Annotated in this window: 47 protein-coding genes and 1 tRNA gene (1 of these 48 running past the window's edge); 27 read left to right on the forward strand and 21 right to left on the reverse strand. The window is 68.7% G+C overall.

The genetic code is table 11. The annotated features are described in order from the left end of the window. Positions 1 to 209: 209 nt before the first annotated feature. The 11 genes from H0B54_RS18020 to H0B54_RS18070 all read right to left on the reverse strand — a co-directional run bounded on the left by H0B54_RS18020 (position 210) and on the right by H0B54_RS18070 (position 14,483). On the reverse strand, positions 210 to 1,274 hold the full coding sequence (locus H0B54_RS18020) for a GNAT family N-acetyltransferase (RefSeq protein ID WP_246472599.1): 1,065 nt from the start codon (positions 1,272 to 1,274) through the stop codon (positions 210 to 212). A 38-nt stretch (positions 1,275 to 1,312) separates the two neighbouring features. Beyond that, positions 1,313 to 2,320 carry an NAD(+) synthase gene (gene nadE / locus H0B54_RS18025; RefSeq protein WP_137104705.1) on the reverse strand — a complete coding sequence of 336 codons (1,008 nt, stop codon included), beginning with the start codon at positions 2,318 to 2,320 and terminating at the stop codon, positions 1,313 to 1,315. Between the two features lie 91 nt (positions 2,321 to 2,411). Next, positions 2,412 to 4,427, reverse strand: a complete 2,016-nt coding sequence (gene asnB / locus H0B54_RS18030; protein WP_188261479.1) for an asparagine synthase (glutamine-hydrolyzing) — start codon at positions 4,425 to 4,427, stop codon at positions 2,412 to 2,414. A gap of 56 nt (positions 4,428 to 4,483) precedes the next feature. Further along, a complete protein-coding gene (locus H0B54_RS18035) occupies positions 4,484 to 6,043 on the reverse strand; it encodes a class I adenylate-forming enzyme family protein (RefSeq protein WP_188261480.1) in 1,560 nt (519 codons plus the stop codon). Between the two features lie 64 nt (positions 6,044 to 6,107). Next, entirely contained in the window at positions 6,108 to 6,404 is a 297-nt protein-coding gene (locus tag H0B54_RS18040; RefSeq protein WP_014198153.1) for an acyl carrier protein, read from the reverse strand. A 532-nt stretch (positions 6,405 to 6,936) separates the two neighbouring features. Beyond that, positions 6,937 to 7,848 (reverse strand): polysaccharide deacetylase family protein, encoded by a 912-nt coding sequence (locus tag H0B54_RS18045; protein WP_188261481.1) that lies wholly within the window; start codon positions 7,846 to 7,848, stop codon positions 6,937 to 6,939. 117 nt (positions 7,849 to 7,965) lie between these two features. Next, positions 7,966 to 9,093: a glycosyltransferase family 4 protein gene (locus H0B54_RS18050; protein ID WP_094306877.1), complete on the reverse strand. Its 1,128-nt coding sequence runs from the start codon at positions 9,091 to 9,093 to the stop codon at positions 7,966 to 7,968. 77 nt (positions 9,094 to 9,170) lie between these two features. Beyond that, positions 9,171 to 10,379 (reverse strand): glycosyltransferase family 4 protein, encoded by a 1,209-nt coding sequence (locus H0B54_RS18055; RefSeq protein WP_188261482.1) that lies wholly within the window; start codon positions 10,377 to 10,379, stop codon positions 9,171 to 9,173. Positions 10,380 to 10,386: 7 nt separating this feature from the next. Continuing rightward, positions 10,387 to 11,349 carry a glycosyltransferase family 2 protein gene (locus tag H0B54_RS18060; RefSeq protein ID WP_246472600.1) on the reverse strand — a complete coding sequence of 321 codons (963 nt, stop codon included), beginning with the start codon at positions 11,347 to 11,349 and terminating at the stop codon, positions 10,387 to 10,389. 58 nt (positions 11,350 to 11,407) lie between these two features. Next, positions 11,408 to 12,745 carry an O-antigen ligase family protein gene (locus H0B54_RS18065; RefSeq protein WP_188261483.1) on the reverse strand — a complete coding sequence of 446 codons (1,338 nt, stop codon included), beginning with the start codon at positions 12,743 to 12,745 and terminating at the stop codon, positions 11,408 to 11,410. Between the two features lie 292 nt (positions 12,746 to 13,037). Further along, complete coding sequence (locus tag H0B54_RS18070; RefSeq protein WP_094306881.1) at positions 13,038 to 14,483, reverse strand: exopolysaccharide biosynthesis polyprenyl glycosylphosphotransferase; 1,446 nt, start codon at positions 14,481 to 14,483, stop codon at positions 13,038 to 13,040. 786 nt (positions 14,484 to 15,269) lie between these two features. Between H0B54_RS18070 and H0B54_RS18075 the strand changes: the two genes are divergently transcribed. Further along, positions 15,270 to 16,751: a lipopolysaccharide biosynthesis protein gene (locus H0B54_RS18075; protein WP_188261484.1), complete on the forward strand. Its 1,482-nt coding sequence runs from the start codon at positions 15,270 to 15,272 to the stop codon at positions 16,749 to 16,751. A 75-nt stretch (positions 16,752 to 16,826) separates the two neighbouring features. Here H0B54_RS18075 and H0B54_RS18080 read toward each other — a convergent pair whose 3' ends face one another. From H0B54_RS18080 to H0B54_RS18100, 5 genes are all read right to left on the reverse strand, one after another. After that, positions 16,827 to 19,313, reverse strand: a complete 2,487-nt coding sequence (locus H0B54_RS18080) for a cellulase family glycosylhydrolase (protein ID WP_188261485.1) — start codon at positions 19,311 to 19,313, stop codon at positions 16,827 to 16,829. 229 nt (positions 19,314 to 19,542) lie between these two features. Continuing rightward, a complete protein-coding gene (locus H0B54_RS18085; protein ID WP_188261486.1) occupies positions 19,543 to 20,469 on the reverse strand; it encodes a methyltransferase domain-containing protein in 927 nt (308 codons plus the stop codon). A gap of 146 nt (positions 20,470 to 20,615) precedes the next feature. Then, complete coding sequence (locus H0B54_RS18090) at positions 20,616 to 21,872, reverse strand: endo-1,4-beta-xylanase (protein ID WP_188261487.1); 1,257 nt, start codon at positions 21,870 to 21,872, stop codon at positions 20,616 to 20,618. Positions 21,873 to 22,059: 187 nt separating this feature from the next. Next, entirely contained in the window at positions 22,060 to 24,426 is a 2,367-nt protein-coding gene (locus tag H0B54_RS18095) for a GumC family protein (RefSeq protein WP_343068968.1), read from the reverse strand. 3 nt (positions 24,427 to 24,429) lie between these two features. Beyond that, on the reverse strand, positions 24,430 to 25,122 hold the full coding sequence (locus H0B54_RS18100) for a WecB/TagA/CpsF family glycosyltransferase (RefSeq protein ID WP_188261488.1): 693 nt from the start codon (positions 25,120 to 25,122) through the stop codon (positions 24,430 to 24,432). A gap of 548 nt (positions 25,123 to 25,670) precedes the next feature. Between H0B54_RS18100 and H0B54_RS18105 the strand changes: the two genes are divergently transcribed. After that, positions 25,671 to 27,947, forward strand: a complete 2,277-nt coding sequence (locus tag H0B54_RS18105; protein WP_188261489.1) for a helicase-related protein — start codon at positions 25,671 to 25,673, stop codon at positions 27,945 to 27,947. A gap of 39 nt (positions 27,948 to 27,986) precedes the next feature. Here the strand turns inward: H0B54_RS18105 and gpmA are convergent, their stop codons facing one another. Continuing rightward, entirely contained in the window at positions 27,987 to 28,748 is a 762-nt protein-coding gene (gpmA, locus tag H0B54_RS18110; RefSeq protein WP_188261490.1) for a 2,3-diphosphoglycerate-dependent phosphoglycerate mutase, read from the reverse strand. 207 nt (positions 28,749 to 28,955) lie between these two features. On the opposite strand from gpmA, the gene H0B54_RS18115 reads away from it, so the two are divergent. Beyond that, positions 28,956 to 29,252, forward strand: coding sequence for a MarR family transcriptional regulator (locus H0B54_RS18115; protein ID WP_014198175.1), 297 nt, complete (start codon positions 28,956 to 28,958; stop codon positions 29,250 to 29,252). A 12-nt stretch (positions 29,253 to 29,264) separates the two neighbouring features. Then, positions 29,265 to 29,606: a hypothetical protein gene (locus tag H0B54_RS18120; protein ID WP_188261491.1), complete on the forward strand. Its 342-nt coding sequence runs from the start codon at positions 29,265 to 29,267 to the stop codon at positions 29,604 to 29,606. 15 nt (positions 29,607 to 29,621) lie between these two features. Here the strand turns inward: H0B54_RS18120 and H0B54_RS18125 are convergent, their stop codons facing one another. Together H0B54_RS18125 and glgX are read right to left on the reverse strand one after the other, a co-directional pair. After that, on the reverse strand, positions 29,622 to 29,819 hold the full coding sequence (locus H0B54_RS18125; protein ID WP_188261492.1) for a Nif11-like leader peptide family natural product precursor: 198 nt from the start codon (positions 29,817 to 29,819) through the stop codon (positions 29,622 to 29,624). A 211-nt stretch (positions 29,820 to 30,030) separates the two neighbouring features. Beyond that, positions 30,031 to 32,316: a glycogen debranching protein GlgX gene (gene glgX, locus H0B54_RS18130; protein WP_188261493.1), complete on the reverse strand. Its 2,286-nt coding sequence runs from the start codon at positions 32,314 to 32,316 to the stop codon at positions 30,031 to 30,033. A 569-nt stretch (positions 32,317 to 32,885) separates the two neighbouring features. Between glgX and H0B54_RS18135 the strand changes: the two genes are divergently transcribed. The 3 genes from H0B54_RS18135 (at position 32,886) to H0B54_RS18145 (ending at position 36,940) form a co-directional block, all read left to right on the forward strand. Continuing rightward, complete coding sequence (locus tag H0B54_RS18135; protein WP_188261494.1) at positions 32,886 to 35,030, forward strand: hybrid sensor histidine kinase/response regulator; 2,145 nt, start codon at positions 32,886 to 32,888, stop codon at positions 35,028 to 35,030. Between the two features lie 112 nt (positions 35,031 to 35,142). Then, a complete protein-coding gene (locus H0B54_RS18140; RefSeq protein WP_188261495.1) occupies positions 35,143 to 36,435 on the forward strand; it encodes a pentapeptide repeat-containing protein in 1,293 nt (430 codons plus the stop codon). 40 nt (positions 36,436 to 36,475) lie between these two features. Beyond that, the gene (locus H0B54_RS18145; RefSeq protein WP_188261496.1) at positions 36,476 to 36,940 is read left to right on the forward strand and encodes a hypothetical protein; all 465 of its coding nucleotides are present in this window, start codon (positions 36,476 to 36,478) and stop codon (positions 36,938 to 36,940) included. A gap of 28 nt (positions 36,941 to 36,968) precedes the next feature. On the opposite strand, the gene H0B54_RS18150 is transcribed toward H0B54_RS18145, so the two are convergent. Further along, a complete protein-coding gene (locus H0B54_RS18150) occupies positions 36,969 to 37,238 on the reverse strand; it encodes a hypothetical protein (protein ID WP_188261497.1) in 270 nt (89 codons plus the stop codon). A 167-nt stretch (positions 37,239 to 37,405) separates the two neighbouring features. On the opposite strand from H0B54_RS18150, the gene hisG reads away from it, so the two are divergent. The 16 genes from hisG (at position 37,406) to H0B54_RS18230 (ending at position 53,120) form a co-directional block, all read left to right on the forward strand. Then, positions 37,406 to 38,155: an ATP phosphoribosyltransferase gene (hisG, locus tag H0B54_RS18155; protein WP_425490049.1), complete on the forward strand. Its 750-nt coding sequence runs from the start codon at positions 37,406 to 37,408 to the stop codon at positions 38,153 to 38,155. After that, complete coding sequence (gene hisD, locus H0B54_RS18160) at positions 38,139 to 39,446, forward strand: histidinol dehydrogenase (RefSeq protein ID WP_188261498.1); 1,308 nt, start codon at positions 38,139 to 38,141, stop codon at positions 39,444 to 39,446. The genes hisG and hisD overlap by 17 nt, the downstream gene beginning before the upstream one ends. Continuing rightward, positions 39,443 to 39,925, forward strand: a complete 483-nt coding sequence (locus tag H0B54_RS18165) for a UPF0262 family protein (RefSeq protein ID WP_094306898.1) — start codon at positions 39,443 to 39,445, stop codon at positions 39,923 to 39,925. The genes hisD and H0B54_RS18165 overlap by 4 nt, the downstream gene beginning before the upstream one ends. A gap of 16 nt (positions 39,926 to 39,941) precedes the next feature. Continuing rightward, entirely contained in the window at positions 39,942 to 40,403 is a 462-nt protein-coding gene (locus H0B54_RS18170; protein WP_094306899.1) for an arsenate-mycothiol transferase ArsC, read from the forward strand. Positions 40,404 to 40,538: 135 nt separating this feature from the next. Next, positions 40,539 to 42,845: a hybrid sensor histidine kinase/response regulator gene (locus H0B54_RS18175; protein ID WP_188261499.1), complete on the forward strand. Its 2,307-nt coding sequence runs from the start codon at positions 40,539 to 40,541 to the stop codon at positions 42,843 to 42,845. A gap of 110 nt (positions 42,846 to 42,955) precedes the next feature. After that, positions 42,956 to 44,047 carry a lysozyme family protein gene (locus tag H0B54_RS18180; protein ID WP_188261500.1) on the forward strand — a complete coding sequence of 364 codons (1,092 nt, stop codon included), beginning with the start codon at positions 42,956 to 42,958 and terminating at the stop codon, positions 44,045 to 44,047. A 142-nt stretch (positions 44,048 to 44,189) separates the two neighbouring features. Continuing rightward, positions 44,190 to 44,408: a translation initiation factor IF-1 gene (gene infA / locus H0B54_RS18185; RefSeq protein WP_014198195.1), complete on the forward strand. Its 219-nt coding sequence runs from the start codon at positions 44,190 to 44,192 to the stop codon at positions 44,406 to 44,408. Positions 44,409 to 44,464: 56 nt separating this feature from the next. Next, entirely contained in the window at positions 44,465 to 45,085 is a 621-nt protein-coding gene (locus H0B54_RS18190) for a Maf family protein (protein WP_188261501.1), read from the forward strand. Next, entirely contained in the window at positions 45,082 to 46,338 is a 1,257-nt protein-coding gene (locus tag H0B54_RS18195) for a ribonuclease E/G (RefSeq protein ID WP_188261502.1), read from the forward strand. The genes H0B54_RS18190 and H0B54_RS18195 overlap by 4 nt, the downstream gene beginning before the upstream one ends. 3 nt (positions 46,339 to 46,341) lie before the next feature. Further along, a complete protein-coding gene (locus H0B54_RS18200; RefSeq protein WP_188261503.1) occupies positions 46,342 to 46,557 on the forward strand; it encodes a DNA gyrase inhibitor YacG in 216 nt (71 codons plus the stop codon). A 98-nt stretch (positions 46,558 to 46,655) separates the two neighbouring features. Next, positions 46,656 to 46,731, forward strand: a tRNA-Phe gene (locus H0B54_RS18205). 167 nt (positions 46,732 to 46,898) lie between these two features. After that, a complete protein-coding gene (locus tag H0B54_RS18210; protein WP_188261504.1) occupies positions 46,899 to 47,876 on the forward strand; it encodes a glycosyltransferase family 10 domain-containing protein in 978 nt (325 codons plus the stop codon). Positions 47,877 to 47,895: 19 nt separating this feature from the next. Continuing rightward, complete coding sequence (locus H0B54_RS18215) at positions 47,896 to 48,618, forward strand: hypothetical protein (RefSeq protein WP_188261505.1); 723 nt, start codon at positions 47,896 to 47,898, stop codon at positions 48,616 to 48,618. An 8-nt stretch (positions 48,619 to 48,626) separates the two neighbouring features. Further along, positions 48,627 to 51,113 (forward strand): tetratricopeptide repeat protein, encoded by a 2,487-nt coding sequence (locus H0B54_RS18220; RefSeq protein WP_188261506.1) that lies wholly within the window; start codon positions 48,627 to 48,629, stop codon positions 51,111 to 51,113. Further along, positions 51,110 to 51,895 carry a galactosyltransferase-related protein gene (locus H0B54_RS18225; RefSeq protein ID WP_188261507.1) on the forward strand — a complete coding sequence of 262 codons (786 nt, stop codon included), beginning with the start codon at positions 51,110 to 51,112 and terminating at the stop codon, positions 51,893 to 51,895. Before H0B54_RS18220 ends, H0B54_RS18225 begins: the two co-directional genes overlap by 4 nt. A 148-nt stretch (positions 51,896 to 52,043) precedes the next feature. Then, on the forward strand, positions 52,044 to 53,120 hold the full coding sequence (locus tag H0B54_RS18230) for a ParA family protein (RefSeq protein ID WP_246472601.1): 1,077 nt from the start codon (positions 52,044 to 52,046) through the stop codon (positions 53,118 to 53,120). 1 nt (position 53,121) lies between these two features. Here the strand turns inward: H0B54_RS18230 and H0B54_RS18235 are convergent, their stop codons facing one another. After that, entirely contained in the window at positions 53,122 to 53,550 is a 429-nt protein-coding gene (locus H0B54_RS18235) for an Lrp/AsnC family transcriptional regulator (protein WP_014198205.1), read from the reverse strand. 128 nt (positions 53,551 to 53,678) lie between these two features. Between H0B54_RS18235 and rocF the strand changes: the two genes are divergently transcribed. The 4 genes from rocF to H0B54_RS18255 all read left to right on the forward strand — a co-directional run. Further along, positions 53,679 to 54,653: an arginase gene (rocF, locus tag H0B54_RS18240; RefSeq protein WP_188261509.1), complete on the forward strand. Its 975-nt coding sequence runs from the start codon at positions 53,679 to 53,681 to the stop codon at positions 54,651 to 54,653. Positions 54,654 to 54,688: 35 nt separating this feature from the next. Continuing rightward, a complete protein-coding gene (gene rocD, locus H0B54_RS18245; protein WP_188261510.1) occupies positions 54,689 to 55,906 on the forward strand; it encodes an ornithine--oxo-acid transaminase in 1,218 nt (405 codons plus the stop codon). A gap of 38 nt (positions 55,907 to 55,944) precedes the next feature. After that, positions 55,945 to 57,126, forward strand: coding sequence for a M14 family metallopeptidase (locus tag H0B54_RS18250; RefSeq protein ID WP_246472602.1), 1,182 nt, complete (start codon positions 55,945 to 55,947; stop codon positions 57,124 to 57,126). A gap of 244 nt (positions 57,127 to 57,370) precedes the next feature. Next, positions 57,371 to 57,671: the 5' portion of a ParA family protein gene (locus tag H0B54_RS18255; protein ID WP_188261511.1), read on the forward strand. It continues 764 nt past the right edge of the window; the window shows 301 of its 1,065 coding nt (coding positions 1-301); the start codon lies at positions 57,371 to 57,373; the stop codon falls past the right edge of the window.

Consider the following 57,671-nt stretch of genomic DNA (forward strand, 5'->3'; position numbering starts at 1 on the left):
GATAGGAGGCATGTGGACGGGCGGCAACGCCTGAAGCTGAGCCTTACTAATCGCTCGATCGGCTTGATCCTTCATGAACGTCGCGTGCAGCGGCAAACCGCTCATGCGCCATGACAGTGCATCCTCACATTCTCGACTTTGTGCACGACCCAAAACGACAAGGGCGCCCGCAGTGATGCGGGTGCCCTTGTCGTTTTGGGCAAAACCGCTTATTCGCCGAGATCCTTGAAACCCATGTCGCTGTCGGCGGCGGTGACGAACCAGTTCTTCGGGTCGCCGATCAGCGGGGTCAGTTCCGGACGGTCGACCGCGGGACGGGCCATCATCCGGGTCGGCTGGCGCAGACCGTTCTTCAGGCAGAGAAAACCCAACATCGACAAAGGCCGGGCCGCCTGGGCGTTCAGCGTGCGGCAGACCAGGGCAGCCATTCGCTCCCGCCGGGCGCGCTCAACCAGCAGGGCGAAGGCGGGCATCAGCCAGCCCGGACGGGCCAGGTAATCGCACACCACCCCGACGCTCTCGCCGCGCCAGCGGTCCACGCGCAGAACCACATAGGCCACCACCGTGTCGCGGCGCATGACAAGGAAGCGACGGTGCCGCGCCGCGTTCGGGATCTTGTCGAAGCGCCACTGGAGATAGGCGTGGTCGCGCCGGGCCGCGCAGAGATGCTGCGGAGCCGCGGCCTCCCACAGGCCGTCCATCCGCTCGTCGAAGCGGTCGACCTCGACCAGCCGGGCGCCGAAGGTCCGGGCGGCCGCGTGGCCCACCAGCGAGGCGGCGCTCATCGCCGGCTTGCCCAGCCGCGCCACCAGGCGGGCCAGTCCGCCGCCGTAAGGGCTGACGCGCAGGCAGCGCGGCGGGTCGATCACGCGCAGGTAGGTCGGGATGTTCCCCAAATCCAGCCAGCCCGCCCGCTTGTAGGATTTGTAGGCGGCGTCGGTCATCGACAGGGAGACGCTCACCTCGCTGGCGGCGGCGTGGGTCTCCGACAGGCCCGGCCCGACGCCGCGCAGCCGCCATTCCGGGGCGACCATCAGGTCGATCGCCCAGGAGGCGCGGCGCACCCGCTGCCCCACCTTCAGTGCGAAGGGAATGCCCGCCTGCTGGCCGACGATCCCCCCGTTCCGCTTGCAGACCCAGAGCTGCATCCCCTCCGGATCGGGGGTCGGCGGCTCCTCGAACAGCCAATTGAAGTGGGTGTCGTCCAGCAGCGGGGAGTCCGCGCCGAAGTGGTCGCGCTGGAAGGACTCCAGCGCGACGCGATCCTCGGACATGAACCGTTCCACACCCCGCTGAAGCCAGGGCATTGCGGTCATGCGTCGCTCCCATCCACCTCGACCGGCTGCACCAGCGCGGCGTTGCGCAGGATGCGGCCCGACGTGCGGCGCTTCAGGACGATGTCCTTGTAGACGCGGCGGACCTGATCGACCGACAGGTTGAGGGCGCGGGCCGCCTCGTCCTCCGGCACGCCGCGACCGTAGGCGCAGAGCGCCAGGTCCAGCTTGTCGTAGGGGATGGCGTAGTAGAACTCCTCCTGCGACTGCGGCAGGGTGTAGGTGTCGGTGCTCGGCGACTGGCTCTGGATGTCGTCGGGCAGGCCGAGATAGGCGGCCATCTGGTAGACCTGGGTCTTGAACAGGTGGGCGATCGGCTTCAGGTCGGCCAGACCGTCGCCGCCGCGCACGAAGAAGCCCAGCTCATATTCCAGCCGGTTCGGGGTGCCGAGGACCGCGTAGTTCAGCCGGTCGGCGTGGGTGTATTCCATGGTCTTGCGGACGCGCTGCTTCAGGTTGGTGGCGGCGACCACCGACAGATAGACGTCCACCGGCATGCGGCTGGTCTGGCGGTCACCCTCCGGCGACTCCACCGTCATGGTGAAGTAGTTGACGCGGTCGGCGTCGAGCAGGCCGGCGGCCAGACCGATCTTCTGCTTCCAGCCCGGCCCGTATTCCGGGAAGAGGCGGCGGATGGCGCTGTCGCGGCGGTCGTAGCAGCCGAGCGCGGTTAGCGGAGCGGTAAGGTTCTCCATGATCGGCTCGATGCCCAGGCTCTCGCAGAGCAACCGGCCGCGGCGGGTGCTGTCCGGCGAGGATTCCTTCTCCGGCATCAGGATGGCTAGGACGCGCTCCGGCCCGAGCGCGCGCACGGCCAGCGCCGCGCAGACCGAGCTGTCGATGCCGCCGGACACGCCGAGCACGATGCCCTGGCGCTTCAGGTCATGGGCGACGGTGCGCTGGATGAACTGTTCGATCTCCCGGGCAGCCGCCGCGCAGTCGAGCGAGAGGGCGTTGGCGTCGAAGGGATGCAGGGCGTTCAGCATGGTGTCGGTTTTCCCGGTTGGCGTTGTTGCATCAACTGTGGATGGGACTGTCGAAAGGACTGTGCCTTAGGGACCTCGCCGATCCGCCGGATCAGGCGGCGGCGCTGTCCAAATGCTCTTCGAGAATGTGGATGGGCGCGGCGTCCAAGCGGGCGCGGAGCGACGAGGCCCGGCCCGGCAGCTCGTCCAGCACGTTGCGGGCGAGCATCTGGAGGGTGAGAACGCCGACCAGGGCCATTTCCTCGCGCTCGCCGGCCATGCGGCCGTCCGTGCGGTGGGCCTTGGCGGCGAGAGCGGCGACGCCGGCGGCGTCCACCAGCCCGTAGCGGTTCAGCGACTCCTCGGACAGCAGGTCCTGGACATAGGCCGGGGCCTGGGCGCCGAAGAGGGCGGTGGTCATCGGGGCGCGGTAGGGGCGCTTCGGGCGGTGAAAGATTTCCGCCGGCAGCAGGCGCGAGGCGACGCGGCGCAGCGCCAGCTTGTCGCGCAGCCCCAGCATCTTGACCCGGTCGGGCAGGGCGGCGCAGAGGTCGTCCACCTCCGGATCGAGGAAGGGATAGCGGACCTCGATGCTGTTGGCCATCGCCACCCGATCGCCTTGGCTGGTCAGCAGGTAGGGCGACATGAAGGCGGCGATCTCCGTCCATTGGGTGCGGGCAAGCGGGCTCCAGCGCGACCAGCCGGCGGGCAGATGGGCGGACACGACGTTGTCGAAGGCCTGCGCGTTGGCGGCGGAGCGCACGTCCGGGGCCAGCAGGCGCTGGGTCCAGGCGGTGTTCTGCCAGCGGATGCGATGGGCGTAGAAGGGATCGTCAGTCTCCGTCATGCCGCGCTTCCAGAAGGCCTGCCAGAGCGGGCTGTCCTTCTGGCCGCTGGTGGCGGCGTAGGGATGGATGCGGCTGAGCAGCTTCGGGCGTGCCGTCGATTGCGGCTGCCGCGCCCAGAAGCGGCGGACCTTGTCCTCCTTGAAGATGTCGTAGCCGGCCAGCCACTCGTCGGCGCCCTCGCCGGACAGCACGACGCGGATGCCGCTGTCGCGGACGAGGCGGGAGAGCAGGAAGAGCGGCGCCGGGGCGGTGCGGACCAGCGGCGATTCGCCGTGCCAGATCACGTCGGGCAGAGCGGCCTGGATGTCCTCCGCCGTGCAGAGGATGTCGTGATGCTCCGTCCCGACATGGCCGGCGACCAGCCGCTGCTGCGGCGTCTCGTCGAAGGCGTTGTCGGCGAAGCGCACGCCGAAGCTGTGCATCTGCGTGGTGTCGAGCTTGCGGGCCAGCGCCGCGATCACCGAGCTGTCCAGCCCGCCGCTGATGTAGACGCCCACCGGCACGTCGGCGCGCAGCCGCAGGCGGATGGCGTCGAGCAGCTTCTCCTCCAGCCGGTCCGCTGCCTCGTCCAGCGTGATGCGGGACAGGGCGGGGTCGCCGGCCATGTCCGGCTCCCAATAGCGGGCCTCGTGCAGGCGCAGGTCGGCGTCGATGCGGATGGCGGTGGCCGGCGGCACGCTCTGAACCCCGGCGAAGACGCTGCCCTGGGGGGCGACGCTCCAGTGGGTGAAGACCTGGGCGAGGCGGGCGGCGTCGAAGCGCGGTTCGATGCGGCCGCCGCCGAACAGGGCCTTGGCCTCCGACGCGAAGGCGAGATGGTCGCCGCTGCGGGCGTAGAACAGCGGCAGGATGCCCAGCCGGTCGCGGACCAGCCACAGCTCGCGCTTCACCGCGTCCCACAGGCCGATGGCGAACTGGCCGTTCAGCTTGGCCCAGGCGGCGGGGCCGTACTCCTCGAAGGCGTGGACGATCACCTCGGTGTCGGTGCGGGTGTAGAAACGATGCCCGCGCGCCTCCAGGTCACGCCGCAGCTCGACGTGGTTGAAGATCTCGCCGTTGAAGGTGATCCACAGAGTCCGCTCCTCGTTGTGGATCGGCTGGAAGCCGCCGGCCAGACCGACGATGCTGAGGCGCGCGTGGGCGAGCCCGATCCGCCCGTCGCGGTAGAAGCCGTAGCCGTCCGGGCCGCGGTGCCCGATCATGGCGATCATGCGCTTCAGTTCGTCGAGTCCGGCGGGCTCGGCACGCGGCCCGGCGAGAACTCCGGCGACACCACACATCGCACGCTCTCCTGTGTGTTGAAGGCCAGCGGAAAAGGATCAGGCGGAAAAGATGGTCAGGCGGTTTCGGCGAGCATCGCGCGCTTGATCTTGCCGGACTCGGTCTTCGGCAATTCGTCACGGATCTCGATGAATTTGGGCACCAGATGGCTTTCCAGACGGCCCCGGCAGTGCTGGCGGATTGCCATCTCGGTCAGGGTGGCGCCGGGGCGGACGACCAGATAGGCCTTCACCGCCATGCCGTCGGCGGTGTCCGGCACGCCGAGGACGGCGGCCTCGACCACGGCTTCCAGCTCGTAGAGGGCGTTCTCGACCTCCTTGGGGCTGACCTTCTCGCCACGGCACTTGAACACGTCGTCCTTGCGGCTGACGAAGTAGAGGCAGCCGTCGGCGTCCATGGTGAAAAGGTCGCCGGTGTAGAGCAGAGTCTCGCCCTGCGGCCCGCTGCGCAGGCGCTTGGCGGTTTCCTCCGGGCGATTCCAGTAGCCGCGCATCAGGTTGGCGCCGCGGACCACCAGTTCGCCGACCTCGCCGGGGGCGGCGCGGTTGCCCAACTCGTCCACCACATAGGCTTCGCAGTTGGGGATGGCCCGGCCCACCGAGGCGGTCTTGGTGCCGAGATCGCGCGGGTCGAGGTAGCAGATGCGGGTGCAGCATTCCGTCATGCCGTACATCGAGTAGAAGGCGGCATCCGGGAAGCGCTCGCGCAGGCGGTCGATGTGGGCGGTCGGCAGGGGGGCCGCCGCGTTGGTCAGATAGCGCAGGGAGGACAGGTCGGCGGTCTTCAGCGCCTCCATCCCCAAGAGGGTGGAGAAGAAGGTCGGTACGCCGGGCAGGCCGGTGATGCGGTGCTTCACCATGCGCGCCAGCGTCTCCGCCGGGAAGGCGAAGGAGCGTTCCAGCACCACCGTGAAGCCGACGCGCGCCCCGGTCAGGATCTGCGACAGGCCGTACCCGAAGGTCAGCGGCAGGACGCACATCACGACGTCGTCGGGCGTGTTCTCCAGATAGGTGGAGATCGACCAGGTGGTGTTCACCAGCGCGGCGTGGCTGAGCATCACGCCCTTGGGCCGCCCGGTGGTTCCCGAGGTGTAGAGGATGGCGGCCAGATCCTGATCGATCAGGCCCCGGCTTTGCGGCTTGGTGCCTCCGGACTGGGGGTCCGGGTGGGCGGCCACGATATCTGTGAAGGAGAGCCCGCCGGCCCCGGCCGGCACGGCGGGCCCGACCCACAGCGTGGTGGCGAGGTGGGGCGCCTCGCCAGCCGCCGGCACAACCTGCCGGGCGAGCGCGGAGGGCGCGATGAGCGCCCGCACGCCGGCGTCGGTCAGGATGTAGGCCAGCTTGTCCGCCTTGGTGGACGGGTTGACGGGGACATAGACGGCCCCGGCCTTCAGCGCGCCGAACAGGCCCGCGACGTACTCGATCGAGTTCTCCAGCATGACCGCCACACGGTCGCCGCGCACCACCCCGGCGGACTGGAGCGCGCAGGCGACGGCGTCGCTCTGGCGGTCCAGGTCGGCGAAGGTGACGGCGTTCTCACCCGCGACCAGCGCGGTGTGGTGAGGCCGCCTTGCGGCGGTTTCGCTGAGGAACTGATGAAGCAGGTGCGCCATGACGCTGTTCCCTTGCCTGGCTTCGGTGTCTGTCCCGATGGTCCGTTCCGTCCTGGCGGATGGATCAGGCCGCGTCCTTCAGGGTCCGCTTGCGCTCGACATAGGCGGCGATGCGGCTGACCGACTCGAGGTTGTCGGCCACCATGTCCTCGTCCTCGACGATGATGCCGAAGTGTTCCTCGAGGAAGGCCACGACATGCATGATGCCGGTGGAGTCGATGATGCCGGTCTCCAGCAGGGATTCGGCGTTGTCGAAGCCGGAGTCGCTGCCGAGCAGGAAGTTCTCCACGATGAAGGCGCGGATCTCCTGGGTGGCGGGGGCGCTCAGGGTCGTCGTCTCGGTGGTGATGGCGGTCCGCATGTCGCTGGCAACTCCTGTGGGTTTGATCGTCGATCCTTGGCCGGCAGTTCGGGACGGTGGTCGACCTCGTTGGGAGTTACTCCAAAGGGGGCCGTTCCGTTCCTTTCGGTGTTACCGCCTCGTTGCGTGGGATCGGGAAAGGGATTTCCCGTTCTTTGCAGAGAGGCTTCGGCAACGCCGCCGAGTACGTCATTCTTTATTGCATTCAAATGCGGTGTTTTCGAGAGTGCAAAGGACGATCGGACGGTGAAGACAGTGGCTAACCACTCAGGGTCATTGCAATTGAGCAGGGAATACCTTCTCGTACTCTTGGAGAGCCCTCTCTGACTTGCGGCGTAGGCGGGCCTACCGCTCTCGTCATGGTTGCCGAGGGGGCGTGCCTTCCCTCGCCCCTCCGGGGAGAGGGTGGCCCGAAGGGCCGGGTGAGGGGGTTGCGCGTGGCGGTACGTCCGGCACAAGCGCACCCCCCTCACTCTGACCCTCTCCCCAGAGGGTAGAGGGGACATCGGAGGCGATTGTCATAAGGCCGGGATCAGGCCGCCGGCAGCGGATCGCCGTGCGTCGGGGCGGGGGCCGGCGCGACGCCGCCGTTCTTGCGCTTGCGCAGCCAGGCCGGAATGCCGGTCACCTGCACCGACAGCCAGTCCACCGAGGCGTCGTCGGAAATGGGGACGGCGCGCAGCCGCAACGGGTCCGCCTTCGGGCCGTTCCAGCCGGGATCGATGGTGCGCGCGGTGCGGTAGCCGGCCTGCCGGATGATCGTCACCTCGCGGTCGCTGAAATCGCCGTTGGGGAAGGCGAAGTGGCGGCAGGGCTGGCCGGTGGCCTCCTCCAGCTCGGTTTTGCACAACGCGATCTCCTCGGCGCAGCGCTGGTCGTCGCATTGCAGGAGGATCGGATGGGTGCGGGTGTGGGCGCCGTAGTCGGTGACGGAGGCCAGATGCCGGACCTCGTCCCAGGTCAGCGACTGGCGGTCGGGGCCGTCCAGATCGGGGTCGTCGCCGGCTTCGGCCAGCCGGCGGCGGCGTTCGGGATCGGAGAGGCGCTTCAGCGTCTCGACCCCGATTCGCCCGGCGGCCCCGGTCTTCCACCAATAGGGGCGAGCGGTGCCGACCACGCGGCTGCACAGGTAGATGGTCGGGCGCACCCCGAATTCCTTGAACAGGGATTCCAGGCGGGCGTTGTTGCGGTGGCCGTCGTCGAAGGTGACGACAAGAGGATAGGGCGGCAGGTCGCCCCACCGCCCGCTCTCCAGCGCGTCGGCCACCGCGTCCAGCGTGGTGAAGCTGTAGCGTTCGGCGTACCAGGCGAGGTGCGCGCGCATCACCTCCGGGTCCGGGTCGTGATACACGACGATGGTCACGTTCCGGCGCGCGAACAGGTTTCGGAACAGGGCACCGACTCCCGTCCAGCGCACGATTCCGGCCGCGATGGCTTGCTTCATGGGGATTGGACCTCTGCTGTGTGTCCGGTCCTTTGTTCACGGCTGGCAAGGCGGTTGCGGACCGGTTGAAAGGCAGGACGGGCCCGGTTCGGAACCGGACCCGGATCGGCGAGGATGTCAGCCGGAGCGCGCCCGGCGCGGCCCGATGGACGCCGTGGGCGCCGGCTCGGACATCCAGCCGCGGGCGTTGCGTCGGTAGATCTCGACGATGCGCTCCCGGTAGACGGCGATGTCGAACTGGCGTTCGAAGCGGCGGCGGGCGCCCTGGCCCAGCCGGCGGCGCAGTTCCGCGTCGTCGATCACGCGGGCCAGCGCCTCGGCCAGGGCCGTCCGGTCGCCCGGCGGCACCAGCAGGCCGGTCTCCTCGTCGGCGATGGCGTCGCCCACGCTGCCGACCGGGGTGGCGACGATGGTCAGGCCGTTGGCCATGGCCTCCAGCACCGACATCGGCAGCCCCTCGAACATGGAGGGCTGGACCAGCACATGGGCCTGCACCAGCTCCTTGCGGCAGCCGGTCTGGTCGAGCCAGCCGGTGAAGCGCACGCGCCCCTCAAGCCCCAGCGCCTTGGCCTGCGCGCGGTAGGTCTCCAGGTCGCCGTCGCCGGCGATGGTCAACTGCCAGGAGCGGCTGCGGCAGGCCTCCGACGCCAGGGCGTCCAGCAGGACGTCGATGCCCTTCAGCTTGATCAGGCGGCCGAGGAACAGCAGGCGCACCGGCCCGTCCTCCGCACGCTCCGGGATCGTCTCCGGCCCCGGCACGGCGTTGTGCAGCAGGGTCACGCGGCGCACGGCCGGGAAGGTGGTGACCACCCAGTTGCGCCAGTACTCGCCGAGCACCACCACCTCGCTGGTCATCTCCATCATGTGGCGGATGGCCCAGCGGGACAGCGGCTTCGCGTCCTCGTAATGCTTCGGAAAGCGGCCCCCGTGCAGATGCAGGACGACCGGCACGCGGAACAGCGAGGCCATGGCGACGATCAGCCCCTTGCGCAGCACGCTGCCGTATTCGGCCATGTGGATGTGCACGAGCTGGGCCTTGCCGGTCACGAAGCAGCCGAACAGGCGCAGCATCGCGGCGGCGAAGTAGAAGGGCATCAGATGGAATTTCGCGTCCGGCCCGTAGCTGTCGATCACCTCGAACTTCACGTCGGGCCGGTGTTCCTTCAGGTCCGCCGTGAAATTGTCGACGATTCGCCCCATGCCGCCCTTTTCGAGCGTGCCGCCGGGTGAAACGATGTAAATCATATCCGCTCCTGACTGTCGCGCTCCCCTCGCGAAGCTTCAGGGAGGAAGGAATGGGGACCCCGCGGAAAAATGGGTTTCTATTGACGGCCCGCGCGGGTCAGCGATGGCTTTGCCGCCGCGGCGTCGGGCAGCGCCCCCAGAGAGGGGCGCCGAACGGCGTCGGGACGGTTCAGCTCCGCATAGATGTCCTGAAGGCTGCGGCCATAGGACTCGATCACGAATTTCTCCAGGAACAGTCGCCGCCCCTCCGCCGACAGGCGCGCGTAGAGCGCCGGCCGGGTGGCCAGGTCGCGGACCGCCTGGGCCAGCGCCTCCGGGTCGTTGACCGGGACGATGCGCGCGGTCTCCCCGTCGGTCAGAACCTCCGGGATCGAGCCGACCGGGGTGGTGACGACCGGCATGCCGGTGGACAGCGCCTCCAGGATCACCATGGGCAACCCCTCGTGGGTCGAGGGCAGAAGCAGCATGTCGTGATCGCGCAGGTGGGCGTGCGCCTGCTCGCGGGAGATCCAGCCCTCGAACCGGCATTCGCCGTCCACGCCCAACTCCGCCGCCATGCGGCGGTAGCCCTCGACGTCACCGCCGCCGCCGATGGTCACGCGGAAGCGGAAACCCTGGTCCTTCATCAGCCGGCAGGAGCGCAGCAGCGTGCCGATGCCCTTGCGCTCCGACAGGTTGGCGAGCACGAGGAGCGACACGATCGCCCCCGGCGGCGGGGCCGCGCGGACGGGCAGGTGGGCGCCGATGTCCGGCACGGCGTTGTAGAGCACGCGGACCTTGTGCGGGTCCGTCCCGACCGACTGCACCAGGAAGTTCCGCCAGCTCTCGCCCAGCACCAGCGCGATGCCGCAGCGATCGAACAGCCAGCGGCTGATCGCGCGGGACACCGGCCCCTTGTCGAAATACTCCATGAAGGACGCGCCGTGCAGATGCACCACCGTGGGACAGGAGAACAGCCCGGCGAAGAGCTGGACCACCGCCTTGCGCCAGACACTGGCGTTCTCCGACACGTTGATGTGCACAACCAACGGGCGGTGCCGCAGCATCATGGCGACCAGCCGCGCCAGGGTACCGGCCAGATAGACCGGCGACAGCAGGGCGCTGCCGGTGCCGCGGGTGTCGAGCACCACGGTTTTCGGGGCGGAGGGGCTGTTCTGGAAGGCGTCGACGATGTAGCCCGTCATCCGCCCGATCCCCCCGCCGCCGTCCAGGGCGCCGGGGGTGGCGAAGACAATGCAGGCGCGGGCCGCCTTCTTGCGTCGGAAACCCCTGTCGATCAAACCCATTCTGACCTCACGCCGCGCCGGGAGCCGAGAAGATGGCCTGACGCAGCCGGCGCCGCAGCCCGACCGGCATCAGCGAATGCATCAGGAAGGTGGTCAGCGCCATCGGCGTCGGCGCACCGTCCCGCAGCGCCGATTTCAAAATGCGCTTGCGCACCGCCGGGGTGCGCGCCGCCTGCTCCCCGCCGGTGGCCTGGAGCAGCAGGCTGGCGTAGGCGCGCGGCGACAGCTTGGGCCGCACCGACTCCGCCCAGTTCAGGGCCATGTCGATGTTGTGGCAGGTCGACAGGGTGATGCGGTCCGATTCCGTGTAGTGGATCGCCAGCACCTCCGGCACCGTCACCAGGGCGCAGCTTTCGATCTGCCCGCAGGCGATCAGCCACTCCCAGTCGTCGAAGGCCGACTTCGGGATCGGCTGGCGCTGGAGCAGCGCCTTCGGGGCCAGCAGGGTGGTGGTGGGGGCGAAGGTCTCGCCCTTGAACAGACCGTGCCGGACGAACAGGTAGTCGCCGATCCGGTCCCGCGGGGTGCACAGGCGCCGCGGCCATTCAAAGTCGCCGCGGGCCGTCACCACCTTGCAGCGGCAACTCATGATCGGGTAGCGCACGCCGGGCGGGCGGGCGGCCATCTGCAGGGCGATCTTGCCCGGCATCCATTCGTCGTCGTCGTCGAGGAAGGCGATCCAGGCACCCTTCGCGCGCTCCACGCCCAGATTGCGGGCGCCGGCGGCGCCACGGTTCTGTTCCAGCGCGATCACGGTCAGCCGGGGATCACCGAACGCCCTCAGGCGCTCCTCGGTGGCGGGGTCGGGCCCGTCGATGACGACGACGACCTCGAGCGGAGCGTAGGTCTGGGCCAGCGCGCTCTCCACGGCCCGCGCGACCATGTCCGGCCGGTTGCGGGTTGGAATGACGACGGTGACCATCTCTTGCGGGGCCAATTCTTGCGGGCCCATCTCTTGCGGGGGCGTCATGACATTACCTTCTGTCGCGACGGAATTTCGGGGCGGAACATGAGGGGGCCTCCTTCCGTCAGCCGGGCCGGACCGGACCGCTCCATCCGGCGGCCGGCGGCCCGCCATAGGAGGTTCCGTAAGGGGAGGAACTGGCGAAGGCGGCGTGGGACGCCTGATGCTGGTCCTGCATCCGGGCCTGCATCTTCGCCCAGCGGCGGCGCTGCACGAGGCGGGTCGCCGCGATCACCAGCACGATCCAGTTCAGGGAATGGCGTTCCAGGAACACGCTCTCCGACACCGAGATCAGCATCAGCGCGCAGCCGACGGTGAAGATCCAGGCGGGTTCGGAGCGGTTCTCGCTGTAGCGGACGGCGGCGAAGCCCTGGATCAGCAGGCGGCCCATCAGCATCGCCGTCAGGATCACGCCGGGCAGGCCGAGATCGAGCCACGCCTCCATCCACCCGTTGTGGGCGGAGTTGATGCCCCAGCCCTGGGTGAAGGTGCTGCCCGGACCGTAGGCTCCGTACCAGTAGGCGCCGTAGCCCCAGCCGAGCAGGAAGCGGTCCTGGATGGACATCAGCGTGTGTTCCCACAGCACCGTGCGCCCGGTCAGCGTCGGATCGCGGCCCAGCATGTAGAGGATGTCGTGCCAGAAGGTCGTGCCGCTGGTGATGCCGATCACCGCGACCAGCAGGATGAAGGCCATGCTCGGCGCGAAGCTGCGGATGCCGCCGCGCACGAAGCCGCTGACCAGCAGCAGGCCGGCGACCAGGATCGAGGTGACCAGGCCGGTGCCCGACCGGCTCATCACGATCAGCAGCAGGGCCATCAGCAGCAGCGGGCGGACCACCCAGCGCTTGCCCTCGCGCATCCAGTCGAGCCAGAGCAGGCAGAGCACCAGCCAGACCATCATGCGGCCCGTGACGTTCTTCTGCCAGAAGATGCCCTTCCAGGCGCCGACATGCTGCTCGTGGTCGAGCCCGACCGCCGGCATGGCGAAGACCGAGACGTAGGACAGCACCATCAGGATCGACAGGCCCGTCGCCAGCATCCGGACGATCTCCGGGAACGTGTAGCGCAGGGCCAGATAGACGGCGAAGGCGGTGGTGAACAGGAAGGCCACCGCGCGGCGCAGCGTCACATCCGGGTAGATCGACCACAGGGCCGACAGGAAGGCCAGCGCCACGATCAGCGACACCGCCGGGCTTCCCGTCGGGATGCGGAAGGCCAGGCTGGGCCGCAGCGCGATCAGGCCCAGGATCATGACGTAGACGGCCATGAAGTAGATCACCGCGCCCGGCGCGTCCGGGTCCGTCGTGCCGCCTCCGGTCAGCAGAGCCGGCAGCACCGACCCGCCGAACGAGACGATGCAGAAGACGGTGATGCTCTTTTCCAGAACTTCGAGGACTTTCATGGGGCCGCTGTTCCGGTGAAAAGGGCTGTGATGGGCAGTGAACGCCCATGACGGGCGCACCGCATCGTTTTCTGAAGATGCCAACCCGATGCCCGGACCTGTAGCCGGGCGGAGGCATTAGGCCTAAGGAGGCCGTCCCCGTCGGGGCTACCTCCGGTCGGGCCATCCACCCCGATCTTGCGGGTCCCGCAGGGCATATGAGGGCCGGTGCCGCCGGTCCCGGAAAGGGGTCCAGAAAAGGGAAAGCCCCTCTCCCGCGTGGGAAGAGGGGCCCGGATGGAGCGCCGCAGGGTCATGACCCGTCGCCTTTGAGGACGATCACCGCGGTTTTGCACAGGATGTAGAAGTCGAACAGCAGGCCGCAGTTGCGGACGTAGAAGACGTCCATGGCGACGCGTTCCTGGAAGGTGGTGCGGTGGCGCCCCGACACCTGCCAGTAGCCGGTCAGGCCCGGACGGACGGAGCCGATGACCTCCGCGGAGGCGCCGACCTCCGGCAGTTCCTTCGGCATGTAGGCGCGCGGGCCGATCAGGCTCATGTCGCCCATCAGGATGTTCACCAGCTGCGGCAGCTCGTCGAGCGAGGTCTTGCGCAGGAAACGGCCGACCGGGGTGATGCGCGGGTCGTAGGTCAGCTTGTGGTAGGTCATGTACTCTTCGCGCATCTTCGGATCGTTCTCCAGCAGGCGCTGGAGATGCTCCTCCGCGTTGATGTGCATCGAGCGGAACTTCAGCACGTCGAAGGTCTTGTCGCCGCCAGCCCAGCGCTTCTGGCGGAACATGACCGGGCCGGGGCTGTCCAGCCGGATCGCCGCGGCGATGCCCAGCATCAGCGGCGCCACCGCCACCAGCAGGATGCCCGACAGCAGGATGTCCAGCGCGCGGCGGATGCGCAGGTAGCTGGTCGGCGGACGGACCGAGACGCGCAGGGCCAGCGAGCCGTGCAGGTTGTGGTAGGTGGCGTCCACCGCGCTGACGTTGCCCTCGCCGAGCAGGCAGTAGACCTGCTTGAAGGGCAGCCGCTCGACCAGCGCCGTCAGCTCCTTCTTGTGGCGCCCGATGTCGGCGACGATGGCGGCCTGGGCCTGCTGGGCGTAGGCCGGAGACTTGGCGAGCAGGTCGGTCGAGCCGACCACCGGCAGGTTGGCGACGCGGGTCTGCCACAGCGTGTCGTCGTCGTCGAAGAAGCAGACCGGGCGCATCCCCAGCCAGGGCAGGCGCTGCAGCTTCTCTGCGATGGCCGCCCCCTGCGGGCCGGCGCCGACGATCACCACCGGGGTGCGCCAGTTGAGCGCGCTGGCCATCAGGCCGTGCACCAGCAGCAGGTCGGCGGCGTAGGTGATCGCGAAGCCGATCAGGGCGACCGACAGCGCCTCGACGAAGAAGGAGCGGAAGCCGTCCATCACGATGAAGGGCACGGCCAGCACGGCGACCGACAGCAGGGCCGCCTGGAAGGTGCGGCGGGTCCGCTCCAGATAGTCGAAGCGGCCCAGCGAGTAAATTCCGAAAACCGATTTCACCAGCGGCACCAGCATCAGGCCGGTGACCAGGGCGCGCTGCGACAGGTCCGCCTCGGCGGACAGGGTGTCGCTTCCGAACAACTGGATGAGTGTCCAGCCGAGCAGGGCGAGCATGAAGCCGTCGGACAGCGCCAACAGCAGCCCGGGTCCCACCGTCGGCATGGCCGTCTTCTTCACCGGGGCCAGATTGATGACCGCTTCTGGGTCGAGTTTGCTCATCGCAGGTCCCATTTATGTGTGAAACGGAATGTCATCCGTCTCGCGCCTGACCTAACGCGCCGCAGCGTAAGACGGTCTCTCATCAGCTTTTTCTTTGAGTCTTTCTGTGTTCCGAAAGACACACAAATATCAGCGCGTGCCTTGCCTCTGTGCAGACAGATCAAGAAGTTGCGCTGTTCTCCACGAATTAGGATAAAGGCTGCCGTCAATCAACAAATCACAAGAGGCTTCCTCGGCCAGCGGCGATACCCCTTACATCCAGAGTGGATTCCCTTGGATGAGATTGAAGAGCTTAAGGAAAGCGGGTGACTTCGTCCGAGTCATCCGGATCGGTGGCGGCGCTGCCTCCGCCGTTCCTCCACTACTCCTTTCCTCCCCGCAAATTGGGGGTATTCGGGGGATGTTCCGCGTCTCCTACGGTGGGGTGCGGGGCCGGGCGGCGGTGGTGCGTCCCGAGTTGGTCTGCCTGTCCCGCTGAGGCGGCGGCGCGGACGTATCCCATAAGAAGCCGCTGAGCGCTTCCGGATGAGACGGTGTCTCCAACGCCCCGTTGATCGCGGTGGAATGCCCTCGCAGGCTGGGTGGATTGTCTGCTGGGTCTTGCCCCATCCCCTGCGATGGCGGGGGAGGGCCGGGGTGGGGCACGGGGTGCCATCGGGATAAGTCCGAAGAGGACGCCGACGGTGCCAACGCGAAATTGAAACGTCCCGGTCCGGTTCCAATCATCGGAATTGCGTTCGCGGGTGCGGCAGCGCCGCCCCACCGGAGTTCTAGGCGGAGTTCCTGATGGCGTCCGAAGCAGCGACGATCTTGAAACACGGTTGGCTGTTCATGCTGGCCAACGTGGTGAACCGGGCTGCCGGGCTTCTGCTCCTGCCCCTCTACACACGGCTTCTCAGCCCTTCCGAATTCGGCGTCTACGCGCTGGTGGTGGTGGTCGCCGACCTGCTGGCGGTCATGCTGATGATCGGCATGAACAACGCCTTCACCGCCGTCTATTTCGAACATGCCGAGGAGAGCGACCGGCGGCGCGTCGCCAGCACCTGCCTGCTGGCGGTGGTCGGCACGTCGGTGGCGATGGTCGGGCTGGCTTGGCCGCTGGGCATGGCGGGAAGCTGGGCGATGTTCGGCGACACCGGCCATGCGGCGGTGATGGCGATCGCGCTCGCCGGCGTCGCCCTGACCACCCTGTTCGAGCTGGCGCTGGCCTATTACCGGGCGTGCAAGCGGTCGGGCCTGTGCCTGCTGGTGTCGCTGGCGAAGGTGGTGGCCCTGCTCGCCTTCAACCTGCTGTTCCTGTGGGCGCTCGGCCTCGGGGTGGAGGGCATCTTCCTGGCGAACGGCGCGTCCTTCCTGGCGCTCGGCCTCCTGCTGGTGGTGGCGATCCTGAAGGACACGGGGTTTTCCTTCTCCTTGCCGATCCTGAAGCGGGTGGCGGCGCTGGGACTGCCCTACGCGCCGCAGTCGCTGCTGGACATCGCCAACAACTTCGTCTCGCGCTGGCTTCTGAACATCCTGCTGTCCACGGCGGCGGTGGGGCTGTTCGCCTTCGGGATGCGGCTGTCGCAGATCCTCTTCATGTTCCTGACCGCCTCCTTCCTGCAGATCTGGTCGGTCAGCCGGCTGGAGGCGCAGCATGGCGCGGCGGACCACGCCCAGGCGGACTTCGTCTTCCACCTGTTCGTCGTCCTGCTGACCGGGGCCGGGTTGGGTTTGGCGCTGACCGCGCCGGAGATTCTCTGGCTGATCGCGTCCGCCGACTACACGCCGGTGCTGACCAGCATGCCCTTCCTGGTGCTGGCCTATGTGCTGCACGGGGTGCGGATGAACCCGGAGGTGGCGATCCTGAAGGCCAAGCGCGTCGGCGTGCTGCCCTGGATCTCCGCGGCCAGCCTCGCGGTGGGGTCGGCGCTTGCCTTGGCGCTGGTCTGGCAGTGGGGCCTGCTCGGCGCCGCGCTGGCCAACCTCGGGCGCGAGGTCTTCCAGATCGCTTTGACCGAGACGGTGCGCCGCCGCATCTGCCGCGACGAGGTGCCGCTGAACGCCGTGCGCATCGGCTGGATCCTGGTGCCGGCGGCCTTCGCCTACGCGGTCGGCTGGTACCTGTTCGGCACGGAGGTCGACCCGGCCTTCACCGCCGAGAAGGTGCTGCTGGTGCTGGTGTTCCTGACGGCGGCGGTGTTCGGTCCGGGCATGGGGTCGGCGGGCCGGGCGATGCTGAGCAAGTTGCTGCTCGGCCGCGTCCGACGCCTGCAATCGGCTTCCTGAAAGCGCATCCTCCGAAAAGGAAATGGCCGGCGGATTGCTCCGCCGGCCATTTCTCGTGGTCCGCTTCCGCGGTCGTTACGCGGCCTGATGCTCGAGCATCAGGTTCGCGGCGTCCACCGTCATCATGTGCGAGAAGTCGATCGACGACAGATCAATGGCGGACTGCACGCCCACCGACTGCACCGTCGCCGTGTCCTGGGCCAGGCTGTGGGCCAGCAGGTCCGCCGACAGGGCCTGGGCGGTGCCCGGGGGGTTGATGGTGCCCACACCGGTCCCGTCGGTGATGGTCGCCTGGGTCGGGTTGGAGAGCTTCAGGGAGAAGTTCTCGATCCCCTCCGTCACGTCGTCGCTCAGCACCTTGACGGCGACCGTCTTGGTGGTCTCGCCGGCGGCGAAGGTCAGCTTGCCGCTGGTCGCCAGATAGTCCGACCCGGCCTTGGCCGTGCCGTCCGCCGTGGCGTAGTCCACCGTCACCGCCTGGCTGTAGGCCTGGGACAGCTTCACCGTGAACACCGCGTCGGTGGTGACCGGGCTGGCGGCGGTGCTGCTGTACAGGCCGGACTTGATGGCGTTGTACTTGTTGTAGTCCACCTGCCAGCTGTCGTTCATGATGCCGCCGGTGTCGCCCGAACCGGGGCTCCAGGCCCAGTAGGTCCAGCTCGCACCCTGGTCGCCCGCGGCGAGGTCGATCTTGCCGTCGCCGTTCCAGTCACCGTTCATGTACTGGACCAGCTTGGGCATCCACGCCTTGTCGATGGCGGTCTCCATGCGGCTGCCGAACTCGCCGACCAGGATCGGGGTCTCGTCGTTCTGGATGAAGTGGCCCCACATCTGGTTCCACTTCGCCGGCATGTTGTTCGGGAAGTTGGCGTCCTTGAACCAGTCCATCATGTAGAGCGACGGGCCGTAGTCGTGGACCGAATACACCAGCTTGTCCGGCGTGTTGAACTTGACCTCGTAGTTCTTCTCGCCCAGCAGGTTGCCGCCCCACCAGTACCACTGGTTCTGATAGGTCTCGATGCCTTCGACGATCAGCAGCCAGTCCTTGTTCACCGACTGGATGGCGTTGCCGATGCGCTCCGCGGCGCGGGCCCAATCGTTCGGGCCGCCGTCGCCCCAGGTGGCCGGGTTGTGCGGCTCGTTGTGCAGGTCGGCGCCGATGACGGCGTCGTTGCCCTTGTAACGGGTCGCCAGCATCTTCCAGTTTTCGATCATCTTCGATTCCGGGTACTGGCTGGTGTACCAGAGCCCGTTCTCGTTGGCCGAGGCGCCGTCGCCGGAGCGGTGATGGTCGAGGATGATCTTCATGCCGATCTTGTCGGCGTACTCGATGATCTTGTCGAACACCTCGAGGCTGGTCTTGCCGACCAGATCGGGGTTCTTCGAATAGTCGATGCCGGTCGGCTTGCGCCCGGCGTCCAGCATGGCGTCGGAATAGGGCAGGCGGATGGTGTTGAAGCCCAGATCCTTCATCTGGTTCATGTGGCTCTGGTAGCTGTCCATCCACAGCCCCTGCGGCGCGAAGGCGTAGCCCTCGGCCCCGAACCAGTTCACGCCGGTCAGCTTCACGGCCTTGCCGCTGCTGTCCATGATCTGGCCGCCTTCGGTGTGAAGGAAGCCCGGCGCGATGCCGGCGGTCTTGCCGGTCGGCTCGGTCACCGAGACGTCACTGACCGACAGGGTCGGCTTCGTCGGGGTGGGGGCCGGCGGCGTGGTCGGCGTGGTGGGGTTGGTCGGGTTGGAGGAGCCGGGGAAGAAGCTCTTGTCGGCGTCCACCACCAGCGTGCCGTTCCACCACATGCCGGACTGGCCCTTGACCACGTCCTTGCCGTCGAGCGCGCCCTTGTCATAGGTGACGTTGCTGTCGGTGGGCAGGACCGACTTGCCGTTGATGGTGATCTTGTTGACCTGCAGGTTGCGGTCCTGGCCGTTCACCGTAGCGTCGTTGTCGTACTGGATCTGGACCTTGTGCGCCTGATCCGCCGTGGCGTTGATCGAGAAGGCGTAATCCTTGGCCGAGGTGCCGGCCATGCCCTCGCCGACCTTCTTGCCGTCGATCAGCAGGTTGAAATGCGCGTTGACGCCGGCCGCGGCGTTGCCCTGCAGGTTCAGCACGACCTGGGTGTTGCCGGCGGGGGCCGGCGGAGTCGGCACCGGGAAGTGGTCCTTGGTCAGCGCGAAATCGAGCGCGCCGTCCCACCACATGCCTTCCTGGCCGGGGATCACGTCCATGCCGTCGATGGCGCCCTTGTCGTAGCTGACCAGCGAGCTGGTGGGGGCGACGGACTTGCCGTTCACTTCCAGCGACTTGACGAGCAGGTTGCGGTCCTGGCCGTTCACATAGCCGTCGTTGAAGTAGACGATCTGAACCTTGTGGGCCTGATCCGGAGCGACCTGGGCCTTGAAGGTGTAACGGCCGGCGCTGGTCGAACCGACCGTCGCCTCGCCCAAATTCACACCATCCAGGAGCAGCCGGAACTGCGGCCAGATCCCGCCGGCAGCCTGCCCCGAGGCGTTGACGACGAAGGTCGTGTCGACGAGACCCGTGGTGGTCGTTGCCATTGGAAGTAACCTCTCTCCATTTTCGGTGGAGCAAAGGTGAGGCCCAATTGGTTAACGAGGTATTTCGTATTTTAGGGAAATGCGGCTCAAAAGCCACGGCGGGCTGTGAAAAGAATGAGGCGCGAAAAACCGCTTTTGCTGCGGTTTCCGCGCCACAGTGGGGCCTTGCGGCCACGGGGAGGGAAAAGTGTAAAGTCTTGTTACAGAATGGTTTCCGAAACGCGCCGCCTCAGCTCTCGTGACTTTTGTGAGCCACCATGAAGACCTCCGGCCGGAACAGGTAGAGCTGGCCGAGCTTGCCGAGCTTGCGCCGCAGGGTTAACGGCATCGCCCCCATGACGGATTCCACGGCCTTCACATAGGCCAGATAGCCAGCACCGGAGCCGTGGATGGGCAGGCGCTTACGGACCGCCATCGGGGCGACGTAGACGGCTTCCATCCGGGTGAAGCCGGCCTCGCGCAGCGCGCGCTCGGTCTCCGCCCAGGTGTATTCGCGCAGATGCATGCAGATCGGTTCGTCCAGCCCGAAGACCTCCGACAGGTCCATCGGCCCGGCGTGCTTGTGCGGCATGCTGAGCACGTAGCGGCCGCCCGGCTTCAGGATGGCGTGCACGTTGGACAGATGCACGGACACGTCCTCGGGGTGGAGATGCTCGATGACGTGGGTGGAGACGACGGCGTCGTAATGGCCGCGCGGCTCGAACTCGGCGAGGTTGACGCCGTCGCAGCAGCGCCACGTCACGTTGGATCGCTCGTCCGTCCAGCGCTCTCCGCGCTCGCGGGTGATTTCGGTGGCGACGCAGCGGTGACCGTGTCGGGCCAGATAGCTCAGAAGCCGCCCCTTGCCCGACCCGACCTCGTAGACGTCCCGCGCCCCCTTGAGCAGCGTCAGGAAGTGGCGGAAGTCCAGCTCGTCGTTCTGCGCCGCCGTGTCCACCGCGTCGTTCAGCCAGGGGCATTCGCTGTAGAGGGTGGTGTAGTTCCGCTCGAACACCGTCCAGCGCTCTTCGCGGCGGGAGTCCAGAAGCTCGCGGGCGAGCTGGCGTTCCAGGTCCCAATGCTGGCGGACCATGGTTTCGCTGAGGGGGTAGTTCGGGGCCAGACCGAACTTCCGCTTGTAGCGGGCGACCAGCTCATCCGACGTCAACGTGTCCACAGATCACCTCGTTGGGAGAAACGCCGCTGTTCCGCTAATCTAAGGGCGCTGTCGGAAATCCTTACAGGCGCGGACGGCGGAGCGGGCCGCGCGATCGGGCGGGGTAGCTGGGTCGGAAGGGGTACCGCAGTGGCTCCCGACCGGACTCACCCAGACCGGCTGCGCCCGCGCAACGCCTGCACCGACGCCTCGTACAGCGGCAGCGGGCGCGACGCCGCGTCGTAGGGGGAGGGGTGGGGCTTCAGCTCCGGCATTTCCCGCGCGATGTAGTTCAGGTCGGAGCGCAGGTGCCACCAGCACAGCTCGGCCAGCCGGGCGTTGCCGGCGATGTCGCCCAGATACTGCCCGGCCAGGAAGGCCATGGCGCGGTCCTTCTCCGCCCGTGACCAGGAGCGCGGCAGATGCTTCTCGTTCACGTCGAACTCGGTGACGTGGATGGGCAGGCCCAGCCGGTCCATGGTCCGCAGGAAGCCCTTCATGCCCTCGCGGTCGTAGGGCTTGCCGGCCATCAGGTGGCTTTGCAGCCCGACACCGTCGATCGGCACGCCGCGCTTGACCGCGTCGGTCAGCCAGCTCTGGAAATAGGCGCGCTTGCGCTGCTGCCAGCCCTCGTCGATCTCGATGCCGAACTCGTTGATGACCAGTTTGGCAGAGGGGAATTCCTTGCGGATGTGGTGGAAGAAGGGGTCGAGCCACTCCGGCCCCTTGGCGCCGCCCGCCACCACCCACCACATGCCCTTGCGGAAGCCGTATCGGTCCTGCTCCTGCGGATGGCTGCGCTCGGTCTCCCAGAAGAAGGCCTCGTTCATCACGTCGATGCGGTAGAAGCTGTCGCCGTAGCGCTGCTTGACCGCCGCGACCATGGCCGTGAAGCGCGGCCAGTAATTGTCCTCGGACAGCGTGCCGTCGGCCGAGAAATAGGCGCTCTCCGCGATGCCCAGCGCGCGTTGGCGGCTGGCCGGCAGCGTCATGTAATCGGGCATGCCCATGTGCTGCCACAGGGCGCAGTGCCAGTTGGGCTTGGCGCCGATGCGGCGGGCCAGCTCCACCCCGGCGTCGAAGCGGCCCCAGTCGAAGTTGCCCTCCTGCGGCTGGAAGACGGCCCATTTGCCGCCGTTCTCGGGCGTCACCACGTCGCATTCCCGCGCCATCAGCGTGTCGAGCATGGGGTCTTCCGGCTCGATCAGATGGTCGCGGGCGGCGCCGTGGAGGATGCCGGCGGCCCGGCAGGCGTCGCGCAGGGAGGGGTTCGGCATGGCGGCGGACGCCGCTTCGGCGACGGCGGGGCCGGCGGCGGCCTTGCAGCTCGCCAGCACCGCGGCCACGGCGGCGGCACGCAGCGCGTCGCGGCGCGTGAAGGAGAATGCTTTCGGCGAGGTGGTTTTTGGCGAGGTCTGGGCCATGGGCGTCGGGCCTCGTGTGGTTTGAGAGGAAATGAGAATTCCCTCTCCCCCCTGGGGAGAGGGTCAGGGTGAGGGGGGTGCGCGTGTCGGGACGTCCCCCACAAGCGCAACCCCCTCACCGGCCCTCCGGGCCACCCTCTCCCCGGAGGGGAGAGGGCTATGCGGACAAAGGTGAAGCAGGCGTCGCTTACGGCGCGGCGCGCAGGGTCTGGTCGCCGTAGTATTTCCGCGTGGCGACGTAGCTGTTGTACGGACCCTGGTAGCCCTTGCTCGCGGCCTTCTTCAGGTTCACGTCGGTCATCACGCAGACGAACTTGCTGTGGTCGATCGGCCCCAGGTCGGCCACCGCGTCGAGGTCGCTCGCCGTGGTGTGGCCCCAGCGGGTGACGAACAGAACCTTGGAGGCGGCGCCGCAGACGATGCGGGCGTCCGACACGGCCAGCGCCGGGGCGGTGTCGAACACCACCAGATCGAAGCTGGGCGACAGGCCGGCCATCAGCTGAACCAGGCTATCGACGTTGAAGCGGTCCAGCGTCATCGGGTTCAGCTTGCCCGCCGGAACCATGGCGAAGGGCACGTCGTCGGAGGTGTGGACGATCTCGTCGAGCGTGGCGTCACCGGCGATCCAGTCCGACAGGCCCTTCTTGGTGGACAGGTCGAACAGCCCTTCCATGCGGGAGCGGCGGAAGTCGGTGTCCACCACAACCACCCGGCGACCGGCCTGGCTGGCGACCTGGGCGACGGCGAGCGTCAGCGAGGTCTTGCCGTCCTGCGGGCGGGCCGAGGTCACCGCCAGAGCGCCGACCGGACCGAGATCCGACAGATGGTTGCGGAACAGGGCGCGCAGGGATTCGCTGAACAGCGAGAAGGGGTGGCGCTGGAAGATCTTGTAGAGCCGGCCCTTGGCCCCGCGGTCGCTGTGGTGCGGCACGATGTGGACGGTGCCGACGCCCAGGATGCGGCGCACGGCGTCCGGGGTGTGGATGCGGCGCTGGAGAAGCTCCAGACCGAAGACGCTGAAGATGGCCAGAGCGAGGGCGGCGACGAAGCCGGCCAGCAGCAGGAGGATGCGGAGGGGACCCGACGGCTCGTGCGGCACCTGCGGCGCGGAGACCAGCTTGACGGCGGCCGGGAAGGCGCGGCTGTCCTTCTGGGCCTCGACCTCTTCCAGACGGCCCAGCAGGCTGTCGAGAAGCTGGCGCTTGGCGGTCGCCTCGGACTCCAGGGTGCGCAGCGGGATGGCCTGCTCCTGCATGGTGGCGTAGCTGCCCTCCATGCGGGTGATCATGGAGCGGAGCGCGGTCTCCTGCTCGACCGCGACCTGGGCGGCCTCGCGGACGCCGTTGATCTCGCGGCGGATTTCCTGCTGGAGCGAGGAGTTGGCCTCGTTCAGGCGGCCCTGAAGCTCGACGATGCGCGGGTGCTTCGGCCCGTACTGGCGGGAGAGCTGGGCCATTTCCGTGGAGATGGCGGCGACCGTGGCGCGGAGCTGGGCGACGACCGGGGAGGCGATGCTGCCGCCGATGGCGTTCCAGTTGCCGGCCTTCAGGTTGCGCTCCAGCGTGTCGGCCTGGGCGACCGAGCGGGCGCGGATGGCCGACGCCTCGCTCAGGCGCAGGCGGGTCTGCTCAAGCTCGTTCTGGGCCATCAGGCCGGTGCCGCCCTTCAGCAGGCCGCCCTTGACGCGGGCCTCCTCGACCTTGGCGTCGGCCTCGGCCACCTCCTTGCGCAGCAGGACGATGCGGTCCTGCAGCCAGGAGATCGCGCTGGTCGACAGGTCGCGGTCCATCTGCTGGCGGGTTTCCATGTAGCGGCGGACGATGCCGTCCACCACGTCGCGGCTGAGCTGCGGCTCCTTGGAGGTGAAGCGCACCTGGATCACGCGCGACCGGCCGACGATGGCGACGTCCAGCTTGCGGTGGATGCGCGCGATGATCTGGTCGTTGCCCAGCGCCGCGTGCGCCTCGCGCGCCCGGATGTCCTGCGCCACCTCGTCACCGTGGCTCAGCAGCCAGGCGACCGGGGCCGGCGGATTGCCCTCCCAGAAGCGCCCGGCGACATCGCGGCCGTAGGCCACCGCGCGCTCGACGAGCGGGAGCGTCTCGTCCTCCTGCGCCGGCGGGTTGAATTCCGGATGCTGGGCGAGCTGGAGATCGTTCACCACCTGGTTCAGAACCTGCGGCGACTTCAGGATCTCGATCTCGCTCAGGATCGCAGCGTCCTCGGTGGGGATCGCGCCCACCACCTGCTCGACCTCGCGGACGACGCGGACCTGCCGGTTGTCGACCAGCAGAAGGGCTTCGGAGGTGTACTGGTCCTTGAGCGTGGAGACGCCCAGAGCCGACAGGCCGGTCAGCACCACCACGATGGCCGCGATCAGCCACTTGTGGCTGCCCAGCACGCGCAGGATGAAGCGGAAGTCGGGACCCATGGACGGGGTCTGGGATTCGAACTCGCTGCGCCGGGACGGGCCAGGGGCGGCGGGCCATGCCGGAACCGGAGCCGGCGGACCGCCGTGATGGCCGCCATGATTGACTTGGGGCAGATTTTCCACGTCTCAAAGCTCCTTATGCATGGGCGCTGGTGCTGGGGCGCTGGACGAACGCATGGCGGCACGGCGCATAAGCATGACGGTGTGGGCGAAGCCGAAAGCGCCGACGCAATAGCGGCGAAACAGGCGGCGGGGCTCCTGGACCAGCCGGAACGCCCATTCCAGCCCGATGCGCTGGACGGCGGCGGGGGCCCGGGTGAAGCGCCCGGCGAGGAAATCGATGATGGCGCCGCCGTTGACGATCAGCACCTTATGGTCCAGCGCGCGCTTGAGCTGCACCGCGACCTCCTCCTGGCGGGGCATGCCCATGGCCAGGATGATGACGTCGGGCTGAAGCTCCCGCGCACGGGCGATGTAATGCTCCACGGAATGGAACCCGTGCTGGGCATCGACATAGTCGTGCGGGGTCCGCTCCTTTAGCCGCTCGATCCCCTCGTCCAGCCAGGGCGCCGCGGTGCCGTAGACGGCGACCCGACGGGGCGACAGCTGGCGGAGGAGAAGCGGGATGAAGTCGGTGCCGTTCATGTTCAACCCGACCGGCTGGTCGAGCCACGGCAGGGCCATCTCCAGCGCCACCCCGTCCCGCAACAGGACGTCGGAGGCGCGGAAAACCGACCACGCGGCGGAGGACCCCGCGCAGAGGTTCACGCCGTGAGCGTTGAGGAACGACAGGATGGTCGGACGCTCGACGGCTGACAATGTCTTTATCAATGCATGGCGCTCGTCCTCGCAAGAAATACACCGTATTCTCTCGATCAGTGCCAGGACGTCACGAGGGGTCGGCATGCACATCTCCTAACCAAATCTGCGAAGCGACGACGGTTACGTTGTCTCTGCAACGATGATGCCCGACGGTTTGCGGTGCAGTAAGACGATATTGCTTGCTAACACTTTCGATTGGTGGCAGGCGGTAAGCACGTTACCGGGTACCCCTTTCGACACGACCGCCGGACAACAGGGAATGATGTGGCCGGCACCGCCCCTTTTTCGCAGCGGTGGGATGGGAGAGGGGAAAGTTCAGGCGAATTAGCCCGGCCACGCCGGAGAAACCCCTGAATCGGCTTGCCCTATCCTATGGCTCCGACCATATAGGTACGCCCGTGGGGCGCCGGTGTGCAGAAGAGGGGGTGGGCGTCCGCCCCGCGGCGCGGCACTGTTTCAGGCCCGGCAGAGCCCCCATCAGACCGCCAGCCTCTTGAATCCACAGGCCGATCTCTCCGGGGCCGGCGACGGAAGAAGACCAGTCCATGAGCAACGACGAGACCACTCCCCGCCAACCCGGCACGGCCCCAGGCACGGCCGACGAATTCGACCGCCGCGACGCGCTGCGCGCCATCGCCGCGGTGGTGCGCGGCGACGGGATCGAGGTGGACGCCGACAGCACCCCGGCCCGCTGGTCGGTCGCCGTCGTCCATGAGGTGGTCGTTCCCGGAACCGACCGGAAGCTGAAGCTGCGCTTCCGCGTGGCGCTCGGCCCTCTGCCCGACATCGAGGCGGAGCTGTGGGGCCTGATGACCGCGGAGGAGGGCTTCGGCCGTCCCCAGGCGAAGACGCTGGGCAAGCGGGTCAAGGCGGCCTGTTTGTCCTCCGCCGCCATCGAGAAGGCGCGCGGTCGGGTGGACGGCTGGTTCGCCTCGATGGCGCAGCGCGCCAATGGCTTCGGCGAGGCGTGGCGGCCCAAGGGCTTCGCCGACGAGCTGGGCCGGGTGATCGGCTTCGGCGGGCGCATCCCGCGTCTGCAGACCCTGCTGGACGCGCTGGAGGAGGCCTTTTCCACCGCCGCCGCCCGCGCCGGCTTGAAGGTCCGGCGGGAGCGGCTGGAGAACGCCTCCGGCCTCGGCGTCTATCTGGACAGCTTCGCCACGGCCCGCGCCATGGTGCGCAAGCTGCGGCTGTTCGTCGGCCCGACCAACTCCGGCAAGACCCACGCCGCCATGGACCGGCTGGCCGAGGCGCAGAGCGGCTGCTACCTCGCCCCGCTGCGCCTGCTGGCGCTGGAAGGGCAGGAGGCGCTTGAGACGCGCGGGCGCCCGTGCAGCCTGGTGACCGGCGAGGAGCGCGACGTGCGGCCCGGCGCCTCCTTCACCTCCTCGACCATTGAGATGGTCAACACCTCGAAGGTGTGGGGCGCCTGCGTCATCGACGAGATCCAGATGATCGGCGATCCCGACCGCGGCTGGGCCTGGACCCAGGCGGTGGCCGGCGTGGCCGCCCCGGAAATCCTGATGACCGGCTCCGCCGACGCCATCCCCTACGTCCAGCGCCTCGCCACCGCTCTGGGGGAGGAGCTGGAGGTCGTGGAATTCACCCGCAAGTCGCCGCTGCGCGTGCAGGAGGAGCGGGTGCCGCTGGAGAATGTCCGCCGCGGCGACGCGGTGATCGCCTTCTCGCGCAAGGACGTGATGGGGCTGCGGCGCGAGCTGCTGGCCCGCGACCACACGGTGGCGGTCATCTACGGCGCCCTGTCGCCGGAGGTGCGGCGGGCCGAGGCGCGGCGCTTCCGCGACGGCACGGCGGACGTGCTGGTGGCGACCGACGCCATTGGCATGGGCCTGAATTTGCCGGTCGCCCGCGTCGTCCTGTCGACCACCCGCAAGTACGACGGGCGGGAGGAGCGCGAGCTGAACTCCTCCGAGATCCGCCAGATCGGCGGGCGGGCCGGGCGCTTCGGCATGCACGAGGAAGGCCGCGTCGCGGTGCTGGAAGGGGAGAACATCAACCCGGTGCGCCGGGCGCTGACCACCCCGCCGGTCCCGCCGGAGGACCCGCGGGCCTGGATCAGCCCCAACCTGACCCATGTCGAGGCCATCGCGCGGGAGCTGGACACCGACAGCCTCGCCAAGGTGCTGCGCACGGCGGGGCAGGAGCTGTTGCGCGCCAACCAGACCTTCCGCATGACCGACCTGGAGCAGCGCATCCAGGCCGCCGCCGCGGTGGACCGGGCGAAGCTGCCCCTGGCGGTGCGCGACATGCTGGCGCGCTGCCCCATCGACGTGCGCGACCAGAACAACCTGCGCCTGCTGGCGCTGTGGGCGACCAACCAGGGCAAGGGGATACGCAATTCCGCCCCCGACGCCGCCGAACGATTCCACCACCGCGTCGGCACCGACGTGGAGCTGGAGAAGGCGGAGCGTGCGGTGAAGGAGCTGACCGCCTACGCGTGGCTGGCCTACCGCTTTCCCGACGCCTATCCGGACATGGACCTGTGCCAGGAGCGCCGCGCCATGCTGAACGCCTTCATCGAGCGGACCCTGGCCGAACGCTCGCTGGCTCGGGCCTGTCCGGTCTGCGGCACGCGGCTGAAGGCGAACCACCGTTTCCGGGTCTGCGACAACTGCTACGCCGGGCGTGTCGAGGAGCGGCAGGGCGAGCGGCGTGGACGCCGTCCGGACGGGGCGCGTGGCCCGGACAGGGGCGCGGCTCCGGCGGAGGGCGGCCACCCGCCGTTCCACCACCCGCTGCCGGGCCGCAAGCGCGGCAAGGGCGGGGCGGGGCATCGGGGGCGACGGCCCGCGGGGGGATGAGTTCGTTCCCTCTCCCGGGGCGGGAGAGGGATCGTTCAGTTACGCCGCCACGACGCCGCTCGGACCGGTGTCGTCCCGGCGGGTCCAGGTGATTTCCTCGGTTCCGCCGCCTTCGGTCAGGAAGTAGCGGCGCAGCGGCACCAGATCGGCGCCCAGCTCGTAGACCAGCGGACGGCTGGTCGGGATCTCGAACAACGGGATGTCCTGGTCGGGCACCTTGTCGAGATGCTTGACGAGGCCGCGCAAGCTGTTGCCGTGGGCCGACACCAGCACCCGCGCGCCGATCCGCAGGGCCGGGCAGATGCCCTCCTCCCAGAAGGGGATCACCCGCTCCGTGGTGTCCTTCAGGCTTTCGCCGCGGGGCAGGTTCGCGCGGCCGATCCCGGCGTAGCGCCGGTCCGACACCGCGGAGCACGGGTCCTCGGGCTCGACCGGCGGGGGCGGGACGTCCCAGCTCCGCCGCCACAGGAAGACCTGATCGGCGCCGTGGCGGGCCGCCGTCTCCGTCTTGTTCAGCCCCTGGAGCGCGCCGTAATGGCGCTCGTTCAGGCGCCAGTGCTTGTGCACCGGCAGCCACATCCGGTCCATCTCCTCCAGCACGATGTCGAGCGTCTTGATCGCCCGCTTCAGGACGGAGGTGAAGGCCACGTCGAAATCGAATCCGGCCTGCTTCAACAGCCCGGCGGCGTGGCGCGTTTCGGCCACCCCTTGTTCGGTCAGATCGACGTCGGTCCAGCCGGTGAACAGATCCGAGCGGTTCCAGACGCTCTGACCGTGCCGCAGCAGCACGAGCCGATGCATGGTCCCTCCTCCTGACGTGACGGTGCCTCTCTCCGGGAACGGGAGGGCGTGGGGAAGGGTTCCGGCCGGGGCGTCACAAATGGCGTGGCTTTGTGTCAATTTGGAAACACGCGCGACACATTCGGACAACAAAGGCGGGGTAACCTGCGGAGCAAGCGAAATTATCCGTCCGGTGCCTGCGCAGCCGGACTGCGACGCCGAGCCAACTTGCGTTCCGAGGCCGCCATGCAGCATCATGACCTCCTCTCCAGGACCGTTTCGACCGATCGGGACATCACCCTGGAGGCGCTTCGTGTGTTCACCTATCTGAGCCGGCGGCTCCATTTCGACCGTCCCGTGCCGGTGCTCCAGTCCGAACTGGCTGATGCGCTCGGCATGCAGCGGCCCAACGTCAACCGGGCCATCAAGCTGCTGGAAACCAAGCAGATCCTTCTGCGGGATTCCAAACTGGGGCGTGCGATCACGTTCCGGTTGAACCCGGAGCTGGAGGGCGGCCGGGCCTGAAACTGGTCCGGAATGATCTTCGAAACCCGTCACCTTGTCTTCACGAACTCGGCCCTCAAGAAAGCCTTCGCCTGGTATCAGAAGGTGCCGAATCAGACCGATCTTCCGTTCGGCCTGATCGCCTCCGTCGTTCCGAAATCGGACGGGGGCGTGGTGGTCATGGTGCAGCAGGGGGCCGCGAAGGTGCGGGACGTCGCCTTCATGCCCAGCAAGACGCTCGGCATCCTCCTGCTTTTCTGCCGCCGTCAGAAAATTCCCATTCCGCGCGACGCCGACAAGGACATCTTTCCGTCCGACGACGGGATCATGCTGACGATCCGCGGCAGTTGCAGCACCACCGCGCCGCCGCCGTGACCGCACCGCCCGTGCTCAGTCGGTTCCACAGCCGGCGGGTTGGCCCACGGCCAGGGGAATGTCCGCCTCGGTGAAGCGGTAGCCGTGACCGGCGGCGAAATCCACCAGATCTCCCAGGGTCAGCAAGCCGCGCGACGCCCGCCGCAGCGCCGCGCGCAGGGCCGGGTCGGCCTCGGTGGCGACCAGGAATCGGATGTAGTCGCCATGACACATGCCCAGCCTCCCTGGAATCGTTGCGGCTGTCCCTCGTTCCAAAGCGCGGGAACGGGGTCATTGCGGCGTTGCGGACACAAGCAATGGACCGAGGCGAACAGTCTGTCGCCTTGATATCGCTTATTTGCCTAAAATTGTATATAAAAGGCCCGAAGAACGGTGCGGCGTCCTGCCGCACCGTTCGTTCTCCACGGCCCATGCGGACCGGCGATCACTCGCCCGGTTGCTGCACCGTCTCGGCGGGACTGGCGCCCGACGCGATGCTGTCCGGCGTGATGGCCGCCACCGGTTCGCCCGGCCCGGAGGCGGCGCGCAGAGCCCGCGCGGCGGCCTTCAGCCCGATGTCGGAGCGGCGGTCGGGCATCAGCTCGAACAGCAGCAGGGAACGCCCGTTGACCGGGATCTCGTCGCCGGTCTGGGCGGTGGCGACCTCAAGCCGGTCCGGCTCCGTGGTGTCCACCAGGGTCAGCCAGCGGCTGCCGCCGGCGACCTCTGGCAGCTTGAAGGGCACCACGTCGTGGTAGGCGTTGATGATGAGCAGCAGCGTGGCGTCGGACGCCACCTTCTTGATGCCGGTGGCCTGCGCCCGCCCGTCGAGAAGCATGCCCAGGCAGCGTGCCATGGGGTCCTGCCACTGCTCGGTCGTCTTCTCCTCGCCGGCGGGGGTGATCCAGGTGAGATCCTTCACCTCGAGGTCAGGGTTGTAGGCGCCGGTGAAGAAGCGTCCGCGGCGCAGCAGCGGATGGCTCTGCCGCAGCCCGATCAGGTGGCGGACGAAGTCGGTCAGCGCCCAGCCCTCGTCGCTGACGCCCTCCCAGTCGATCCAGCTGATCTCGTTGTCCTGGCAATAGGCGTTGTTGTTGCCGTTCTGGCTGCGGGCGAACTCGTCGCCGGCCAGGATCATCGGCGTGCCCTGGGACAGCAGCAGCGTGGCCAGCAGGTTGCGCATCTGGCGGAAGCGCAGGGCGTTGATCTCCGGATCGTCGGTCGGACCCTCCGCCCCGTGGTTCCAGGAGATGTTGTGCGAATGGCCGTCGCGGTTGTCCTCGCCGTTCGCGTCGTTGTGCTTGTCGTTGTAGGAGACGAGGTCGTGCAGCGTGAAGCCGTCGTGGGCGGTGACGAAGTTCACGCTGGCCCAGGGCTTGCGCCCACGCCGGTTGAACACGTCGGCCGAGGCGGCCATGCGGGTCGCCAGCTCGGGCAGCTTGCCCTCGTCGCCCTTCCAATAGGAGCGCACGGTGTCGCGGAACTTGTCGTTCCACTCCGCCCAGCCCGGCGGGAAGCCCCCGACCTGATAGCCGCCGGGGCCGCAGTCCCACGGCTCGGCGATCAGCTTGACGCGCGACAGCACCGGATCCTGCCGGCAGGCGTCGAGGAAGCCGCCGCTGTGGTCGAAGCCGTAGGTCTCCCGCGCCAGGATGGTGGCGAGATCGAAGCGGAAGCCGTCGACATGCATCTCGGTCACCCAGTAGCGCAAGGAATCGGTGACCATCTGAAGGACGCGCGAATGCACGAGGTTCAGCGTGTTGCCCGTGCCGGTGTCGTTGATGTAGTAGCGCGGGTCCGGCGCCAGCCGGTAGTAGGAGGCGTTGTCGATGCCCTTGAAGGACAGCGTCGGCCCCATCTCGTTGCCTTCGGCGGTGTGGTTGTAGACGACGTCGAGGATCACCTCGATCCCGGCGTCGTGCAGGCGGGCGACCATCTCCTTGAACTCGTGGATCGCGCCGGTCGCCAAGTAGCGCGGGTCGGGCGCGAAGAAGGAGATGCTGTTGTAGCCCCAGTAGTTGCGCAGCCCCTTTTCCAGCAGATAGCGGTCGTCGACGAAGGCATGGACCGGCAGAAGCTCCACCGCCGTGACGCCCAGCGAGCGGATGTACTCCACCACCTCCTGCTGGGCGAGGCCGGCGAAGGTGCCGCGGTACTGCGGGGGCACCGCCGGGTGCCGCATGGTGTAGCCGCGCACATGGGTCTCGTAGAAGATCGACTTCTCCCAGGGAATCGCCGGGTGGCGGTCGTGGCCCCAGGTGAAGGCCGGGTCGATCACCACGCATTTCGGCATGCCGGGGGCGCTGTCGCGCCGATCGAAGGACAGGTCGCCGCGCGGCGAGCCGACGCGGTAGCCGAAATGCGCGTCCGACCAGCGCAACGGCCCGACCATGTGCTTGGCGTAGGGGTCGAGCAGCAGCTTGTTCGGGTTGAAGCGGTGGCCGGCCTTGGGCTCGTAGGGCCCATGCACGCGGTAACCGTAGACGGTGCCCGGCCGGGCGTCCGGCAGATAGCCATGCCACACCTCGTCGGTGTATTCGGGCAGCTCGATCCGTTCCAGCTCGCGGCGTCCGTCCTGGTCGAACAGGCACAGCTCCACCTTGGTGGCGTTGGCGGAAAACAGCGCGAAGTTGACGCCCAGCCCGTCCCATGTGGCGCCGAGAGGGTAGGGAAGACCTTCCCGGATGCGGGACTGGCGGAAAACCTTAGGAGCGAACGGCGGCTTCTTCACGGTTGAACCTCGTGTGGGCGCGTTGCGGCATGAAGCAGCACAGGAACGCGCGAACCGTCCCGGTGATCCCGTCATCGGCGCAATTTCCGATGTTTGCCGGGGCTTCAACTCATGACCGAACCAATTCGTGCCCCCTCACCCAAAGAGTGGGTTCGGTATGAGCATGGTCATAGTCGTCATGGCGAGTCGCGCCGATATCTATAGCATGCTATCATCGGTTCCAGACAATAAAGGCAAATAAACTTCTGGGGAGTGTCCGGGAGCTTTTCGATAAAGGGCCGATGAAGCGGGTGTGACGCAAATGACAACTTTCGCCTTTCCATGCCATCACCGGGTCTTCAGGGCTGAAGACGCGGAGAGATCAATGAAGGGCAGGTCCGGCGGCCATCCCTCTCCGGTTTTTTCGGCCAAAGCGCGATTTGCTGTCCGACAACCCGCGAACCATTGAATTTGCTTCCCACACATCGATCATCGCCACAGGCACAGGCTTCGCCGGTGCCCCGCGGCATCGTGCATCCGGCGGACCGGCAAGACCGTCCCCGCCCCGCTTTACCAAGACGCCCCCGCCCATGATCCGGCTCTCGGTCAACGCCCTGCTGAACTTCCACTCAAAGGCCATCCTGGCAGCCATCGTCCTGGTGATGACGCTGCTCGGCGGTGTGGCTTGGGGTGGGCTGTCGCTGGTCGATTACGTCAGCACGCTCGACCGGGCCGAACGCGGCACCCGGCAGGCCGCCGCTTTTCTCGAAGGGCACGCCGATGCGGTTCTGGACGGTGGCTCCGCCGCCCTGGCGCGGGTGGCCGACCGTCTGGAGGAGGGCGGGTTCGCGTCGCTCGCCGACCGCGCTCTGGGCGAGGCGCTGGCGGCGTCGCGGTTCGGCGCGCTGTCCATCATGGATGCCGGCGGCCGGACGGTGTTCGGCCCTTCGATCCACCCCGACGGCGGCACCGCCAGCCTTTTCCAAGGGGCGGTTCGCGGTGTCGAACTTTTGCACGGGCAGGTCGACGGGCTGGATGCCATCCTGATGGTCCGCCGCATCCTGGGGCGCGAAGGTGCCCTGGAGGGGGTGGTCCTGCTGGCGCTTCCCTCCTCCAGTCTGCACACGGTGCTCGACGTTTTTGGCGACGGCCGGCACAGCGTCGCCGGGCTGTTCCGTTTGGACGGCACGCGGCTGGCCGGCGTTGGGGGCGCCGGTGCCGGGATCGGCCCGCTTCCCGCGCTGGAGCCGGGGGCGGAGAGCGGCGACGGCGACTGGAGCATCGGCGGGGAGGGCGTGGTCATCGGCCTGAAGCGGATGCGCGATTTCCCGGCGATCGCGGCGGTCGCCCTGCCGCGCAGCGTCGCTCTGGAGCCGTGGAGCAGCCGCCTGCAGCACGGCTTCATGATGGTTGGCGTCAGCGTCGTCGCGCTGTTCGGGCTGGCCGCGCTGGGGTGGGCCAGCCTGCGGCGCGAGGCGGCGGCCCGCGACGCCCTGCGCGACGCCAACGCCCGGCTGGAGCAGCGGGTGGAGGAGCGCACCGCCGACCTGCGCTCCCTCAACCAGAAGCTCGTCCGCGCCCTGGCCGAGAAGGAGCGGGCCAACCAGGCCAAGGCCCGCTTCCTGTCGGCGGCCAACCACGACCTGCGTCAGCCCTTCCAGGCGCTGCGCCTGTTCCACCATCTGCTGATGGAACGGCTGAAGGAACCGCGCGAGCGCTCCATCGCCGAGAAGATGGGCGAGGCGCTGGACAGCGGAGAGAAGCTGCTGCACGCGCTGCTGGAGGTTGCCACGCTCGACGCCGGCGTCGTTCGCCCGAACATCGCCGACGTGTCGGTCGCCACCGTCCTGGACGGCGTGGCGGCGGAATTCCGGGGGCTGGCCGCGGACAAGCATCTGGATTTGCGGGTGCGCGGCTGCGCCGCCATGGTGCGCACCGACGCCACCCTGCTGACGCGGATGCTGTGCGACCTGCTGCGCAACGCCATCGCCTACACCCCGGCGGGCGGTGTGGTGGTCGGCTGCCGGCGGCGCGGCCAATGGCTGCGCATCGAAGTGTGGGACACCGGCCCCGGCATCGCGGCGGAGCATCTGGACGCCATTTTCGAAGACTTCGTGCAGTTGGGCAACCCGGAGCGCGACCGTCGCCGCGGCCTGGGGCTGGGGCTCCCCAAGGTGCGCCGCAAGGCCGCGCTGTTGGGCCACGCGGTGGAGGTCCGCTCGCGCCCTGGCCAGGGGTCCGTCTTCTCGATCATGGTCCCGCTGGCGGCCAGCGAATCGCGGACGGACACGGTAACCCCGACTCCCGTCGGGCGGGCGGAGGGTCTTTCCACCCGCCTGATCCTGATCGTGGAGGACGACCCGGTGCAAAGCGCCGGGATGCAACTCCTTCTGGAAAGCTGGGGACACGACGTTCTGGTGGCGGCGGACGGGCCGGCGGCGCTGGCGACGCTGCGCGCGGCGCCGCGCTGTCCGGACGTGATCCTGTCGGATTTCCGCCTGCCGGGTCCGCTGACCGGGGCGGAGACGGTCACCCGCGCGGCGGAGCAGGAAGGACGGCCCATTCCCGGCATCATCCTGACCGGCGACACCGCTCCCGAACGCATCCGCGAGGCGGTGGCCGCCGGCTGCCGCCTGCTGCACAAACCCGTCACCCCCGACGTGCTGCGCGACGCGCTGAACGCCCTGGGCACGGAACGCCAGCCGCTCCGCCAAAGCCAGTCGTCCGCCGCGTGACGGCAGGAAAGCGCTTTCCTCGACAGGAAGACCCTCCTGTCGAGCGCCGTATTAATCATTCGTGAAGGCCGCAAATGGTACTCTGAAACCGTGATCGGAGGCGAACACGGCCATGCAGCAGCGTCCTCTCACCCGTCTGGATCAGGTCCAGCTCGACGCGGTGGTGCGCCGGCACGAGATGTTCCGGAACGCCCGCATCGGCGGGGCGCGGGCGACGTTGTCCTTTTTCGACCTGAACGGGCTGGACCTCGCAGGGCGTGACCTCGCGCACGCCGACTTCGTCGGGGCCAGCCTGCGCGGCGCCAATCTGGCCGGGGCGCGGCTGGACTGCGCGTCGATGTTCGCCACCGACCTGCGGCTGGCCAACCTGGAAAACGCCAGCCTCATCAAGGCGGACCTCCGCGGCGCCTGCCTGCGCGGCTCCATCCTGATCGGCGCCAACCTGTTCGAGGCGGACCTGCGCGACGGCTCGCTGGCGGAAAAGGACCGCGACGGCAGCCTGCGCATCATCAAGGTGGAATCCCAGCCGACGGAGGCGTCGGGAGCGGACCTGTCCGGCGCCAACCTGACCAACGCCCGGTTGTCCGGGGCCATGGCGATCCACACCGACTTCACCGATGCGCTGATGCGCGGGTGCAAGATGGTGCGCGCCACCATGCGCGGGGCCAACTTCACCGGATCGAACCTGGAAGGGGCGGACCTGTCGGGGGCCGACCTGCGCGGCGCCTGCCTGCGCGGCGCGGTGCTGACCGGTGCCACCATGGTCATGACGGAACTGGCCGACGCCGACATGGAGGACGCCCTCACCGACGATCCCGTCGGCCGCGTCGTCGCCGAACTCGGACGCCCGCTCGATGAGCTTCTGCACGATCACATCCGCTGGGTCGGGTCCAGCGGGGCGGAAGGAATGGCGCTCGACCTGTCGGGCTTCGACCTGCGGCACGCCCCGTCGCTGGCCCACACCTGCCTGACCATGCTGCGGGCGGTCGGGGCGACCCTGTATGGGCTGGACCTGACCAACGTCCAGCTTCAGGCGGCGGTCCTGGAGAAGGGCGATCTGCGGCTCGCCAAGCTGGTGGGCGGCGACCTGCGCGGCGTGAACCTGCGGCTCGCCAAGCTGAACAACGCCGACCTGCGCAAGGCCAACCTGCGCCCCCTCTACTTCGACGAGAAGCGGTCGATGCAATCCGACCTGTCGGGCGCGCGGCTGCGCTACGCCGACCTGCGCGGCGCCTGCCTGCGCGAGGTGAATTTCGCGGGCGCCGACCTGTCCTTCGCCAATCTGGCCGGCTGCGACCTGACGAAGACGGACCTGACCAACGCCCGCATGTTCGGGGCGAAGCTGGAGCGTCGCGCCCTGTCGGATGGCGCCATTCTCGACGGTGTGGCGGGGCTCAAGCTTTAGGACTATATCTGTTCCGGATTTCCTGCGGGAGTGCGGTCCCATGTCCGGGCGCGTCGGTGCGGTCTGCGGTGGCGTGGTGTTCGGTCTGGCGCTGGCGGTCGGGCTGACGGTCCCGTCCGGGCCGGCGCAGGCACGGTCGTCGGTGTTCCTGTCCTTCGGCGGGCCGGTCTATCCCGACCATCCGCCGCCCTACCGGCATTTCCACGGCTATCCGCATCCGGCCTACGGGCATCCGGTCTACGGCCCGCCGGTCTATGTGGTGCCGCCCCCGCCGCCGGTGGTTTACGTGCAGCCGGCGCCCATTCCAGCCCCGCCGCCCGCGGTCGTCTTCACCGAGCCCGCGCCGGCCCCCATCGCCGCCACCCCGACCGGCCCGGCCTACACGGCCCGCAACGGCCAGCTCTGCCGGGAGTACCAGACGACGGTGATGGTCGGCGGCCTCGCGCAGCCCGGTTATGGCACCGCCTGCCGCCAGCCGGACGGAAGCTGGCGGGTGGTCAACTGACCGGCGGGCGCGGCCGTCGAAAGCGTCGTTAGACCGCGCCGCCCGGCGTGCCGATGGTGGCGCTGCCCTTCTCATGCTCGTCGGGGTCCATCGTATCGGCGTAAGGCTTGCCATCCGGCGTCGTCGTTTTCGGGTGGCGGCCTTCCTTTTCGGCCTGAAGACGTTCGGAGATGCCGGTCGGCGCGTCGTCGGAGCGGCGCGGGTCGGCGTTCGGCGCGGGGCCGCCCGTGCTGCTGGGGTCGCCTGGGATCTGCAGGCCCCGGGGATTGACCGGCTGGTTGGAACGGTCCTGTGCCATGGCGTCTGTCCTTTCCTGGAAAGGCGAATCCAACCGGTCCGGGTGGAGCGAGTTCCCCATTTCATCGACGGACAGGGCCGTTCCGCGCCGCACTATGCCTCCTAAGACCGTGACGGCGGCGCGGAATGTGGTATATCCGGGCAGCGGTTCAGCCCGAGGAGAGTTCTTTGCCCGCCGATACCCGTGCTCTTGGCGTGCCGGCGCCCAGCACGCCGACCGATGCGTCGCCCGCAAATGCGCCAGTCGACGCGCTGGCCGGTCAGCCGCTGGTCCTGGCCCTGCCCAAGGGACGCATCCTGAAGGAGCTGCGCCCGTTGCTCGCCCACGCCGGCATCGAGCCGGAAGCGGCGTTCGACGACGCGGACAGCCGGCTCCTGCGCTTTGCGACCAACATCCCGAATCTCAGCATCATCCGCGTCCGGTCCTTCGACGTGGCGACCTTCGTCGCCTTCGGCGCCGCCCATCTGGGCGTGGCCGGCAACGACGTGCTGATGGAGTTCGACTATCCGGAAATCTACGCGCCGCTCGACCTCGGCATCGGCAAATGCCGCCTGTCGGTCGCCGAACCCGTCGAACTGGGGGAGAGCGACGATCCGTCGCGTTGGAGCCACGTGCGTGTCGCGACCAAATACCCGGAGGTCACCAGGAAGCATTTCGCGGCGCGCGGGGTGCAGGCGGAGTGCGTGAAACTGAACGGCGCGATGGAACTTGCCCCGACCCTCGGCCTGTGCCGCCGCATCGTCGATCTGGTGTCCACCGGCTCGACGCTGAAGGCGAACGGGCTGGTGGAGATCGAGCACATCGCCGACGTCACCTCCCGCCTCATCGTCAACCGGGCCGCCTTCAAGACGCGGCCCGAGGAAATCTCCGGCTGGATCGACCGCTTCCGGGAGGCTGTGAATGCCCGTCAGGCTTGATGCCCAGGACCCCCGCTTCGCCGATGGCTTCGAGGGCCTGCTGCACGCCAAGCGCGAGACCAGCGAGGACGTGCAGGCCCTGGTCGCCGGCGTCATCGAGGACGTCCGCAAGCGCGGCGACGCGGCGCTGATCGATTACACCGCCCGCTGGGACCGCCAGACGCTGACCCCCGCCACGCTGCGCATCTCCCAGGAGGAGGTGGACGCGGCGGTGGGCAAGTGCAGCGACGACCTGCTGCGCGCGCTCGACACCGCGGCGGAGCGCATCGAGAGCTTCCACCGGCTCCAGGTGCCGGAGACGACCGACTACCGCGACGCCCAGGGCGTGCGGCTGGGCGCCCGCTGGACGGCGGTCGGCGCCGCCGGCCTCTATGTGCCGGGCGGCACGGCGTCCTACCCCAGCTCGGTCCTGATGAACGCGCTGCCGGCCAAGGTCGCCGGGGTGGAGCGCATCGTCATGGTGGTGCCGACTCCGGACGGGGCGATCAACCCGCTGGTTCTGGCCGCCGCCAAGCGCTGCGGCATCACCGAGATCTACCGCATCGGCGGCGCCCAGGCCGTGGCCGCGCTGGCCTACGGCACGGAGACCATCGCGCCGGTGGACAAGATCGTCGGCCCCGGCAACGCCTTCGTCGCCGCCGCCAAGCGGCTGGTCTACGGGACGGTGGGCATCGACAGCATCGCCGGCCCGTCGGAGATCCTGGTGGTCGCCGACAACCGGAACGACCCGGACTGGATCGCCATGGACCTGCTGTCCCAGGCGGAGCACGACACCTCGGCCCAGTCGATCCTCATCACCGACGATCCGGCTTTCGCCGACGCGGTGGCGGCGGCGGTGGACAAGCACCTGGAGACGCTGCCGCGCGCCGCCATCGCCGGGGAGAGCTGGCGGGAGCACGGCGCGATCATCGTGGTGCGCGACCTGCTGGCCGAGTCGCCCGCCCTGATCGACCGGCTGGCGCCGGAGCATCTGGAACTGGCGGTGGAGGACCCCGACGCGCTGGCCGCGCGGGTGCGCAACGCCGGGGCCATCTTCCTCGGCCGCTACACGCCGGAAGCCATCGGCGACTACGTCGCCGGTCCGAACCACGTCCTGCCGACGGCGCGCTCCGCCCGCTTCTCGTCCGGTCTGAACGTGCTGGATTTCATGAAGCGGACGACCTTTGTCGCCTGTGACGCGGACAGCGTGAAAGCGATCGGCCCGGCGGCAGTGACGCTGGCCCGGTCGGAGGGTCTGGACGCGCACGCGCTGTCGGTGGCGCTGCGCCTGCCGGGGGGAGGTCAGGGGTGAGCACGAAGGGCAACCGCCGCATCGTCCATGTGACGCTCGACGAAAAGACCGTGATCCGGCGCAAGCCGGAGGTGGAGCACGAGCGCGCGGTTGCCATCTTCGATCTGCTCGAAGACAACGAATTCTGCCCCTGCGAACACGCCGATTGCGGTCCCTACCACCTGCATCTGTCGATCGAAGACAACCGGCTGGTCTTCGACATCCGACGCGACGACGACAGCGCGCTGGACAAGATCACCCTGCCGGTGACCGGCTTCCGGTCCATCGTCCGGGATTATTTCCTGATCTGCGAAAGCTACTATCAGGCGATCAAGCGCTCCACGCCCTCGCAGATCGAGGCGATCGACATGGGCCGCCGCGGTCTGCACAACGAAGGATCGGAGATGCTGCGCGAACGGCTGGCCGGCAAGGTCGAGATGGATCTTCAGACGGCGCGGCGGCTGTTCACGCTGATCTGCGTCCTCCACATCCGCGGCTGACGGGGTCGGGCGGCGCATGGCCCCGGTGCTGCAACCGCTCCCCGTGACGAGCGTGTTGTTCGCCTGCACCTACAACATGATCCGCTCGCCGATGGCGGCGGCGATCATGCGGCATTTCCATGGCACGCGCGTCTATGTCGACTCGGTCGGCGTGCGCGAGGGGGACGAGGTCGACCCCTTCGCCGTCGCGGTGATGGAGGAATTGGGCATCGACCTGTCCCGCCACCGCTGCCGCAGCTTCGAGGATCTGGAGGACACGAATTTCGACCTGATCGTGTCGCTGTCGCCGGAGGCGCAGCACCGCGCCATCGAAATGACCCGCACGATGGCCTGCGAGGTGGAATTCTGGAACACCTTCGACCCCACGCTGGTCGACGGCAACCGCGAGGCCATGCTGGACGCCTACCGCAAGGTGCGCGATGGCCTGTTGGGCAAGATCAAGGAGCGCTTTCCACTGTCCCGCGGTCCGACGGTGTGATCATCCGTGGGTTCGGCGGCGGGATTTTGCGAAGTCCTTTTTCAAGGATGGGTTGAGGTGCTATTGAGATGAATCATCGAATGACATGCGGCCGTCCCCATAGACTCTAGCGGCCCCTGAGAGGTTCCCCGCCTGATGCCCGCCGGTTTGCCGTCCCGCCTGCTTCGTGCCACCGGCCTGCGGAGCCTCCGGCTGCGTCTGATGGGCGTCGTGCTGGCGTCCCTGGCCCTGCCGCTGGCCGGGGCGCTGTATTTCTTCGACCAGCAGCTCGACCAGCGCCTGAGCAGCGCACGGGAACTGGCGCGGCATCTGACCGAGGACGGGGTGGAGCGCCAGCGCGACCTGATCGGCGAGGCGCGGAACCTGCTGAGCGTTCTCTCCCTGGTGCCGGCGGTTCGCGACGCCGCCCACGGCAACACCGACGCCTGCGTCGCCACGCTGGCGCCGATGCCGCGGCAGCACCGCTGGACGACCGGCGTGTGGGTGACCGACCCGAACGGCCTCCTCATCTGCGACACGACCGGCCCCGGCTCCGGGATAAGCCTGCGCGAGCGCGAGTATTTCCAGCGGGCGCTCGACACCAAATCCTTCGTTCTGAGCGAGGTGGTGATCGGCAAACGGTCGGGGAAGCCGCTGATCCTCGCGGTGCAGCCGGTGTTGGTGAACGGCGGGATCGAGCGGGTGCTGGGAGTCGCCATCGATCTGGCTTGGCTGACCGATCTCGTGAAGGTGACGAAGCAGGACGACGCGCGCATCATGGTGCTGGACCGTCACGGCGTGGTGATCGCGCGCCAGCCCGATCCGGAAGGCTGGGTCGGACGCAGCATGGCGGATTTTCCGCACATCCGGCGCATGCTGGCCGAGGGCAGCGGCGCGTTCGAGGGCGAAAGCGCCGACGGGCTGAACCGCATCTGGGCCTTTCGCCATTCCCCGGAAACCGACACCGTCTTCGCCGTGGGCATGCCTACTGGGCCGATCGTGGCGGACGCCCAGCGCGACCTGTTGCGCGGGTTGATCCTGCTCGGCATCGCCGCGCTGCTCAGCGTGGCGGCGCTCTGGTCGCTGCTCCACGCTTCGGTCCTGCGTTGGATGCGCGTTCTCAGCCAGGCGGCGACCCGGATCGGTGCCGGCGATGTCGGGACCGTGGTGGAGGCCCGCGGTGCGCCCGACGAGATCCGGCTGGTGGCCAACGCCTTCAACGACATGTCGGGCCGGTTGAAGCGGCGCGAGCAGGAACTGCGCGCCGCCATGGAGGAGGCCCGCGCCGGCAGCCGCGCCAAGGAGGACTTCCTGGCGACCATGAGCCACGAGATCCGCACGCCCATGAACGGCGTGATCGGGTTCGCCGACATGCTCCTGGAAACCCCGCTGACGGCGGAGCAGCGGCGCTATGCCTCCCAGGTGCGGGAAGCCGGGCGCTCCCTGCTGACCGTCATCAACGACGTGCTGGACCTGTCGAAGCTGGAGGCGGGCAAGCTCGACCTGGTCCGCGTGCCGTTCCGGCTGGACGATCTGGCCGACCGCTGCCAGGCCATCGTGCGTCTGGCCGCCGAGCAGAAGGGGCTGGAGATCCACACCTCCGTCTCCGCGGCGGCGCGCGGTTATGTGCTGGGCGATCCCGACCGGGTGCGCCAGATCCTGCTGAATCTGCTGGGCAACGCGGTGAAGTTCACCGACACGGGCAGCGTCCGCCTGACCGTGAAGGCCATGGGCGACGAGTCCGGCCCGCGGCGCTACACCGTCACCGTCAGCGACACCGGCATCGGCGTGCCCGAGGACCGCCAGCGCGAGCTGTTCCAGCGCTTCAGCCAGATCGATCGCGGGCGCGGCGGCACCGGGCTGGGGCTGGCCATCTGCCGCCGCCTGGTCGAGCTGATGGGTGGCGAGATCGGCGTGGAAAGCCGCCCCGGCGTCGGCAGCACCTTCTGGTTCAGCCTGCCGCTGCAGCCCGCCAGCGCCCCGGAACGGGACGACCATGACGGCGGTGCCCCCCACGATCACCAGCCGTCCAGCCGTGGCGCGCGAATTCTGCTGGCCGAGGATCTGGCGATGAACCGCGATCTGGTCATCGCCATGCTGACCCGGGCCGGGCACCATGTGGACGCGGTACCGGACGGCGCCGCCGCCGTGACCGCGGTGCAGGAGCGCGTCTACGATCTCGTCCTGATGGACGTGCAGATGCCGGTGATGGACGGGTTGGAGGCGACGCAGCGCATCCGGGCGCTTCCCGGTCCGCTGGGCCGCATCCCGATCCTGGCGCTGTCGGCGGGCGTGCTGGCCGTGGAGGTGGAGCGCTGCCGGCAGGCCGGGATGGACGATCATCTGGCCAAGCCCTTGGAGAAAAGCCGGCTTCTGGCCGCCGTCGACCATTGGAACGGCGAGGGGCGGCGAACGGCGGTCGACACCGACCCCATCCGCATGGCCGACACGCCGGGCGATTGAATCCTCCGCGCCGATCCCGACCAATGATTAAGAAAAATTAAGGCCTTTGTGCTAAAGCTGCGACGAAGGGTTCCGCGAGAGCGGTTCCGGTTTGATGGTTCCGGTGTTCCATGAAGGTCGCGCTGCCTCCACTCGCCCCGATTCCCGAGCGCAAGCCGGATGTCCCCGCGTCGCCGTCCTCCACGGGCGCCGCGTCGGGCGGGTCGTTCCAAAGCGCGCTGGCGGAGTTCCAGCCGGTTCCGCGCGGGCGGCTGGCCAATGGACAGAAGGCGCCGCCCCCGCCGTCGGCGAAGCCCGAGGCGCCGATCCAACTCGCCGACGGGACCCGCGTGCCGTTTCCCGCCCGCAAGCCCGAGACCGCCCCTGGCGCCGTTGCGACGGCGGTCGCCGCGTCGGGGACCCAATCGACCGTGATCGGCGCCGCCCTGGCGAACAGCCCCGCCGCCGGGCAGGTGGTTCTGGCGGCCCAGCAGGTCGCGGGCCTGTCGGGCCACAGCTTCACCGCCATCCTGGCCCAGGCGACCCAGGAAAGCGGGCTGGACCCGGCGGCCCGCAACCGCTCCAGCTCCGCCGCCGGTCCGTTCCAGTTCCTGGAGCGCACGTGGCTGGACCTGTTCCGCCGCCATGGCTCCGCCTACGGCCAGGGGGAGCTGGCGAGCGCGATCCAGAGCCGCAACGGCATCCCCTCGGTCAAGGACCCGGCGGTGCGCCGCCAGATCCTGGCGCTGCGCCACGATGTCGACCTCTCCGCCGGGATGGCCGCGCGCTACCTGTCCGAGGGCCGCGACCGGCTGGAGGAGCGGCTGAAGCGCCCGGTGTCGGAGACCGAGAGCCGCATCGCCTATGTGCTGGGCGTCGGCGGGGCCGCCAAGCTGATCCGAGCCGCCGAGTCGTCGCCCAGGGCCGCCGCGGCGGAGCTTCTGCCCACCGCGGCGCGGAGCAATCGGGGCCTGTTCTACGACCGCGCCTCGGGCCGGGCGCTGACGGCGTCGGAAACCGTCGCGCGGCTGACGCGCCGCATGGACACCGATCAGAAGGAGATGTTCGAGCGCATCGCCCAGGCCGCGGAACCCCGTGTCCGGCTTGACGGCGGCCCGTCGCCGCTCAGTTCTTTCCAGTCGGCGACGCTTGGCGGCACCGCGGGCATGGACGCGGACGGCGCGGCGGAGTATGAAAACGGCGACGGAAACCCGCTCGGCTGAACCGCCGGCTGTTTGCGTCCCATCTGGAAGGCTTTGGCCAACCCCCACGCCGGAGGCTCACCGCCCCCGGTGGAATCCCCCTTGACCGGGCGGCTTCGGGAGGTCAGTTATTGCCTCGAAACTGTTACGGACTTAAGGGGCTATGGCTAAGGAAGATCTGATCGAGTTCTCCGGGACCGTCGTCGAGCTGCTGCCGAACGCGATGTTCCGTGTGAAGCTCGACAACGAGCATGAAGTGCTGGCGCACACCTCCGGCAAGATGCGCAAGAACCGCATCCGCGTGCTGGCCGGTGATCGCGTCAACGTCGAGATGACGCCCTACGACCTGACCAAGGGCCGGATCACGTTCCGGTTCAAGTGATTGAACCGGTTTCCCGCGTTGAACCGGTTTCCACCGTCGGCCATCCTCCCCGCGTTATGAGCACCGAAACCACCCACCGGCTTGTGCTGGCGTCCGCCTCGCCCCGCCGGCTCGACCTGTTGCGCCAGATCGGCGTGGTGCCCGACGCGGTCGACCCCGCAGACATCGACGAATCGCCCCTGCCGCGGGAACTTCCGCCCCAGCACGCGCTGCGTCTGGCCGGCGAGAAGGCCGCCGCCGTGGCCGCGCGCCACCCCGGCGCCTTCGTGCTGGCCGCCGATACGGTGGTCGCCTGCGGCCGCCGCATCCTGCCCAAGGCGGAGGAGGAGAAGCAGGCCCGCGCCTGCCTCGGCCTGCTGTCCGGGCGTCGGCACCGGGTGTTCGGCGGGGTCGTGCTTCTGTCGCCCGCGGGGGAGGGGCCGGCGGGGGAGGGGGAAGCGTTGCGCCGGTCGGAACGGCTGGTGCGCACCGACGTGACCTTCAAATCGTTGTCCCACGAGGAGACCGAATCCTACATCGCTTCCGGCGAATGGCAGGGCAAGGCCGGCGGCTACGCGATCCAGGGCCGGGCGGCGGCCCATGTCCGCTGGATCGGCGGCTCCTACAGCAACGTGGTCGGGCTGCCCCTGTTCGAGGTGGCGGCGCTGCTGCGCGGCGCGGGGTTCCCGCTGCCGTGACGGGAGCCGCCGTCGCTGCCGCATCGGAAATCCTCATCGACCGCGACGGTCCGCTGACGCGGGCCGCCGTGCTGACCGGCGGCCGGCTGACCGACCTCTACATCGACCATGCCGAGCGTCCCTCCCTGCTGGGCCATGTGTTCCTCGGCCGGGTGGAGCGCATCGCGACGGGGCTGGACGGCGCGTTCGTCGATCTCGGCACCGGAAAGTCGGGCCTGCTCTCGGCGCTGGACGCCCGCGGGCCGAAGGGGCGCCCGAAGGCCAAGGGCGAGCGGATCGGCAACCTGCTGCGCACCGGCCAGACCGTGCTGGTGCAGGTGAAGGCCGACGCCACCGGGTCCAAGGGGCCGTCCCTGACCATGGACATCACCCTGCCGGGCCGCTTCCTGGTGCACGCGCCGCTGGGCCGCGACGTGGCGGTGTCGAAGCGGCTGGGCAGCGGGCCGGAGCGCACCGAACTGGCCCGCCGCATCCAGGACATCGCCCCCGGCGCCGGCTGGATCGTCCGGGCGGGCGCCGCCACCGCGCCGGACGGGCTGCTGGCCGCGGAGTCGGACGCGCTGCATCTGGCGTGGCGTTCGATCCGCGACGCGGCGGAGCGGGGCGGCGGACCCGCCCTGCTGCTGCCCGGCCCCGACGCGCCGCGCCGCGCCCTGATCGAGCATGGGGCTGCCGCCCCGTCGCGGATCATCGTGGACGACGCGGCTCTGGCCCACGACCTCGCCGGCTGGTGCGCCGACCGTGCGCCGGACCTGGAGGAGCGGGTGGAGCCCTTCGACGCCCGCCTCCTGGCCGCGCCGTGCCCTGATCGAACAGGGGGCGGCCGGCAACGGCTGTTCGACCTGCGCGACCTCGACGCTGAAATCGAAACGTTGCTCGGCACGCGGGTGCCGCTGTCCGGCGGCGGCTCGCTGGTCATCGAGCGGACGGAGGCGATGACCGTCGTCGACGTCAACGCGGGGGAACGCGGCAACCCGCTGGACGTCAATCTGGAGGCGGCGGCGGAGATCGCCCGGCAACTGCGCCTGCGCAACGCCGGAGGAATCGTCGTCGTCGATTTCGTCAACATGCGCAACCGGGGCGACGCCGAACGGCTGCTGAACGCCCTGTCCCGCGCGGTGGAGGACGACCCGGCGCAGACCCAGGTCTATGGCCTGTCCAAGCTGGGTCTGGTGGAGATGACCCGCGCCCGGCGCGGCACGGCCCTGGCCGATCTGCTGGGCGCCGGCCGCAGGGCCGCGGCGGAGGATTGAGCGATGAACGACAACCAAAAGCCCGCTGGCCAGAAGCCCATTGGCCAAAAGCCCACCGAGAAAGCCTGCCCGATCTGCGGCCGTCCGGCGCTAGAGGAGGCCAAGCCCTTCTGCTCCAAGCGCTGCGCCGACGTGGATTTGTCGCGCTGGCTGGGCGGCGTCTACCGCATCGAAAGCCCCGACCGTCCGGACGCCGAGGAGGCGGACGAGCGGGAGTGACGGGGCGGCGGATTTCTGCATTTTAGGGCTGGACAGGCCCGGCGAATTTGCCTACAAAGCGCGCCTCGACGCGCCGCGGTCTCCACCGCGGCCTCGGTGCCCAGGTAGCTCAGTTGGTAGAGCAGGGGACTGAAAATCCCCGTGTCGGCGGTTCGACTCCGTCCCTGGGCACCACTTCATTCCCTTGAGGGATCGTGGTGTTTCGAACGCTCCGTCGTCCGCGGGGCGTTTTTTTGTTGTCCGCGTCGCTTCGCGCGACCTGACGAGCGCGCGGAAGGGGTGGCGTTCCCGTCGCGGCGACCGTATCGTGCGTCGCGCAACGATCCGGCACGGATGGCGGGATGCTCGATCAGCGGACAAGCGCATTTCTTGAGGAATTCCTTTCAAAGCCCGGCGGCGACCCGGAGCGGCTCGACCGCTTCCTGCTGCACGGCCCCTTCCGCGGGCGGCGCGGCGGCAAGCCGCGGCTGAAGCTGGCCTTCCACGACTTCTGGCCGGAATTCGACAAGGGCACGAATTTCTTCATCGAGATCCTGTCCAGCCGCTTCGACCTGTCGGTGGTCGAGGACGACAGCGACCTCGCCATCGTGTCGGTCTTCGGCGGGCGGCACCGCGAGGCGCGCAGCCGGCGCACCCTGTTCTTCACCGGGGAGAACGTCCGCCCGCCTCTGGACGGCTTCGACATGGCGGTGTCCTTCGACCGCATCGACGACCCGCGCCACTACCGCCTGCCGCTCTACGTCATGCACGCCTACGAGCACATGCGGGAGGGGGCGGTGCCGCATTTCTGCTCCCCCGTCCTGCCGCCGGTGCCGACGACGCGGGCGGCCTTCGCGGAGCGCAATTTCTGCGCCTTCCTCTACAAGAACCCGAACGGCGAACGCCGCAACCGCTTCTTCCCGGCGCTGGACGGGCGGCGGCGCGTCGATTCGGTGGGCTGGCACCTGAACAACACCGGCAGCGTCGTCAAGATGGGCTGGCTGTCGAAGATCCGCGTCTTCGAACGCTACCGCTTCGCCTTCGCCTTCGAGAACGCCAGCCACCCCGGCTATCTGACGGAGAAGATCCTCGACGTCTTCCAGGCCGGGGCGGTGCCGCTCTATTGGGGCGATCCCGATCTGAGCCGGGAGGTGGCGGCGGGCAGCTTTATCGACGTGTCGCGCTTCGCCACGGACGAGGAGGCGGTGGAGCACATCCTGGCGGTGGATGACGATTACGACGCCTATTGCGCCCACCGCGCCGTGGCGCCCTTCCTGGGGACGGAGGAGTTCCATTTCGACGCCTACCGCCTCGCCGACTGGATCGAGAACCGGCTGTAAGGGCCGGAGGGGAGGGGAAATGGCGCGGGTGCTTCTGAATTACGCGGACGGGGCCTTTCTGGCGGCGCAGAAGCGCAACGCCCGCAGCGGGCTGGAAATCGGTGGCTTCGATTCCGTGGCCATGATGGGGCGCGGGCACATCGACCCGGCCTTCGTCGAGCGCAACCGCTTCATCCTCGACCAGCCGCGCGGGGGGGGCTATTGGCTGTGGAAGCCCTGGGCGGTCTGGACCCTGCTGCGCGACCATCTGAAGGACGGCGACGTGCTGTTCTACTGCGACAGCGGCGCCCATTTCGTGCACCGCGCCGATCCGGTGATCGAGCTGTGCCGGGAGCGGCGCGACCTGCCCATCCTGCTGTTCACGCTGCAGGACGAATTCAAGAACCGCGGCTGGACCAAGCGCGACTGCTTCCACTTCATGCGGCTGGACCGGCCCGAATACACCGACGCCACCCAGATCCTGGCGAGCTTCATCGTCTGCGAACGGACGCCGGAGACCATCGCCTTTGTCTCCGAATGGCTGCGCTTCGCCCAGGACGAGCGCATCCTCACCGACGCGCCGAACGAGTGCGGCAAACCCAACTACCCGGAGTTCCGCGCCCACCGGCACGACCAGAGCGTCCTCAGCCTGCTGGCCCGCCGCCGCGGGGTGAGCACGATCCCCGACATCTCGCAATGGGGCGACGACCGCCGCCCGGCGGCGATTCCGCGGATCCTGCTGCACACCCGCCAGCGGGACTGAGAGGGCGCATGGACCGTCCCGAAACCGCCGAACGGGCCGCCGCGCTGCACCGGCAGGCCGTCGCCGCCCAGCGCGAGGGCCGCGTCCGCGAGGCCGTGGCGCTGTTCCAACAGGCGTTGGCGCTGCGCAAGGACGCGGAGGTCTATTTGGATTTCGGCAGCCTGCTGGCCGGGCTGTCGCAATGGGGGCCGGCGGGGGCGGTCTACGCCGCGGCGCTGAAACTGGCGCCCGACTCTCCCGACGCCCATTACGGGGTGGCGCTGTCCCTCCACGCCCAGGGGCGTCCGGCGGAGGCCGAACCGCATTACCGAGCCGTTCTGGCGGCCTGCCCAGGGGTGGGCGCGGTGTGGAACAATCTGGGCGTGGCGCTTCAGGAGCAGGGCCGCCCCGGCGAGGCCGAAACCGCTTACCGCGAGTCCCTGCGCCACCGGCCCGAGGACGCCGGCACCTGGAAGAATCTGGCGGTCGCCCTGGAAGCTCTGGGCCGGACCGGCGAGGCCGAAACCGCCTACCGCGAGGCGCTGTCGCGCAACCCGGAGCACGCGGTGTCGCTGAACAACCTCGGCGGCCTTGCCCTCGCCGCCGGGCGCCGGGACGAGGCGTGGTGGATCGGCTACCGCATGGCGGCGCTGAATCCGGCGGACCGGCACGGCTGGATGCTGCTCGGCAACGCCGCCCACGCAGCCGGCCGCTGGGTCGCGGCGGTGCGGGCGAACGCGGTGGCGGTGCGGCTGGCGCCGGACGATCCCGCCCTTCGCCACAACCTCGCCAACGCGCTGGCCGCCGCCGGTCGGCGGGAGGAGGCGGTGGCGGAGTATCGGGCGGCTCTCAGGTTCCAGCCCGACTCCCCTGCGGCGGCGGTCGATCTGGCGGTGGAATTGCTCGGCCTGCACGACACGTCGGGCGCCCTGGCGGTGCTGCGCGGCGCGATCGGGAGGCACCCGGACCACGCTGCGGCGTGGCGGATTCTCGGACAGACGCTGAGCGGCGCCTTGCGGCCGCGCGCCGCGCTCGACGCGCTGCGCCGGGCGGTGGCCCTCGACCCCGGTGGGCAAGCGGGGTGGGAGGATCTCGCCGCCGCCGCGATCCTGGCGGACCGGATCGCGCCGTCCATCGAGGCCCTCCGCCGCGTCCGCCGGCTCTCCCCCGCCTACAACCCGGCGCTGGCGCAACTGGTGCAGCAGCAGAGGCACGCCTGCGACTGGCGCGATCTGCCAGCCCTGGAGCGCGACCTGATCGGGCGGATGCGCGCCGGGGCGCTGGGCGTGCCGCCCTTCGGCCTTCTGGCGGTGGACACGAGCTTGGCGGACCAGCGGGCGGCGGCGGAACGCTGGGCGCGGCAGAAGGCGCGCGGCGTGCCGGCGGTGGCACGGCCTGCCGTCCCCGGAGACGGGCGCCTGCGCATTGGCTACCTCTCCGCCGACTTCCACGAGCACGCCACCGCCTATTTGATGGCGGAACTTCTGGAGCGGCACGACCGGACGCGCTTCGCCGTCACCGCCTATTCCACCGGCGTCGACGACGGCAGCCCGATGCGCCGCCGCCTGACCGCGGCGGTGGAGCGCTTCGTGGACCTGCGCGACCACGCCGACCGCGCCGCCGCGCAAGCCATCGCCGCCGACGGCATCGACATCCTGGTGGACCTGAAGGGCTACACGGCCTTCGCCCGCACGGCGATCCTGGCGGCGCGGCCAGCCCCGGTGCAGGTGAACTGGCTGGGCTATCCCGGCACCATGGGGGCGGACTTCGTCGACGTGATCCTGGCCGACGCGGTGACCATCCCGCCGGGCGAGGAGGGCTTCTACAGCGAGGCGGTGGTGCGGCTGCCCCACTGCTACCAGCCCAACGACCGCCACCGCGCCATCGCCGAGCGCACCCCGTCGCGCGCCGACTGCGGGTTGCCGGAGGACGGCTTCGTCTTCTGCTGCTTCAACAGCCCTTACAAGCTGACGCCGGCGCTGTTCGACGTCTGGGCGCGGCTGCTGCGCGCCGTGCCGGGGAGCGTGCTGTGGCTCTACGTCGGCAATCCGCTGGTGGCCGGCAACCTGCGGCGCGAGGCGGCGGCCCGCGGGGTGGCGCCGGAGCGCCTCGTCTTCGCGCCGCCGCGCCCGCTGGCGGAGCATCTGGCGCGGCACCGGCTGGCCGACCTGTTCCTCGACACGCTGCCCTACAACGCCCACACCACGGCCAGCGACGCGCTGTGGACCGGGCTTCCGGTGGTGACCTGCCGCGGTGCCACCTTTGCCGGGCGGGTGGCGGCCAGCCTGCTCAACACGGTTGGGTTGCCGGAGCTGGTCACCGACTCACTGGCGGCCTACGAGGCGTTGGCCCTGGACCTCGCCCGCGATCCAGCACGGCTGGCCGGGCTGAAGGCGCGCTTGGCGTTGGCGCGGACGGCCAGTCGGCTGTTCGACGGCGACCGCTTCGCCCGCGATCTGGAGGGCGCCTATCGGGCCATCTGGCAACGCTTCGCACCGGCAGGAGATGCGCGATGACGACCAAGGACCGGCGGCTTCACATCGTCGTGCCCTACCGCGACCGCGAGGCCCATCTGCGGGCCTTCGTGCCGCGGGTCGGCGCTTACTTCGCAACGCTCGCCGAGCCCATCGATTACCGCGTCACCATCGTCGAGCAGGAGGCCGGGCTGCCCTTCAACCGGGGCGCCATCAAGAATGTCGGCTTCCTGCTGGGGGAGGCGGAGAGCGGCTACACCTGTCTGCACGACATCGACTATCTGCCCATCGACGCCGATTACTCCTGGGTCGACCGGCCGACGCCCATCCTGTCCTTCGGGGCGGAGCAGCGGCCGGTGGCGCCGGGCCGCTCGGACCAGACGGTGACCACCGACCTGGAGAGCACGATGGGCGGCGTCCTGCTGATGCCGAACGACGTGTTCCGGCGGATCGACGGCTATTCCAACGCCTATTGGGGCTGGGGCTACGAGGATTTCGACCTGTCGCTGCGCATCCGCTCCCGCCGCATCCCGACGGCGCGGCGACCCGGCCGGTTCGAGCCGCTGGACCACGACAATGAGGGCTTCAACCCCGACGCCTCGGCCTCGCCCATCTCGCGGGTCAACAAGCGGGTGTTCCAGGCCAATTGGGCCGGCGGCACGATCCCGGAGGAGGATGGCCTGTCCAGCCTGTCCTTCGACATCCTCGATCGCCACCCCTGCGACGGGGCTCCTCCCGGTGCCGAAGGACGGTGGGAGATCGTGCGTGTCCGCCTGACCATGGCGCCGCTGCCCGGCCAGTTGGCGGCCTTCAAGGCACGCTGAAGCTGTTACCTTTAAAGGCTGTTACCTTTAAGGGATGTCGGCGCATCTGCGGGAAGACACCGGCGCGTTCCAATGCGTATAGTGCGCCGCTTTCGGCGGCTCTTGGCCCGCAGGACGAACACCCGCGAAACGACGAAGCGGAATGGACATGACCAGCCACGAAGACGTCTTCGACGCGCCGGAGACGCGGCAGCCGACCATCCTGGCGGTGTACAACCAGAAGGGCGGCGTCGGCAAGACGACCACCTCCGTCAACCTCGCCCTGGCGCTGGCCGCGCTGGGCAAGAGCGTCGTCCTGATCGACTTCGATCCGCAGAGCAGCGCCACCAGCAACTTCCTGCTGCGGGAGAAGGCGCGAGTCGGCATCAACGACCTGCTGAGCCAGGACACCTTCGTCGAAGACGCCATCACCCCGACCAGCTTCGACGGGCTGTCGATGATCGTCGGGGCGCGCAAGCTCTATTCGCTGGAGCACGCGCTGGACGCCCGCGGCGGGTCGCAGCGCGGCCTGCGCAAGGCGTTGCATTTCTCGCGCAACCCGCCGGATTACGTGGTGATCGACTGCCCGCCGGCGCTCGGCCATCTCGCGGCGGGCGCGCTGGCGGCGTCGGACCGGCTGGTGCTTCCGGTCTTCCCGGGGCGCTACGCGCTGGACGGGCTGAAACGCACCCTGTCGGTGGTCGAGCACATCCAGAAGGGCATGAACCCCAACCTGTCGGTGGCCGGCATCCTGATGCTGTCGATCACCAACGACGAGGTCGGGCGGGAATCGCTGACCCTGCTGCGCTCCGAATTCCCGGAGCTGATGTTCCGCACGGCGATCCCCTACGACGTGGATGTGGTGAAGGCGACCTACCGCCGGATGCCCGCCGCGATCTTCAGCCCGGAGGGGCGGACGACCACGCGCTTCCTGGCGCTGGGCTGGGAGATCGTCCACGGCCGCGGCTCCTCCCCGACCGACGAGCAGCTGAAGCCGGCGCAGGACCGCATCCGCGCGTGGCACGCCGACACCGACTCCTCCTACAGCGCCCGCCGCGCGGCGGCGCCGGACGAGGGCGACGACCCCACGGGCGGCGGCAACGGGCGCGGCGCGGGAGCGGAGGCGCCCAAGGGCGGCGGCCGGGCGCTGGTCGCGGCGGCGGTCGGGCTGATCGTCGGATTCGCCTTGGGGGCTTTGTTCGGTCAGCCGCTTCTGGGCGGCGTTCTGGCCGGTCTCGGCGGGTAGGCTACAGCACCGCCTTGCGGGCGGAGAGCAGGATGCTGGTCTCGGTGGAGGCGATGCCGGCGATCTGCCGGACGCGGCGCAGCGTGTCGTCGAAGGCCTCCAGCGACTCCGTTTCGATTTCAGCGACGACGTCCCAGCGCCCGTTGGTCGTGTAGACCGTCCGCACCTCCGGAAAGCCGTGCAGGCGGGCGATGACCGTTTCGGCGGCGCGGCCCTCCACCTCGATCATCGTGATGGCCCGGACCATGGCGGGCCGCAGATCCTTGCGCAGCAGCACCGTGAAGCCGGCGATGACCCCGCTTTCGACCAGACGGTCGATGCGGGCGCGCACGGTGGCGCGCGACACCTTCAGCGCGGCGGCGAGGCCGGCGACGGGCTGGCGCGCGTCGGCGCGCAGCAGGCCCAGCAGGCGGTGGTCCAGGTCGTCCATGCCAGAATGATAAGCCGGACTTGCCAGACTGTCAAAAAGGCCGCCGTTCGTTGGCACTTTTCCGTCTTTCTGCCGCCTGCTCCGCCCCCGATAGTCATGGGAGGCAGACTCACACAGAGAGGGACGGCATGGCGTCGCAGGCGTCGCAGGATCGGGACGATCAGCGCTTCGTGGAGATCATCGGCGTTCCCATCGAGGCGGGGGCCGGCCATCCCGGCGCCCTGATGGGGCCGGCGGCGCTGCGCACGGCGGGGCTGGTCCGCGCCCTGCGCGAACTGGGGCACGAGGTCCGCGACCTTGGTGATTTGACCCCCCATCGCTGGAGCGAGGGTGACGCCGCCACGGCCCGTCTGGCGGAGATCACCGCCTGGTCGCGGGCGCTGGCCGACCGCTCCTACGCCATGATGCAGGCGGGCGGCGTGCCGGTGTTCCTGGGCGGCGACCACAGCCTGTCCATGGGCTCGGTCACCGGGGTGGCCCGCCATTGCCGGGAGATCGGCAAGCCGCTGTTCGTGCTGTGGCTGGACGCGCACGGCGACTTCAACACCCCCCACACCTCGCCGTCCGGCAACATGCACGGAATGCCGGTCGCCCTGCTCTGCGGGGAAGACGGCTTCGACGACGTCTTCCCGCCGGAGCAGAGGGCCACCGTGAACCCGGCGCATGTGCATCTGTTCGGCATCCGCTCCCTCGACCCCGGCGAGCGTCGCCTGCTGCGCGCCCGCGGGGTGGACGTGGTGGACATGCGGCTGATCGACGAGCACGGCGTCGGCGTCCACATGCGCCGCATCATCGAGCGGGTGCGGCAGGCCGGCGGCCATCTGCACGTCAGCCTGGACGTGGATTTCCTCGACCCCGCCATTGCCCCGGCGGTGGGAACGGCGGTGCTGGGCGGGGCGACCTACCGCGAGGCGCACCTGATCATGGAGATGCTGCACGACGCGGGCGTCGTCGGCTCGCTGGACGTGGTGGAACTGAACCCCTTCCTGGACGAGCGGGGCAAGAGCGCCCTCCTGCTGGTCGATCTGGTGGCGAGCCTGTTCGGGCGCCGCATCATCGACCCTGCCGTCACCCAATCGCAGATCGGCGGCCAAGCCGTCTGACATTCGGCCAAGAAACGAACCCCGGAGAGAACGCCATGCTTCAGCACGCCGCCGACCTGATCGGGACCGAACACCGCCTGGGCGCCCACAATTACAAGCCGCTGGACGTCGTGCTGGCGCGCGGCGAGGGCGTCTATGTCTGGGACACCGAGGGCAACCGCTATCTCGACTGCCTGTCGGCCTATTCCGCCGTCAACCAGGGCCATTGCCACCCGAAGATCCTGGAGGCGATGGTGCAACAGGCGTCGAAGCTGACCCTGACCTCCCGCGCCTTCCGCAACGACCAGCTCGCGCTGTTCTACGAGGAGCTGGCGGCGCTGACCGGCTCCCACAAGATCCTGCCGATGAACAGCGGGGCGGAGGCGGTGGAGTCGGCGATCAAGACGGTGCGCAAGTGGGGTTACGAGGTGCGCGGCGTGCCGGAGAACCAGGCGGAGATCATCGTCTGCGCGGACAATTTTCACGGCCGCACCATCTCCATCGTCAGCTTCAGCACCGACCCGGACGCCCGCGGCGGCTTCGGCCCCTTCACGCCGGGCTTCCGCACCGTGCCCTTCGGCGACGCGGCGGCGCTGGAGGCGGCGATGACCCCCAACACGGTGGCCGTCCTGCTGGAGCCGATCCAGGGCGAGGCCGGGGTGGTCATCCCGCCCGCCGGCTATCTGCGCCGCGTGCGCGACCTGTGCACGGAGCGCATCGTCGTGATGATCCTGGACGAGATCCAGACCGGGCTGGGCCGCACCGGCAAGCTGCTGGCCGAGGAGCATGAGGGGGTGGAGGCCGACGTCACCCTGATCGGCAAGGCGCTGTCCGGCGGCTTCTACCCGGTGTCGGCGGTGCTGTCGAACTCCGAGGTGCTGGGCGTGCTGAAGCCCGGCCAGCACGGCAGCACCTTCGGCGGCAACCCGCTGGCCTGCGCCGTCGCCCGCGCCGCCATGCGGGTGCTGGTGGAGGAAGGCATGATCGACAACGCTGCCGCCCAGGGCGCCTATTTCCTGGAACAGCTCGGCGCCATCCGCAGCAACGTGATCCGCGAGGCGCGGGGGCGCGGCCTGATGCTGGCGGTGGAGCTTCACCCGGAGGCGGGTGGGGCGCGCCGCTATTGCGAGGCGCTGCGGGCGCGCGGCGTCCTGGCGAAGGACACCCACGACCACACCATCCGCATCGCCCCGCCGCTGGTCATCACCCGCGAGCAGGTCGATTGGGCGCTGGAGCAGTTCGACGCCGTGCTGACGGGAACCGCCCTTCCGTAAAGCGGCCCGGCGGAAAAGGTGCCCGGCGGAAAAGGTACTTGCGGCCCGCCCCGGCCTTCGCCACGGTGGGGGCGGGCTTCCCATCCATCCAGCAGCGATCCGCCATGCACAGCGCCATCATCGACCTCCCGTCCGCCACCCCCGGCACCCGGCGGACCCTGACCGTCCAGCGCTTCGGCACGGCGGGCGCGCGGCCCTGCGCCTACATCCAGGCGTCGCTGCACGCCGACGAGATCCCGGCGATGCTGGTGGCCGACAAGCTGCGCCGCATCCTAACCGCGCTGGAGGCCGAGGGGCGGATCGCCGGCGAGGTGATCCTCGTCCCGGTCGCCAACCCGGTGGGGTTGGGCCAGTCGCTGATGGACCATCACCTGGGCCGCTTCGACCAGGACGACGGCAAGAATTTCAACCGCGACTATCCCCACCTGACCGAGGCGGTGGCCGAGCGCGTCGCCGACCGGCTGACCGACGACGGCGAGGCCAACAAGGCCGCCATCCGCGCCGCCCTGGCCGACGCGCTGGCCGAACGCACCCCGCGCACCGAGACGGAGCACATGAAGCACCGTCTTCTGGAACTGGCGCTCCAGGCCGATTGGGTGCTGGACCTGCATTGCGACCTGGAAGCGGTGATGCACCTCTACACCCTGACGCCCTCGGCGGAGGCCTTTGCCCCGTTGCAGCGGCTGCTGGGCGCGCAGGCGGTCTTCCTGGCCGAGGAATCCGGCGGCGACCCCTTCGACGAGGCGGTCAGCCGCCCCTGGAACGAGCTTGCCAAGCGCTGGCCCGACCGCCCGATCCCCTTCGGCTGCCATTCCGTGACCGTGGAGCTGCGCGGGCAGGCAGACGTGGAGCACGCCCAGGGCGAAGCGGACGCCCAGGCCATCGCCGGCTTCCTCACCCATGTCGGCGTCCTGTCCGGCGAGCCGCCGGCCCTGCCGGAGCCGCTGTGCGCCCCGACCCCGCTGGAATCCTCCGAACCGCTGACCGCCCCGGTGGGCGGCGTGGTGGTCTTCCACCACAAGGCGGGTGACCGCGTGGAGGCCGGCGCCGTGGTCGCCGACATCCTCGACCCGCTGACCGGCGAGGTGACCCCGGTGCGCAGCGAGTCGGCGGGCGTTCTCTACGCCCACAGCGCGACCCGCTTCACGCTGGCGGGCAAGCGGATCGCCAAGGTGGCGGGGACGACGTTGCGGCGCACGGGGCCGTTGTTGAGTGCGTGAAAAAAAGCCGACGGTTAAAACTTCGCCTCAGAGAAGAATTTTTATAAAATTTTGCATTATATTGAATTAGATCAATGTCTTGAAGCTGCCAAACCAGAGTTTTGACCCAAGCGCTCTGGCAGGATTCTGGCAAGAAGGGTAGCCGTTTGCCAAATCAGCTTAATGGCCAGAAGCCATAAAAATTCCCTTGTCAGTTGCATGCCTAGGCGACTAGCCTACTGTTAGGCTTTCGTGGGGCACGATAATGAAACAAATTGCGATTTTTAACCATAAAGGTGGGGTGGCTAAAACCACGATGACCTTTCACTTAGCGTGGATGCTTGCCGCGCAGGGAAAGCGTGTAATGGTTGTTGATTGTGATCCTCAATGCAATCTTACTGGAGTGTTTCTAGGTGATATTGACGCTGATGAGTATCCGTTTGAAAGCGCAACGCCTTTAAAGCCGCGTAACATTCGTGATGCTGTCAGGCCGGCTTTCGAGTCGCGCCCTTACATGATCGAAGCAACTGAACTATTAGAGTCAGATAAGAGGCCAGGATTGTTTC

The sequence above is a fragment of the Azospirillum tabaci genome, assembly GCF_014596085.1.
Taxonomy (GTDB): domain Bacteria; phylum Pseudomonadota; class Alphaproteobacteria; order Azospirillales; family Azospirillaceae; genus Azospirillum; species Azospirillum tabaci.

Excerpts from the sequence above, each read along its gene's own strand:
- H0B54_RS18175 (WP_188261499.1), top strand. The coding sequence starts at position 40,539 with ATGCCCGCCGGTTTGCCGTCCCGCCTGCTTCGTGCCACCGGCCTGCGG.
- H0B54_RS18135 (WP_188261494.1), top strand. The coding sequence starts at position 32,886 with ATGATCCGGCTCTCGGTCAACGCCCTGCTGAACTTCCACTCAAAGGCC.
- H0B54_RS18120 (WP_188261491.1), top strand. The coding sequence starts at position 29,265 with ATGATCTTCGAAACCCGTCACCTTGTCTTCACGAACTCGGCCCTCAAG.
- H0B54_RS18180 (WP_188261500.1), top strand. The coding sequence starts at position 42,956 with ATGAAGGTCGCGCTGCCTCCACTCGCCCCGATTCCCGAGCGCAAGCCG.
- H0B54_RS18170 (WP_094306899.1), top strand. The coding sequence starts at position 39,942 with ATGGCCCCGGTGCTGCAACCGCTCCCCGTGACGAGCGTGTTGTTCGCC.
- H0B54_RS18035 (WP_188261480.1), bottom strand. The coding sequence starts at position 6,043 with ATGGCGCACCTGCTTCATCAGTTCCTCAGCGAAACCGCCGCAAGGCGG.
- H0B54_RS18200 (WP_188261503.1), top strand. The coding sequence starts at position 46,342 with ATGAACGACAACCAAAAGCCCGCTGGCCAGAAGCCCATTGGCCAAAAG.
- H0B54_RS18080 (WP_188261485.1), bottom strand. The coding sequence starts at position 19,313 with ATGGCAACGACCACCACGGGTCTCGTCGACACGACCTTCGTCGTCAAC.
- H0B54_RS18060 (WP_246472600.1), bottom strand. The coding sequence starts at position 11,349 with ATGACGCCCCCGCAAGAGATGGGCCCGCAAGAATTGGCCCCGCAAGAG.
- nadE (WP_137104705.1), bottom strand. The coding sequence starts at position 2,320 with ATGCTGAACGCCCTGCATCCCTTCGACGCCAACGCCCTCTCGCTCGAC.
- H0B54_RS18050 (WP_094306877.1), bottom strand. The coding sequence starts at position 9,093 with ATGATTTACATCGTTTCACCCGGCGGCACGCTCGAAAAGGGCGGCATG.
- gpmA (WP_188261490.1), bottom strand. The coding sequence starts at position 28,748 with ATGCATCGGCTCGTGCTGCTGCGGCACGGTCAGAGCGTCTGGAACCGC.
- H0B54_RS18140 (WP_188261495.1), top strand. The coding sequence starts at position 35,143 with ATGCAGCAGCGTCCTCTCACCCGTCTGGATCAGGTCCAGCTCGACGCG.
- H0B54_RS18150 (WP_188261497.1), bottom strand. The coding sequence starts at position 37,238 with ATGGCACAGGACCGTTCCAACCAGCCGGTCAATCCCCGGGGCCTGCAG.
- H0B54_RS18090 (WP_188261487.1), bottom strand. The coding sequence starts at position 21,872 with ATGGCCCAGACCTCGCCAAAAACCACCTCGCCGAAAGCATTCTCCTTC.
- H0B54_RS18210 (WP_188261504.1), top strand. The coding sequence starts at position 46,899 with ATGCTCGATCAGCGGACAAGCGCATTTCTTGAGGAATTCCTTTCAAAG.
- H0B54_RS18125 (WP_188261492.1), bottom strand. The coding sequence starts at position 29,819 with ATGTGTCATGGCGACTACATCCGATTCCTGGTCGCCACCGAGGCCGAC.
- H0B54_RS18145 (WP_188261496.1), top strand. The coding sequence starts at position 36,476 with ATGTCCGGGCGCGTCGGTGCGGTCTGCGGTGGCGTGGTGTTCGGTCTG.
- H0B54_RS18190 (WP_188261501.1), top strand. The coding sequence starts at position 44,465 with ATGAGCACCGAAACCACCCACCGGCTTGTGCTGGCGTCCGCCTCGCCC.
- infA (WP_014198195.1), top strand. The coding sequence starts at position 44,190 with ATGGCTAAGGAAGATCTGATCGAGTTCTCCGGGACCGTCGTCGAGCTG.
- H0B54_RS18040 (WP_014198153.1), bottom strand. The coding sequence starts at position 6,404 with ATGCGGACCGCCATCACCACCGAGACGACGACCCTGAGCGCCCCCGCC.
- rocF (WP_188261509.1), top strand. The coding sequence starts at position 53,679 with ATGGCGTCGCAGGCGTCGCAGGATCGGGACGATCAGCGCTTCGTGGAG.
- H0B54_RS18020 (WP_246472599.1), bottom strand. The coding sequence starts at position 1,274 with ATGTCCGAGGATCGCGTCGCGCTGGAGTCCTTCCAGCGCGACCACTTC.
- H0B54_RS18230 (WP_246472601.1), top strand. The coding sequence starts at position 52,044 with ATGACCAGCCACGAAGACGTCTTCGACGCGCCGGAGACGCGGCAGCCG.
- asnB (WP_188261479.1), bottom strand. The coding sequence starts at position 4,427 with ATGTGTGGTGTCGCCGGAGTTCTCGCCGGGCCGCGTGCCGAGCCCGCC.
- H0B54_RS18105 (WP_188261489.1), top strand. The coding sequence starts at position 25,671 with ATGAGCAACGACGAGACCACTCCCCGCCAACCCGGCACGGCCCCAGGC.
- H0B54_RS18055 (WP_188261482.1), bottom strand. The coding sequence starts at position 10,379 with ATGGGTTTGATCGACAGGGGTTTCCGACGCAAGAAGGCGGCCCGCGCC.
- H0B54_RS18225 (WP_188261507.1), top strand. The coding sequence starts at position 51,110 with ATGACGACCAAGGACCGGCGGCTTCACATCGTCGTGCCCTACCGCGAC.
- H0B54_RS18235 (WP_014198205.1), bottom strand. The coding sequence starts at position 53,550 with ATGGACGACCTGGACCACCGCCTGCTGGGCCTGCTGCGCGCCGACGCG.
- H0B54_RS18065 (WP_188261483.1), bottom strand. The coding sequence starts at position 12,745 with ATGAAAGTCCTCGAAGTTCTGGAAAAGAGCATCACCGTCTTCTGCATC.
- H0B54_RS18215 (WP_188261505.1), top strand. The coding sequence starts at position 47,896 with ATGGCGCGGGTGCTTCTGAATTACGCGGACGGGGCCTTTCTGGCGGCG.
- H0B54_RS18075 (WP_188261484.1), top strand. The coding sequence starts at position 15,270 with ATGGCGTCCGAAGCAGCGACGATCTTGAAACACGGTTGGCTGTTCATG.
- H0B54_RS18045 (WP_188261481.1), bottom strand. The coding sequence starts at position 7,848 with ATGAAGCAAGCCATCGCGGCCGGAATCGTGCGCTGGACGGGAGTCGGT.
- H0B54_RS18220 (WP_188261506.1), top strand. The coding sequence starts at position 48,627 with ATGGACCGTCCCGAAACCGCCGAACGGGCCGCCGCGCTGCACCGGCAG.
- rocD (WP_188261510.1), top strand. The coding sequence starts at position 54,689 with ATGCTTCAGCACGCCGCCGACCTGATCGGGACCGAACACCGCCTGGGC.
- H0B54_RS18070 (WP_094306881.1), bottom strand. The coding sequence starts at position 14,483 with ATGAGCAAACTCGACCCAGAAGCGGTCATCAATCTGGCCCCGGTGAAG.
- hisD (WP_188261498.1), top strand. The coding sequence starts at position 38,139 with ATGCCCGTCAGGCTTGATGCCCAGGACCCCCGCTTCGCCGATGGCTTC.